The 57518-nt window shown below is 58.1% G+C and carries 54 protein-coding genes and 1 tRNA gene (2 of these 55 running past the window's edge); 28 read left to right on the top strand and 27 right to left on the bottom strand.

Annotated features, from left to right (window positions below; genetic code table 11):
• From Q354_RS0117450 to Q354_RS0117435, 4 genes are all read right to left on the bottom strand, one after another.
• On the bottom strand, positions 1–2618 hold the 5' portion of the coding sequence (locus Q354_RS0117450) for a LamG domain-containing protein (protein ID WP_084332652.1). The gene continues 2329 nt to the left of window position 1, outside the view; 2618 of the gene's 4947 nt are visible here — the first part of the coding sequence; it begins with the start codon at positions 2616–2618; the stop codon falls past the left edge of the window.
• A 109-nt stretch (positions 2619–2727) separates the two neighbouring features.
• Complete coding sequence (locus Q354_RS0117445; protein ID WP_036230359.1) at positions 2728–3243, bottom strand: DUF501 domain-containing protein; 516 nt, start codon at positions 3241–3243, stop codon at positions 2728–2730.
• A gap of 87 nt (positions 3244–3330) precedes the next feature.
• Entirely contained in the window at positions 3331–5409 is a 2079-nt protein-coding gene (gene recG / locus Q354_RS0117440) for an ATP-dependent DNA helicase RecG (RefSeq protein WP_027858716.1), read from the bottom strand.
• Positions 5406–6323: a hydrogen peroxide-inducible genes activator gene (locus tag Q354_RS0117435; protein ID WP_027858715.1), complete on the bottom strand. Its 918-nt coding sequence runs from the start codon at positions 6321–6323 to the stop codon at positions 5406–5408. The genes recG and Q354_RS0117435 overlap by 4 nt, the downstream gene beginning before the upstream one ends.
• Before the next feature lie 54 nt (positions 6324–6377).
• Between Q354_RS0117435 and Q354_RS0117430 the strand changes: the two genes are divergently transcribed.
• Positions 6378–7223 (top strand): SDR family oxidoreductase, encoded by an 846-nt coding sequence (locus tag Q354_RS0117430; protein ID WP_036230357.1) that lies wholly within the window; start codon positions 6378–6380, stop codon positions 7221–7223.
• 167 nt (positions 7224–7390) lie between these two features.
• Here Q354_RS0117430 and Q354_RS0117425 read toward each other — a convergent pair whose 3' ends face one another.
• The 6 genes from Q354_RS0117425 to hemB all read right to left on the bottom strand — a co-directional run bounded on the left by Q354_RS0117425 (position 7391) and on the right by hemB (position 14022).
• Entirely contained in the window at positions 7391–8140 is a 750-nt protein-coding gene (locus Q354_RS0117425) for an ABC transporter permease (RefSeq protein WP_027858713.1), read from the bottom strand.
• The gene (locus Q354_RS0117420) at positions 8137–8829 is read right to left on the bottom strand and encodes an ABC transporter permease (RefSeq protein WP_027858712.1); all 693 of its coding nucleotides are present in this window, start codon (positions 8827–8829) and stop codon (positions 8137–8139) included. Before Q354_RS0117420 ends, Q354_RS0117425 begins: the two co-directional genes overlap by 4 nt.
• Before the next feature lie 86 nt (positions 8830–8915).
• Positions 8916–9674 carry an ABC transporter substrate-binding protein gene (locus tag Q354_RS0117415; RefSeq protein ID WP_156948410.1) on the bottom strand — a complete coding sequence of 253 codons (759 nt, stop codon included), beginning with the start codon at positions 9672–9674 and terminating at the stop codon, positions 8916–8918.
• 48 nt (positions 9675–9722) lie between these two features.
• Entirely contained in the window at positions 9723–10496 is a 774-nt protein-coding gene (locus Q354_RS0117410; RefSeq protein WP_027858710.1) for an ABC transporter ATP-binding protein, read from the bottom strand.
• Between the two features lie 317 nt (positions 10497–10813).
• Positions 10814–12970, bottom strand: coding sequence for a polyphosphate kinase 1 (ppk1, locus tag Q354_RS0117405; protein ID WP_051560241.1), 2157 nt, complete (start codon positions 12968–12970; stop codon positions 10814–10816).
• Between the two features lie 41 nt (positions 12971–13011).
• The gene (hemB, locus tag Q354_RS0117400; protein WP_027858708.1) at positions 13012–14022 is read right to left on the bottom strand and encodes a porphobilinogen synthase; all 1011 of its coding nucleotides are present in this window, start codon (positions 14020–14022) and stop codon (positions 13012–13014) included.
• A 219-nt stretch (positions 14023–14241) separates the two neighbouring features.
• Here hemB and elbB point away from each other — a divergent pair, with 219 nt between their 5' ends.
• Positions 14242–14895: an isoprenoid biosynthesis glyoxalase ElbB gene (elbB, locus tag Q354_RS0117395; protein ID WP_027858707.1), complete on the top strand. Its 654-nt coding sequence runs from the start codon at positions 14242–14244 to the stop codon at positions 14893–14895.
• A gap of 16 nt (positions 14896–14911) precedes the next feature.
• Here the strand turns inward: elbB and Q354_RS26325 are convergent, their stop codons facing one another.
• Positions 14912–16138, bottom strand: coding sequence for an MFS transporter (locus tag Q354_RS26325; protein ID WP_036230495.1), 1227 nt, complete (start codon positions 16136–16138; stop codon positions 14912–14914).
• A gap of 107 nt (positions 16139–16245) precedes the next feature.
• Between Q354_RS26325 and Q354_RS0117385 the strand changes: the two genes are divergently transcribed.
• The gene (locus Q354_RS0117385; protein WP_027858706.1) at positions 16246–16866 is read left to right on the top strand and encodes a helix-turn-helix transcriptional regulator; all 621 of its coding nucleotides are present in this window, start codon (positions 16246–16248) and stop codon (positions 16864–16866) included.
• Positions 16867–16944: 78 nt separating this feature from the next.
• On the opposite strand, the gene Q354_RS0117380 is transcribed toward Q354_RS0117385, so the two are convergent.
• On the bottom strand, positions 16945–17550 hold the full coding sequence (locus Q354_RS0117380) for a LysE family translocator (protein WP_027858705.1): 606 nt from the start codon (positions 17548–17550) through the stop codon (positions 16945–16947).
• A 165-nt stretch (positions 17551–17715) separates the two neighbouring features.
• On the opposite strand from Q354_RS0117380, the gene Q354_RS0117375 reads away from it, so the two are divergent.
• Complete coding sequence (locus tag Q354_RS0117375; protein WP_027858704.1) at positions 17716–18207, top strand: Lrp/AsnC family transcriptional regulator; 492 nt, start codon at positions 17716–17718, stop codon at positions 18205–18207.
• A gap of 67 nt (positions 18208–18274) precedes the next feature.
• Here Q354_RS0117375 and Q354_RS26320 read toward each other — a convergent pair whose 3' ends face one another.
• The 6 genes from Q354_RS26320 to hisB form a co-directional block, all read right to left on the bottom strand.
• Positions 18275–21400 carry an efflux RND transporter permease subunit gene (locus Q354_RS26320; RefSeq protein WP_051560239.1) on the bottom strand — a complete coding sequence of 1042 codons (3126 nt, stop codon included), beginning with the start codon at positions 21398–21400 and terminating at the stop codon, positions 18275–18277.
• A 9-nt stretch (positions 21401–21409) separates the two neighbouring features.
• Positions 21410–22414 carry an efflux RND transporter periplasmic adaptor subunit gene (locus Q354_RS0117365; RefSeq protein WP_169828906.1) on the bottom strand — a complete coding sequence of 335 codons (1005 nt, stop codon included), beginning with the start codon at positions 22412–22414 and terminating at the stop codon, positions 21410–21412.
• 141 nt (positions 22415–22555) lie between these two features.
• Positions 22556–23170 (bottom strand): DUF1439 domain-containing protein, encoded by a 615-nt coding sequence (locus Q354_RS0117360; protein ID WP_156948409.1) that lies wholly within the window; start codon positions 23168–23170, stop codon positions 22556–22558.
• Between the two features lie 296 nt (positions 23171–23466).
• Complete coding sequence (gene hisF, locus Q354_RS0117355) at positions 23467–24240, bottom strand: imidazole glycerol phosphate synthase subunit HisF (protein ID WP_027858701.1); 774 nt, start codon at positions 24238–24240, stop codon at positions 23467–23469.
• 72 nt (positions 24241–24312) lie between these two features.
• Positions 24313–24960, bottom strand: a complete 648-nt coding sequence (hisH, locus tag Q354_RS0117350) for an imidazole glycerol phosphate synthase subunit HisH (protein WP_027858700.1) — start codon at positions 24958–24960, stop codon at positions 24313–24315.
• Positions 24961–24962: 2 nt separating this feature from the next.
• The gene (hisB, locus tag Q354_RS0117345; protein WP_027858699.1) at positions 24963–25556 is read right to left on the bottom strand and encodes an imidazoleglycerol-phosphate dehydratase HisB; all 594 of its coding nucleotides are present in this window, start codon (positions 25554–25556) and stop codon (positions 24963–24965) included.
• Between the two features lie 171 nt (positions 25557–25727).
• Between hisB and Q354_RS0117340 the strand changes: the two genes are divergently transcribed.
• The 14 genes from Q354_RS0117340 (at position 25728) to Q354_RS0117275 (ending at position 43691) form a co-directional block, all read left to right on the top strand.
• A complete protein-coding gene (locus Q354_RS0117340) occupies positions 25728–27914 on the top strand; it encodes an AsmA family protein (RefSeq protein ID WP_027858698.1) in 2187 nt (728 codons plus the stop codon).
• A 215-nt stretch (positions 27915–28129) separates the two neighbouring features.
• Positions 28130–29164 (top strand): A/G-specific adenine glycosylase, encoded by a 1035-nt coding sequence (mutY, locus tag Q354_RS0117335; protein WP_027858697.1) that lies wholly within the window; start codon positions 28130–28132, stop codon positions 29162–29164.
• A 222-nt stretch (positions 29165–29386) separates the two neighbouring features.
• Positions 29387–32710 carry an EAL domain-containing protein gene (locus tag Q354_RS27560; protein WP_051560237.1) on the top strand — a complete coding sequence of 1108 codons (3324 nt, stop codon included), beginning with the start codon at positions 29387–29389 and terminating at the stop codon, positions 32708–32710.
• Between the two features lie 128 nt (positions 32711–32838).
• Complete coding sequence (locus tag Q354_RS0117325; RefSeq protein WP_027858696.1) at positions 32839–33111, top strand: oxidative damage protection protein; 273 nt, start codon at positions 32839–32841, stop codon at positions 33109–33111.
• Positions 33112–33348: 237 nt separating this feature from the next.
• Positions 33349–33424, top strand: a tRNA-Phe gene (locus Q354_RS0117315).
• An 893-nt stretch (positions 33425–34317) separates the two neighbouring features.
• Positions 34318–34800 (top strand): 5-(carboxyamino)imidazole ribonucleotide mutase, encoded by a 483-nt coding sequence (gene purE, locus Q354_RS0117310; RefSeq protein WP_027858695.1) that lies wholly within the window; start codon positions 34318–34320, stop codon positions 34798–34800.
• On the top strand, positions 34800–35900 hold the full coding sequence (locus tag Q354_RS0117305; protein ID WP_027858694.1) for a 5-(carboxyamino)imidazole ribonucleotide synthase: 1101 nt from the start codon (positions 34800–34802) through the stop codon (positions 35898–35900). The genes purE and Q354_RS0117305 overlap by 1 nt, the downstream gene beginning before the upstream one ends.
• Positions 35901–36075: 175 nt before the next feature.
• Complete coding sequence (locus Q354_RS28770; protein WP_245601073.1) at positions 36076–36564, top strand: MCP four helix bundle domain-containing protein; 489 nt, start codon at positions 36076–36078, stop codon at positions 36562–36564.
• A gap of 70 nt (positions 36565–36634) precedes the next feature.
• A complete protein-coding gene (locus tag Q354_RS28955) occupies positions 36635–38017 on the top strand; it encodes a sensor histidine kinase (RefSeq protein WP_322786155.1) in 1383 nt (460 codons plus the stop codon).
• Positions 38014–39369, top strand: a complete 1356-nt coding sequence (locus Q354_RS0117295; RefSeq protein WP_027858693.1) for a sigma-54-dependent transcriptional regulator — start codon at positions 38014–38016, stop codon at positions 39367–39369. The genes Q354_RS28955 and Q354_RS0117295 overlap by 4 nt, the downstream gene beginning before the upstream one ends.
• 197 nt (positions 39370–39566) lie before the next feature.
• Positions 39567–40553, top strand: a complete 987-nt coding sequence (locus Q354_RS0117290) for a TRAP transporter substrate-binding protein (protein ID WP_027858692.1) — start codon at positions 39567–39569, stop codon at positions 40551–40553.
• 169 nt (positions 40554–40722) lie between these two features.
• The gene (locus tag Q354_RS0117285) at positions 40723–41238 is read left to right on the top strand and encodes a TRAP transporter small permease (protein ID WP_027858691.1); all 516 of its coding nucleotides are present in this window, start codon (positions 40723–40725) and stop codon (positions 41236–41238) included.
• A gap of 3 nt (positions 41239–41241) precedes the next feature.
• Complete coding sequence (locus Q354_RS0117280; protein ID WP_027858690.1) at positions 41242–42546, top strand: TRAP transporter large permease; 1305 nt, start codon at positions 41242–41244, stop codon at positions 42544–42546.
• 80 nt (positions 42547–42626) lie between these two features.
• Positions 42627–43691, top strand: coding sequence for a TRAP transporter substrate-binding protein (locus Q354_RS0117275; RefSeq protein WP_036230354.1), 1065 nt, complete (start codon positions 42627–42629; stop codon positions 43689–43691).
• Between the two features lie 46 nt (positions 43692–43737).
• Here Q354_RS0117275 and Q354_RS26305 read toward each other — a convergent pair whose 3' ends face one another.
• Positions 43738–44694, bottom strand: a complete 957-nt coding sequence (locus Q354_RS26305) for a LysR family transcriptional regulator (RefSeq protein WP_084332651.1) — start codon at positions 44692–44694, stop codon at positions 43738–43740.
• 56 nt (positions 44695–44750) lie between these two features.
• On the opposite strand from Q354_RS26305, the gene Q354_RS0117265 reads away from it, so the two are divergent.
• Positions 44751–45230, top strand: a complete 480-nt coding sequence (locus Q354_RS0117265; protein WP_027858688.1) for a GNAT family N-acetyltransferase — start codon at positions 44751–44753, stop codon at positions 45228–45230.
• Between the two features lie 113 nt (positions 45231–45343).
• On the opposite strand, the gene Q354_RS28350 is transcribed toward Q354_RS0117265, so the two are convergent.
• From Q354_RS28350 to Q354_RS0117240, 5 genes are all read right to left on the bottom strand, one after another.
• On the bottom strand, positions 45344–45502 hold the full coding sequence (locus tag Q354_RS28350; RefSeq protein WP_156948408.1) for a hypothetical protein: 159 nt from the start codon (positions 45500–45502) through the stop codon (positions 45344–45346).
• A 194-nt stretch (positions 45503–45696) separates the two neighbouring features.
• Positions 45697–46077: a glutaredoxin family protein gene (locus Q354_RS26300; RefSeq protein WP_051560236.1), complete on the bottom strand. Its 381-nt coding sequence runs from the start codon at positions 46075–46077 to the stop codon at positions 45697–45699.
• Between the two features lie 146 nt (positions 46078–46223).
• Entirely contained in the window at positions 46224–46739 is a 516-nt protein-coding gene (locus Q354_RS0117250) for a methylated-DNA--[protein]-cysteine S-methyltransferase (protein ID WP_036230483.1), read from the bottom strand.
• A gap of 72 nt (positions 46740–46811) precedes the next feature.
• On the bottom strand, positions 46812–47261 hold the full coding sequence (locus Q354_RS0117245) for a GNAT family N-acetyltransferase (RefSeq protein ID WP_027858686.1): 450 nt from the start codon (positions 47259–47261) through the stop codon (positions 46812–46814).
• 12 nt (positions 47262–47273) lie between these two features.
• Positions 47274–48032, bottom strand: coding sequence for a GNAT family N-acetyltransferase (locus tag Q354_RS0117240; protein WP_051560235.1), 759 nt, complete (start codon positions 48030–48032; stop codon positions 47274–47276).
• A 197-nt stretch (positions 48033–48229) separates the two neighbouring features.
• Between Q354_RS0117240 and Q354_RS0117235 the strand changes: the two genes are divergently transcribed.
• Positions 48230–48517, top strand: a complete 288-nt coding sequence (locus Q354_RS0117235) for a hypothetical protein (RefSeq protein WP_027858684.1) — start codon at positions 48230–48232, stop codon at positions 48515–48517.
• A 65-nt stretch (positions 48518–48582) separates the two neighbouring features.
• Here Q354_RS0117235 and Q354_RS0117230 read toward each other — a convergent pair whose 3' ends face one another.
• Complete coding sequence (locus Q354_RS0117230; RefSeq protein WP_051560234.1) at positions 48583–49347, bottom strand: enoyl-CoA hydratase; 765 nt, start codon at positions 49345–49347, stop codon at positions 48583–48585.
• A gap of 231 nt (positions 49348–49578) precedes the next feature.
• Between Q354_RS0117230 and Q354_RS0117225 the strand changes: the two genes are divergently transcribed.
• On the top strand, positions 49579–50283 hold the full coding sequence (locus Q354_RS0117225; RefSeq protein ID WP_027858682.1) for a thermostable hemolysin: 705 nt from the start codon (positions 49579–49581) through the stop codon (positions 50281–50283).
• Positions 50280–51851 (top strand): AMP-binding protein, encoded by a 1572-nt coding sequence (locus Q354_RS26295; RefSeq protein WP_051560233.1) that lies wholly within the window; start codon positions 50280–50282, stop codon positions 51849–51851. Before Q354_RS0117225 ends, Q354_RS26295 begins: the two co-directional genes overlap by 4 nt.
• 22 nt (positions 51852–51873) lie before the next feature.
• Here Q354_RS26295 and Q354_RS0117215 read toward each other — a convergent pair whose 3' ends face one another.
• Positions 51874–52593, bottom strand: coding sequence for a glutathione S-transferase family protein (locus Q354_RS0117215; protein WP_036230349.1), 720 nt, complete (start codon positions 52591–52593; stop codon positions 51874–51876).
• 127 nt (positions 52594–52720) lie between these two features.
• Here Q354_RS0117215 and Q354_RS0117210 point away from each other — a divergent pair, with 127 nt between their 5' ends.
• The 4 genes from Q354_RS0117210 (at position 52721) to Q354_RS0117195 (ending at position 55608) form a co-directional block, all read left to right on the top strand.
• On the top strand, positions 52721–53662 hold the full coding sequence (locus tag Q354_RS0117210; protein WP_027858680.1) for a LysR family transcriptional regulator: 942 nt from the start codon (positions 52721–52723) through the stop codon (positions 53660–53662).
• A 177-nt stretch (positions 53663–53839) separates the two neighbouring features.
• Positions 53840–54151, top strand: coding sequence for a hypothetical protein (locus tag Q354_RS26290; protein ID WP_156948407.1), 312 nt, complete (start codon positions 53840–53842; stop codon positions 54149–54151).
• Positions 54152–54195: 44 nt separating this feature from the next.
• Positions 54196–54927: a HupE/UreJ family protein gene (locus Q354_RS0117200; protein WP_027858679.1), complete on the top strand. Its 732-nt coding sequence runs from the start codon at positions 54196–54198 to the stop codon at positions 54925–54927.
• 12 nt (positions 54928–54939) lie between these two features.
• Positions 54940–55608: a hypothetical protein gene (locus tag Q354_RS0117195; protein WP_027858678.1), complete on the top strand. Its 669-nt coding sequence runs from the start codon at positions 54940–54942 to the stop codon at positions 55606–55608.
• 184 nt (positions 55609–55792) lie between these two features.
• Here the strand turns inward: Q354_RS0117195 and Q354_RS0117190 are convergent, their stop codons facing one another.
• On the bottom strand, positions 55793–56287 hold the full coding sequence (locus Q354_RS0117190; protein ID WP_027858677.1) for a MarR family winged helix-turn-helix transcriptional regulator: 495 nt from the start codon (positions 56285–56287) through the stop codon (positions 55793–55795).
• Between the two features lie 252 nt (positions 56288–56539).
• On the opposite strand from Q354_RS0117190, the gene ectA reads away from it, so the two are divergent.
• Positions 56540–57055, top strand: a complete 516-nt coding sequence (gene ectA / locus Q354_RS0117185; RefSeq protein WP_027858676.1) for a diaminobutyrate acetyltransferase — start codon at positions 56540–56542, stop codon at positions 57053–57055.
• Between the two features lie 57 nt (positions 57056–57112).
• Positions 57113–57518, top strand: partial view of a diaminobutyrate--2-oxoglutarate transaminase gene (gene ectB / locus Q354_RS0117180; protein ID WP_027858675.1) — the start only. The gene runs 902 nt beyond the window's last position; 406 of the gene's 1308 nt are visible here — the first part of the coding sequence; the start codon lies at positions 57113–57115; its stop codon lies beyond the right edge, outside the window.

Below are 57518 nucleotides of genomic sequence, written 5' to 3'. Positions count from 1 at the left end.
AGCTGGTGCCAGGCGCCGTCAGTAAGTTTTTGACCGCTGCGTAGCGTCTGCGACTTATCTCGTACTTTTATATAGACGTCTTTGGAGTTTTTCAGCGCCAACTCAAGCTCATCATCACTGGTACTGCTGCCAAGGGCATGCAGGATCTCCTGCTGACTCTTACTGACAGAGGTCTTTATCCAGACAACAATAGTGAATTTATCCAGACCATCAACCACTGCCGATGGCACTTTTACCCAGTCAGAAGTGCCTCTAGCCGACAGATCCAGTGCCTTACCAATCTGACCATCACTATCCTGCTTAACGGAGACAGGGGTCGCATTATTGGATCCGTCGGTATCTGCTATCGTGGAATCGATTGAGCAATCGTCGAACTGATACCAGGTCGAGGCTCCTGTTTCGACTACACATTGCTCCACTTCACCCCGGTCAGCTCCTGCCTTTTCGGAGTCGTATAGCGCTTTAATACTGTCGGCCGACAGCTGGCTGCTATAGATCTTCAGCTCATCCAGGTAACCGTCATAAGCCTGGTCACTACTAAAGCTACCGCCCCAGGAATCCTGCTCCTGACCAATAACAACTGCTTTACTCTTGGTGACTGAAAGCGTTCCACTGCCCACGCTAGCTTTGCAGCTCTGCTCACTGCCATCCACATACAAACAGGCGTTGCGCCCTTTACGGGTAATCACAACATGGTGCCAGTTACCATCGGTGAGAGTTTTCTTACTACTCAGCGCTTGCTCAGCATCATCTATCTTGACGTAAACCTTCTTCGAATCCTCAAGCGCGATTTCAAGCTGGTCATCTTCATCATCTTTGCCCAGTGCATGGATGATCTCCTGCTGGTCTTTGCTCACTGAGGTTTTAACCCAGACCGCTACCGAGAAGTCATTCAGTCCGTCGATAGCTGAAGAAGGAACATCGATCCAGTCACTGGTACCGGTGGAGGAAAGGTCAAGCCCATTGCCGACCGGCGCCTCGGAAGTGCCGCTGATAGCATGAGGTGTACCGTGATAGGAGGAATCAGAACTGTCTTCGACCTCCGAACTGTACCGGCAACTGTCGAATCGATAATCGAGGACGGTCTTCGGTTGCGAAGGTGTTGTGGTTTTACAGATGTCTCCCAGGCTGTTGACGCTGTCCTTGTAGTAAAGCACCTGGACGTTAGAGTCCAAATTCACTTCTTTACCACTGACACTGCCCTTAAGCGTGGTGTTGTAACCCAGGGAGACATTGCCCTGACTGTACACCACCGCCCGGAACTGATCCTCGCCGCCCAGGCTAGTGGTGCCGCGTGTGACGATAAGCAGTTGTTCGGGAGAGCCGTAGCGATTGGCCTTAACATAGCCACCAGTACTGAAATTACCGTTGATAAACAGTCGGGCTTTCTTGCCCTCCCTAACGACGATCCGGGCATCCCAGGCCGCACTGAAGTTACCCGTAATGTAGTAATCGCCACTGTCCTTTAAAGTCAGGGTCGACTTACCATTGAGGGTGATATTTCTGTAAGTACCAGGGCCAATCTCTTTGCTTCGGTTGTAAGCTAAATTGACATTATTGCCGCCGCTGTTTTTGAAGCCGTCAAAACTCAGCTTTTCTGATGCCGAATAGGTCGCTGTACAGCTGGTACTGTTACAGCTCGTACCGCCTGAGTTATCAACAAGCCGCACTGTTTCAATACGATTATCAGGGCTGTAATAGGCCCGGGAATGCCATTCAAATCCGACCTGACCATTCGGGTCATGACTTTGCAAAGCATCGGGCCAGATAGCGCTACAGCTGCCACCGGCTGGAGGCGGTGGTGGCGGCGGAGGGGGAGAAGCTGTACCGCAAAAGTTATTAAAGTTGGCAGCGGCTGCTTCTGAGGATTGATAGGTTACTTTCGATGCGGAACTTATCAGCTCAACTTTCTTAGCACTGACTGCGCCTTGTACATGTGCCCGATTATCAAGTTTAGTGCCATTTTTAGCGTACAGAAAGCCCGTCGCGGCAGCCCCACTCGCCAGATATATATTATCCCGGCTATAGATAAGCAGCTGACTGGCCTTGCCACCATCATTGATGCGAATTGAGGCGCCTGTATTCAGACGACCTTTTATCATGATACGGACAACACCATCACCCTCAACCAATAGCCGTGAGCTGCTCCCCATGCTAATCGATCCGCGCACCTTATAGAGGCCCGGTTTCAAAGTTAACCGTGCACTGGAATCAAGTCGGATATTTTTGTAATTGCCGGGATAGATCGTCTTAGTCTGATTGTAGCCAACATCAACGTTATTATTGTTGTTCGGGAAATCATTGTAATTGACGGAGGGGGCGGGGGAACCGGAAGCACTGCAGTTTGCTGTGTTACAGCTATTATGGCGGTGGCCAGAATTGTCTTTTAATGTCTTGGTATCGAGTTGGTTATCGGGGCTGTTGATTATCCGGGTGTCCCAGTTAAACTTAACCTCGCCACTATTGCTGTTACTGGAGATACCATCGGGAAAGACTGCAGAGCAGGCCAACAGGCTGTCAGCATAAGCCGAACGCACGGAAAATATCTGAACAATTGAAATGGCCAGTACCAGAAAACAAACTTTCCATGTTCGACTGCACACAGATCCACTCTCCATCACCACGATAAAAGGGAATAAACGCTCAAGACTACCGATCAACCATAAGCGCGGGCCATTACAGTCAGTATAGAGCGTTCAATATTGATCAGATACTAACCTATTTGAATTACTGCGTAATCAGAAGGTCGCTCAAACTATATTCTGAATCAATAAACTGTCCCACTACATTCTCGCCATCCGCCAGATAATGGGCGTACTGCATATGCAGGCAACGGATCTTGTCCCACTGGGCGATACCGCCAATGCCGTATTTATGGAACAGGTCGGTAAACCCCAGCGCTTCGATACGATCAATATCGTCCTGTGGCATCGCGGCCCAGCGTTTGGCAACGTAGTCGCGTTGGTTCTTCAGGAACGCCTGACGGAACTCCTCTTCGTCCTGCAGCCGCTGCTCCAGCTGTTTCACCAGCCCAGCGGTTTCCAGTTCGGCGATCGCCTGATAGAGGTCCTTAGAGCACAGCCAGTAGAGTGTTGGGAAGGGTTTGTCTTCCACCAACGAACGCATCTGCAGCACCAGCGGAATGCCACTTTCGGTCTGCGCGGCGATCCCGACCAGTCCCCGGGGCTTACGGCCCAGCTGGCGTTCGATAATTTCTAGCTGTTCAGGGGTTGGCTGGATCATGGCTATTTCCACACAGGGTTAGGATGGCAGACTAAGGCGCGCAGTGTACGGGTCTCAGGCCGGTTGTAAAGGCAGCCGGCCTTCTGATTATACCGTACCGTACTCTTCGCCCCGGCCCAGCCAGCGTCCGATCATGGCTTCGGCATGCAGGGGCTGCTCATTAATCTGGGAGGCCACCTGTTTCACCCGGGTTAACAGGTCGGCATCACGCTGCAGGTCGGCGATACGGAACTCCATCATACCGGTCTGGCGGGTACCTAATACTTCACCGGGACCACGCAGCTGCAGGTCTTTCTCGGCGATCTTAAAGCCATCGGTGGTTTCACGCATCACCGCCAGGCGCTCACGTCCCTGCTTTGACAGCGGTGCGTGATACATCAGCACGCAGAAACTCTCCACCGAACCACGGCCAACACGGCCGCGCAACTGGTGTAGCTGCGCCAGCCCCAGGCGCTCGGGATTTTCGATAATCATCACGCTGGCATTGGGCACGTCCACTCCCACCTCGATCACGGTGGTGGCTACCAGCAGGTCCAGCTCGGCGGCCTTAAACTCGCCCATAACGGCGGCTTTTTCGGCCGGCTTCATGCGCCCATGTACCAGCCCCACCCGCAGTTCCGGCAGGGTTTCGCGCAGCTGTTCGGCGGTCACTTCCGCCGCCTGACACTGCAATGCCTCGGATTCTTCGATCAGGGTGCAGACCCAGTAGACCTGACGCCCCTCGGCACAGGCGGCCTTAACCCGGGCGATCACCTGATCGCGACGCTCATCAGCGATCACTACGGTATTCACCGGCGTCCGCCCCGGCGGCAGCTCATCGATAATGGAGCAGTCCAGATCGGCATAGGCGCTCATGGTCAGCGTGCGCGGGATCGGGGTGGCAGTCATGATCAGCTGGTGCGGCGTGATATGGCCGTTACGCCCCTTCTCCCGCAAGCTGAGGCGCTGGTGCACACCGAAGCGGTGCTGCTCGTCGATCACCACCAGTCCCAGGTCGGCAAAGACCACCTCCTCCTGAAACAGCGCATGGGTGCCGACCACCACATGGGCCTCGCCGCTGCGGATCAGCTGTAGCTGGGCTTCGCGCTGTTTACCCTTCAGCTTGCCCGCCAGCCAGGCCACTTTCAGGCCCAGCGGCTCCAGCCAGGCGCTGAAGTTGTTGTAGTGCTGCTCGGCGAGGATCTCGGTCGGAGCCATTACCGCCGCCTGCTGGTTATTTTCCACCGCCTGTAATCCTGCCAGCGCCGCCACCACCGTCTTACCGGAGCCGACATCGCCCTGTACCAGTCGCAACATCGGCCAGGGCTGTGCCAGGTCCTGTGCCACCTCCTGACTGACCCGCAGCTGGGCGTTAGTCAGTGGAAATGGCAGGCTGTTGATAAAGGTCTGGCAGTAATGGCCCTGAAACGGCAATGCGACAGCACCGAGCTCGCGGGTCTTGGCACGCAGCTTTAACAACGACAGGTGATGCGCCAGCAGCTCTTCAAAGGCGAGGCGACGCTGGGCCGGGTGTTTGCCCTCCAGCATCTGGTCCTGGTCGGCATCAGCCGGGGGATGGTGCAGGTAGGCGATAGCGCGGTTAATCTCCGGCATCTGCCAGCGACTGCGCATTGCATCCGGCAGCAGGTCTTCTAACGGATGTGACTTAAGGTATTGCTGGGCCAGATCGATCAGGCTGCGCAGGCGGTTCTGATGCAACCCCTCGGTAGCCGGATAGACCGGGGTCAGGGTTTCGGCGATCGGCGTATAGCCATCGCCGGCAATCTGCTTGTATTCCGGATGAACCATCTCCAGGCCGTGGGCGCCGGGACGGGCCTCACCAAAACACCGGATGCGGCTGCCTGGTTTAAGACTGTTCTTCTGCGCGGCATTAAAGTGGAAAAAGCGCAGGCTCATAGTACCGGTGCCATCCTGGATCCGGCACACCAGGCTGCGCCGCCGTCCCTGCACCACATCCGCCACTTTCACCTCGGCCTCGATAACACACTCGTCGCCGGGACGCAGGCCGCCAATCGGCACCACCCGGGTGCGATCCTGATAGCGCAGCGGCAGGTGCAGCAGCATATCCTGCATGCTGTGGATTCCCAGGCGCTCCAGTTTAATCGCCAGGGCGTTTCCCACCCCTTTCAGTTCGGTAACAGGTATATCGGCTAACTGCTGACTCATGCCGTTTCAGCAACCTCCATCAGCTGGCAACGGCTGATCGCATCCACCAGCACATCAATCGCCTGGGGACGCGGGTAACTGGTACGCCAGGCCACAGCGACGGTGCGCGTAGGCTGCGGCGCCTTAAACGGGCGGGTGACAACGGTATCCTGACGGTACTGATGGTTATGGATCGCAGACAATGGCAGTACGCTGGCCCCCAGGCCGGATGCAACCATCATGCGAATAGTCTCCAGCGAGCTGCCCTCAGTGATGGTGTGCTGTTCATGCATCGCCTGGTTGAGGGTCGGACAGGCCTCCAGTACCTGATCGCGGAAACAGTGCCCCTCGCCCAGCAACAGCAACTCGGTGTTGCCAACCGACTGGCTGTCGATCTCATCCTCTTTGGCCCAGGGGTGCCCCGGCGGCAACAGCATCTCGAACGGTTCGTCGTACAGTGCCCGGGTCAGTACATCCGGCTCCTGAAACGGTAGCGCGATTATGATCGCGTCCAGCTCGCCATTACGGATCTTCAGGCGCAGGCTTTCGGTAAAATTCTCTTCGATATAGAGCGGCATATCCGGAGCCAGCTTCTGCACTTCCGGTATCAGGTGGGGAAACAGGTAGGGACCGATGGTATAGATGGCCCCGACCCGCAGTGGGCTTTTCAGCTGGTCCTTACCTTCATGGGCCAGGTCCTTGATCGCTTCCGCCTGCTCCAGCACGATCTGAGCCTGGCGCACGATCTTGTCGCCCACCGGCGTGACCCGGACGGCATTCTTACTACGCTCAAACAGGGCGATTCCCAGCTCCTCCTCGAGCTTTTTAACGGCGATAGAGAGGGTTGGCTGACTGACAAAGCAGCGCTCGGCCGCACGGCCAAAATGCTGTTCGCGCGCCAGTGTCACGATGTAACGAAGTTCAGTAAGAGTCATCGGAAGCGGTACCTCTGCTATCATGGGCGCTGAACTGAATACCGGAGACTGTCCATGTCCCTTTCTGTAATGATCGCCGGCTGCGGTGATGTTGGCTCGGCGCTGGCTCAGCAACTTATATCCAAAGGCTATAAGGTATATGGCCTGCGCCGTAATTTAAAGCACCTCCCCCCCGGTATTCAGGGGATCTGCGCCGACCTGTCCGATCCGGTGTCACTGCAGCAGCTGCCCGCGGCGGATATCGTAGTCTACAGTGTAGCCGCCAGTCAGCATGACGAAGCGGGCTACCAGAGCGCCTATATCGATGGCATGGCCAACCTGCTCAGGGCCCTGCCAACACCGCCCCGCCAGCTGATGTTCACGTCCAGCAGCGGCGTATACCACCAGAATGGCGGCGAGACGGTCGACGAAACCAGTCCCACCGAACCGAGCCGCTTCAGCGGCCGGATTATGCTGGCGGCAGAAAAGCAAGTGCTGGAGAGCGGTATTCCTGCCAGCGTAGTGCGCTTCAGCGGCATCTACGGCCCGGGCCGCACCCATATGCTGCGCCAGGTCGCCACAGGCATTGTCGCCGCCCGCGAGCCGGTGCAACGAGGCAACCGCATCCACCGCGACGACTGCGCCGGCTTCCTCGCCCACCTGATTGAAAAAGTCCGCGCCAATGAGGCGATCGAACCGGTCTACCTGGCCAGCGACGACGATCCCGCACCACTGGCCGATATCGGCGAATGGCTGGCGGAGCAACTGGGTGTTGAGATCACGGAGCGTAAAAACAGCCGCCGTGCCGGCAGCAAGCGCTGCGATAACAGCCGGATGAAAGCCAGTGGCTACCGGCTGAAATATCCGGGTTACCGCGATGGCTATCCGGCGCTGATCGAAACCTTCCGCAAAGAGTCCTAGAGAGTCGCTGGGATATCTCGTTCCCACGATCCCCGTGGGAATGCATAGCTATGGGTTACCACGCAGAGTGAGGGAACCAGGAAAATAAAAAAGGCCTCCAGATGGAGGCCTTAGCGCTTTTAGCTTTTTGCTACCAGCCCGTTGCTCGTAGCTCCTGAGGCATTGCCTCAGGTATCCAGATGCTCGTCACGCAGGCGCGGGTCTATATTGGCCGGTACGTCCTGGTGTTTATAGTACTGGTAGCGGTTAAAGCGGTATTCCATAAAGCGGAACAGCAGAATCACCAGGCCCGCCAGCACCAGATAGATCACACCGGCCGCGGTGAAGATCTCGATCGGCGTATAGGTACGGGCGATCACGGTACGCGCCATGCCGGTGAGGTCCAGCAGAGTGATCGTCGACGCCAGGGCGCTGCCCTTGAGCATCAGGATCACCTCATTGCCATAGGCTGGCAGGGCGATACCAAAGGCACGCGGCAGTACGATCCGCTTGATCAGTTTCACCCGGTTCATCCCCACCGCCAGAGCCGCCTCGATCTCCCCCCTGGGGATCGCCTGGATCGCGCCACGGAACAGCTCGGCACTGTAGGCCGCCGTGTTCAGCGTGAACGCCAGAATGGCACACCAGTACGGCTGCTTCAGGTACTCCCACATAAACGACTCACGGATTACCTCAAACTGCGAGGCACCGTAGTAGATCAGGAAGATCTGCACCAGCAACGGCGAGCCTCGGAAGATATAGATATAGCTGAAGGCGATGACACGCAGCACGACACTCTCTGCCGCACGCATCAGTGCCAGCGGCACCGCCAGGGCAAAGCCGAGCAGGCCGGAGATCACCACCAGCTCCAGGGTCAGCAGGGCACCTTCGAGCAGGCGCGGAAAATACTGCCAGATAACTTCCCATTCCCACATCATACGCGCGTCCCCCGGGCAGCCGGATCAGCCACTTTCTCCATCCACAGGGTCAGGCCGGTAGCCACTGCCGTCAGTGCCAGATAGATCAACAGGGCCGCCAGGTAGAAGGTAAACGGCTCTTTAGTGGCACTGATCGCCACCGACGCCTGACGCAGGATATCGCTCAGTCCCACCACCGATACCAGCGCGGTGTCTTTCAGTAACACCTGAAACAGGTTACCCAGCCCCGGCAGGGCGAGACGCCATACCTGCGGCAGGATAATACGGAAGAAGGTTTTCAGCGGACTCATGCCGAAGGCCTGGGAAGCCTCCCACTGGCCCTTGGGAATCGCCATCATTGCCATCCGGAACACCTCGGTGGCATAGGCACCAAAGGCGATCGACAGGGCCGCGACACCCGCCACAAACGGGCCGATCTCGATATATTCTTCATAGCCAAACAGGCCGGCGATAACACCAACCAGCTGCGAGCCACCAAAATAGAGCATCAGTACCAGCAGTAACTCGGGCATACCACGGACAAAAGTGGTGTAACCGGTGGCGATGCCGCGCAGCACTTTAGACTTGGAGAGTTTCGCCGCGGCACCCATCAGTCCGAACATCAGGCCGACAATCAGACTGGCCACCGCCAGCTGAACCGTGACCCAGGTTCCGGAGAGCAGCAGATGCCCAAAACCTTGCAGATCCATGAAAAGTAACCTGTGTTAAAAAAACGACGGGTTCCGTCGACACTCGGCCGACGGAACCCGGTGATTAATACAGAGCTTAGCTCAGATTAATAGATGGAGAACGGGAAGTACTTGGCGTTGATCTTGTCGTACTCGCCGTTAGCACGGATCGCGTCCAGCGCTGCGTTCAGCTTAGCCTTCAGCTTGTCACCCTTACGTACTGCGATACCGATCTCATCGTTGATGTCGATATCCGCGCCTTTGAATTCGAAGCCTTTAGCGGCATCAGTCTGCAGCCAGTCGTAGGCAGGGAACTTGTCGGACAGCAGGCCATCCAGACGGCCGGAGGACAGATCCAGGTAAGCGTTATCCTGAGTGTCGTACAGCTTAACCGTTACAACGTCCGCCAGGTTGTCTTCCAGGTACTGACCGGCAATCGTGGCGCGCTGGGCACCGATGGTCTTGCCTTTCAGGGCTTCTTTGCTGGTTTCAAACGTTTTGCCCTCAGGCGCTACGAATGCCAGTACGTTGGAGTAGTAGCGCTCGGTAAAGTCCACCACGCGCAGACGCTCTTTGGTGATCGACATGGAAGCGATGATAGCGTCGTATTTGCGCGCACGCAGGCCAGGGATAATGCCATCCCAGTCCTGAGCCACGATGCTGCAATCCGCCTTCATCTCTTTACACAGTGCATTGGCGATATCAACGTCAAAACCGGTCAGCTGACCGCTGGCATCAACCATGTTGAAAGGTGCGTAAGCGCCTTCAGTGGCGATACGGATTTTGTCACCGGCCAGCGCGCCCTGTGCGGCGAACATAGCTCCGGCGATGACAGATGCTGTAGCAATAATCTTGCGAACGCTCATGATTTTCAGTTCTCTTTGTATAGTTATGTTGTTATTAGTATCAACAGATCAGCTGTGGCTGGACATAAATTCCCGCACACGTACCGATTCGGGATTGTCGAACAGCTGTTCGGGAGGCCCCATCTCCTCCACCTGTCCCTGATGCAGGAACACCACCTGGCTGGATACATCGCGGGCAAAACGCATCTCGTGGGTCACGATCAGCATGGTACGTCCCTCTTCCGCCAGTTCACGCATCACACTCAGCACCTCATTGACCAGTTCAGGATCGAGGGCCGAGGTGGGTTCATCAAACAGCAGTACCTGCGGGTCCATTGCCAGCGTACGGGCAATCGCCACACGCTGCTGCTGGCCGCCGGACAGGTTGCCCGGATAAGCATCCTGTTTATGCGCCAGGCCTACTTTATGCAGCAGTTCCTGAGCACGCGCAGTCGCTTCATCTTTAGGCAGTCCCAGCACCTGAGTCGGTGCTTCGACAATATTCTGCAGGATAGTCTTATGAGGCCAGAGATTAAACTGCTGGAATACAAATCCGATGCGTGAGCGCATCAGTTCCAGCTGTTTACGGTTGGCCGCTTCCAACGCGCCGTTCTTGGCGGTTTTCAGCACAAGCTCCTCGCCACCCACAACGATCTTGCCGCTGTTAGGCTGTTCCAGCAGGTTAATACAACGCAGCAGCGTGCTTTTACCTGAACCACTGGAACCTAGGATAGAGATTACGTCGCCATCATTGGCAGACAGGGAGACCCCTTTCAGAACTTCGTGATCACCGTAGGATTTGTGAATATCAGTCAGTTCAAGAGCCGTGCGTACATTGGCCATTGGATAATTCCGATTGGATGGTTCCGATTGGATGGTTCCGTTGTGTCGCTGGCCTGCTGCACCGGGATCACCAGTACCGAGGCTAGGCTTAACGCTACATACTGCGCTATGCCCGTTAGCATGGGTTTCGTCTGATGTTATTAATAAACTTTATTCAACATAAGAAACCCTAAAGGCGCTATTCTGCAATTTTCACTGCCAAATCGCAATTACGTAACAGATATTCTGTTTATGGCTGTTAAGTGCTCAACCGAGCCTCAGATTCAGCACCTAAAAAAGGCGACCCGCAGGTCGCCTGTTTGCAGCTGGCAGCAGCGTTAGCGGGCAAATTCTTCCAGCAGTTTCTGCTGTGCCGAGAACGCCTCTTCCCCTTCGGCCGGGAAGTTCTGCACATAGCTTCCGTCGGCCTGCAGATCCCAGCTCTGGCAGTTGTCCGCCATATAATAATCCAGCTCGCGCTTGATACGGTCGGCATGCTTGCCGAACAGCTGGAAGCCGGTCTCGACACGGTTCAGCATATTACGCTCCATCCAGTCGGCACTGGCACCGAACACTTCCGGCTTACCGTTATGCCCGAAGTAATAGACCCGGGTATGCTCCAGGAAGCGGCCGATAATAGAGCGCACACGGATATTCTCCGACAGTCCCGGAATTCCCGGACGCAGTCGGCACATGCCGCGAATCACCAGGTCGATCTGCACGCCGGCCTTGGAGGCTTCGTACAGCGCGCGGATCATCTTCGGCTCGGTCAGGCCGTTAACCTTCACCATGATATGGCCTTTCTTGCCGGACTTGGCCAGACGCGCTTCGCGCTGGATCAGTTCGATCATCTTGGCATGCAGGGTAAAGGGGGCGTTATAGAGCTTCTTCAGCTTCTGGATCTTGCCCATGCCGGTCAGCTGCTGGAATACCTTATGCACATCCTCGCCCACCTCCTGATCAGCCGTCATATAGCTGTAGTCGGTGTAGAGGCGGGCGGTTCCGGAGTGGTAGTTGCCGGTGCCCAGATGACTGTAGCGCACCAGCTTATTCCCCTCCTCGCGCACGATCAGGATCGCCTTGGCGTGGCACTTATAGCCCACCACCCCGTACACCACCAGACAGCCCGCTTCCTGCAGACGGCTGGCCAGGTGCAGATTGCTCTCCTCGTCGAAGCGGGCACGCAACTCGATCACCACCGTGACCTCCTTACCGTTGCGGGCCGCTTCCACCAGCGCCTTGACGATATCGGACTTGGCACCGGTGCGGTAAAGGGTCTGCTTGATCGCCACGACACCGGGATCTTTGGCCGCCTGGCGCAGCAGGTCGACCACCGGGGTGAAGGACTGAAACGGATGCTGCAGCAGGATATCGCCATGGCGCAGGGAGAGGAACATATCCTTCTGTTCCTTGAGGCGCCCCGGCATGCCCGGAGAGAACGGCTTGTAACGCAGGTCGTTGCGTTCGACCAGGTCACGCACCGCCATCATGCGGGTCAGGTTAACCGGGCCATCGACGCGATAGGTCTGGGCTTCGTTAAGGCTGAACTCCTCCTGCAGGAAGTGAATCAGGTCCTCAGGCGTACGCTGGTCCACTTCCAGGCGCACCGCATCACCGTATTTCCGCGAATGCAGCTCACCACGCAGGGTGTTGGCCAGATCCTCGATCTCTTCAAAATCGAAGGTCAGGTCGGCGTTGCGGGTAATACGGAACTGGAAGCAGCCCTTCACTTCCATCCCCGGGAACAGTTCATCGGCGAACTCATGAATAATCGAGGAGAGGAAGATCAGGTTATCGCCCTCGCCACAGAGCTCTTCCGGCAGGCGGATCAGGCGCGGCAGCGAACGCGGCGCCGGGATGATTGCCAGCCCGGTCTCACGACCGAAGGCATCCTTACCGTCCAGCTGAACGATAAAGTTGAGGCTCTTATTCACCAGACGCGGGAAAGGGTGCGACGGGTCGAGGCCGACCGGGCTGATTACCGGTAACACCCGCTCCTCGAAGTAGTCCTTGATCCAGTCGCGCTGCTCCGGCGTCCAGCTGGCACGGCGCAGGAAGTGGATATTCTCCGCCTCCATCGCCGGGAACAGCAACTCATTGAGGATCTTATACTGGCGCTCGACCTGGGTATGGCAGATCTCGCTGATCCGCTCCAGCACCTGACGCGGATGCATCGCATCCGGCCCCACTGCCTCGCGGCCGTACTTCAGCTGACGCAGCTGTTCGGCGACGCGGATCTCAAAGAACTCATCCAGGTTACTGGAGAAGATCAGCAGGAACATCAGCCGTTCCAGCAACGGATGGCTTTCGTCCAGCACCTGCTCCAGCACGCGGATATTAAACTGCAGATGACTCAGCTCGCGGTTGATATAAAGCTCAGGGGCTTTAAGGTCAACCGGCGGCTCCTCTACCGGTTCCTCGGTAGTGGGCACACTCTCACGACTCTCCAGCAGGGCCACTGCGGCTTCATTTTGTTCCGTTAACTGTTCGACCATTCCATAATCTCCTTGGGCGGCCCGCTGGTGCGTGCCGCGACTTATTCGTTCATCAGCTGTGCCGCACGCTTGGCGAAGTAGGTGAGGATGCCGTCGCAACCGGAGCGTTTAAACGCCATCAGCGATTCCATCATCACCGTCTTTTCATCCAGCCAGCCGTTCTGGAATGCCGCCATATGCATGGCGTATTCACCGCTGACCTGATATGCGAAGGTCGGCACCTTGAATTCTTCTTTCACCCGGCGCACTACATCCAGGTAGGGCATGCCCGGCTTCACCATCACCATGTCAGCGCCTTCGGCCAGATCCATCGCGATCTCGTGCAGCGCCTCATCGCTGTTGGCCGGGTCCATCTGGAAGCTGAACTTGTTACTCTTGCCCAGGTTACCGGCAGAGCCCACCGCATCACGGAACGGGCCGTAGTAGGCACTGGCATACTTGGCGGCATAGGACATAATGCGGGTGTTGACGTGACCGTTCATTTCCAGCTCTTCGCGGATCGCGCCGATACGGCCATCCATCATGTCACTCGGGCCGAGGATATCGGCACCGGCTTCAGCGTGGGACAGGGCCTGCTTTACCAGCACCTCAATGGTGTCATCGTTCAGTACGTAACCCTGATCGTCGATGATGCCGTCCAGTCCATGGGTGGTGAACGGGTCCAGCGCCACATCACTCATAATGCCCAGGTCAGGACAGGCATCCTTGATCGCACGCATCGCTGTCTGCGCCAGTCCATTGGGGTTATAAGCTTCTTCAGCCAGCTCGGATTTAGCGCTGGCGGGCGTTACGGGAAACAGGCAGATCGCCGGGATTCCCAGCGCTTCCAGCTCTTTGGCTTCCTTTACCATCAGATCCACCGAATAGCGGAACACCCCCGGCATCGAAGGCACTGCTTCTGTCTGGTCTTTGCCTTCCAGAATAAACATCGGGTAGATCAGATCGTCAGGGGTCAGGGTGTTCTCACGCATCATGCGGCGAGAGAAATCATCGGCGCGCATGCGACGCATGCGGGTTTCCGGGAATAAACGCTGGCTGTTATTAAAGGCCACTGACAACTTCCTTTACTTGAATTGAGATTGGACTCGAAAATGATGACAAATATATGACAAACCCGAAATAACAGGGCAGATCAGGCGCCAGCCCCGCCGACTGGCTGAGCCGGCACGCTGCGCGAATTGTCTGGAATATAGGCAAAATCTTAACGCAATTCACAGCGGCGCGGGTATGATTAAAATCACCCGGTGAATAGAGAAGGGAGAACCTCTGCAATGAAAAAGATCGCTGTAATCCTGTCCGGCTGCGGTGTCTATGACGGCGCCGAAATCTATGAATCGGTGCTGACACTGCTGCGCATCGAACAGAACAATGCCAGTTACCAGTGCATGGCACCGGATATAGAGCAGCTGCATGTGATCAATCACCTCAAGGGCGAAGTGGCCGAGGGCGAACGCCGTAACGTACTCATCGAGGCGGCGCGACTGGCCCGCGGCGATATTATCGATCTGGCCAGCGCCGATGCCGCTGACTATGACGCCCTGATCATCCCCGGAGGCTTCGGCGCGGCCAAGAATCTGTCTGACTTCGCCGTTAATGGCAGTGACTGTGGCGTCAACGCCGAGGTGAAACGCTTCACCCAGGCGATCCATGCCGCGGCTAAGCCGGTCGGCCTGATCTGTATTGCCCCGGCGATGACGCCACTGCTGTTTGGTGAAGGCGCCACCTGCACCATCGGCAACGATGCCGACACCGCCGCCGCTATCGAAGCGATGGGCGGCCAGCACCGCAATGCCTGTGTCGATGAGATAGTCGTAGATGCCGAACGCAAGCTGGTGACCACCCCGGCCTATATGCTGGCGGGCTCCATCAGCGAAGCCGCCAGCGGCATCAATAAGCTGGTCGATGAGGTGATCGCCCTGGCCTGACCGTTTCGATACCACCTCAGGGCGCGCTGGTCGACTGCGGCCGCAGCGCCCGTCCTACCTCGACGATTCCCTTGCGCAGGAAGATCAGTACACAGAGCAGCGCCAGCATGGCCGCCCCGATATAGGCATACTGGGTTCCCTGAATTACCAGTAGCGCTCCCATCGCTGCCGCCAGCAGCTCACTGCCCATTGCCAGTGCCCGATAGAGTCCCATCGCCTCGCCCTGCTGTGATGCAGGCGCATTGTTGGAAACCCCCAGCGAGGTCGCCTGCTCGCCGATGGTGATACCGACACCGGCGATCGCCATCACCAGATACAGCATTGCCAGCGACTGCGGCACCACAAACAGCAACATCCCCAGCGTCATCAGCAGATGTCCCAGCAGACCGATCCAGAGCAGGTGCAACCGGCCTGAGATACGTCCCGCCAGCCAGCTGCCGAACATCATCGGTACACTGATCATCACAGCGGCCAGCGCCAGCTGGAATGGCGTCTGGGCAAAACGCTCCACCAGCCAGACATTGAAGAAGTTGAAATACAGCATAATGGCGCCGTAGCTCAGCAGGGTCAGCAACAGATAGAGACGCAGCTGCGGCAGCCTAATCAGGCTCAGGCGCACCGCCGGTGGCTCAGCGCCGGGGCCCTGCGCTGCGGTTGTCACCGCCGGTAACCCCCAGAACACCCCGCCCAGGTTCAGCGCCGCGATCACCCCGGCACCGATAAAGGGTGCGGTATAACCGCCGCCGTACTCAGCCATAAAGCCGCCAAACAACGGCCCGACAATCCAACCCATATTCAGTGCCACATTCAGACGCGAGAACAGGATCGGCTTGCGCTCAGGTGAACTGATGTCGGCCGCCATCGCCTGGGCGATCGCCACATTGCCGTTACAGAGTCCCTCCCAGAGACGGCTGAGCAATAACAGCCAGAGCCACTGCTGCCAGATCGCCAGCGCCATCACCAGGTAGCCCAGCACCACTCCGATCAGCGCCCCGACCAGTACCGGCTTGCGGCCCCAGCGATCCGACAAGCGTCCCAGATAAGGCCCGCCCAGCATCTGCCCCACCGGATAGAGGCCAAAGGCCAGCATCAGCCACCAGATCCGTTCGGTCTGGCCGGTATCAGACGCCAGAAGCTGGTACCCCTGATCGAGGAACATCGGCGTCATCACCGGCGATGGCAGGGCAAACCCCGCTACCGCCAGCATCACCGTCATAAACAGTATCCATTCTGTCCGGTTCATAGCTGCCACCCATTTAATAAACATTTTTGTTTATTAAATATCTCAGATTCTATTTAGTAAACCAATTTGTTGATTAAAAATCCCTATCGCAAGATACTGTTGTAACTATGAGCAATGCCGACCAGATACTCCAGTTACTGAAAACCCGGGGCCCGCTGACCGCAGCGGAACTGGGCGAATCCCTCGCCATCACCTCGATGGGCGCACGCCGCCACCTGCAAGCCCTGGAAAACGAGGGGCTGGTCTACTGGCAGGAGAGTGCCGCCAGTCGCGGCCGTCCCAAGCACCGCTGGTACCTGACCAGCAGCGCCATGCAGCGCTTTCCCGACAGCCATGCCGAGCTGAGCCTGCAACTGATCGAATCGGTGATCGATCTGTTCGGTGAAGAGGGTCTGGACAAGCTGATCAGCCGCCGCGAACAGCAGCAGTCACAACGCTACCGGCAGGCGCTAGCGGATAAACAGGATATAAGTGAGCGCCTGCATACCCTGGCCAGCCTGCGCAGCGAGGAAGGCTATATGGCGGAAACGATCGAGTGCGAGGATGGCAGCTTCCTGCTACAGGAACACCACTGCCCGATCTGCGCCGCCGCTACTCAGTGCCAGGGCTTCTGCCGTTCGGAACTGGCGTTGTTCCGTCAGCTGCTTGCCGGTCAGGCCAGCATCGAACGCGAGCAGTACCTGCTCGATGGCGACCTGCGCTGCAGTTACCGGATCAAACCATTGTGATAGCCGTCAGTGCCTGAAACCCGGGCAGAGCAAGCCAGGTTAGCCAGGGATCTGGGATATTCAGGCGATAACGGGGCATCACACCCCTGTCATCAGTAAGGCACTCCAGACCGTGGCCAGCAGCGCCAGTGCCAGTATCCGGTTGATTTTGACCTCCCATCGCGGAAATCCCGCCAGCTGCGCCGCCGACTGACCGAGCCAACTCCAGCAAAGCTGGCAGGGCACCGCTACCAGAAAGAACAGAGCGGCCAGCATGGATGTATGTTGCAGGTTCTGTGCATCGGGCAGGGAGAAAATGGCGGTCGTCGACAACGCCATCATCCACGCCTTGGGGTTGACCAGCTGCAGGGCCGCGCCCTGCAGCCAGCCGATGGTTTTACCCCTGTCCTGACCGGCCTGACTGGGAGCTGCGAAGAACAGCTTCCAGGCCAGCCAGCTCATCCAAAGACCGCCTCCCCAGCTCATCACCAGCTTCAGTAGCGGAGAGCCGACAATAACCGGGGCAAGTCCCGCACCCGCCAGCCAGAGAATCAGGGTCATACAGACCGAAGCCCCCCAGATAAAGGGCAATGCCGCCCATATCCCCCGACGGGTTCCGATCATCAGCGAGATCAGATTACTCGGTCCCGGTGTAATCGAGGCGATAAAGGCAAACAGGCAAAAATTCAGGTACAGGCTCAACATGGCCAGGCTCCGGATATCTTAAAATCACAGCCCACTCAAACCGAGCGAGGCACTTATCCACGCGGGCTATCCAGCCTGCGCTTACCCGAAATATTCTATGTTGATGGCCAGAAACAACCTTGCTATAACCGCTATCATCTACACAACTTTTAGAAGCATCCCCTCATGAAGAATGACAATAAGAAAGATTCTGCCCATGAGCATCTGGACCAGACCGACCTGCAGATTCTCCGTCAGCTGCAGCAGGATGGCCGCATCAGCAACACCAGGCTGTCAGAGAAGGTCAACCTCAGTGAAACGCCCAGCTGGCGACGCTGGAAACGGCTGGAGGAAGAAGGTTATATCGAGGAATACCGCACCGTGCTGAACCGGCGCAAGCTCGGCTTTGGCGTCGTTGTTTTCACCCAGGTATCCTTTGGCCGTCACGACGTGGAACTGACCGATAATTTCGAAAAGATCGTCGGTGAGTTTGAATGGATTCAGATGTGTCACTGCATCACCGGCAATGTCGACTACCTGCTGCAACTGGTTGCCCGGGACCTGGATGAGTTTTCGGAGCGCATCACCCTGCTGCGGCGCATTCCCGGCGTTAACGCGGTGCAGTCCCATATCTCCGTAAAGGAGGTCAAAGCCAGCGCCCGCCTGCCGATCGAATAGAGATCCCGCCGGTATTGTTTCAGACCGCCCTGCGGCGGCTACCCGCTGCAGGGCGGCAGCTTCAGCCTCAGGCCGAGCGCGCCAGCTGCTTCCGCTCCCTTTTCTCCTGCCGCCGAATCTTCCTGCGCGCCGCGCCTGCCATCGATATCCGGTAGAGGGTCGGCACCACAAACAGGGTCAGGATGGTGGAGAACGCCAGGCCGCTGACGATAGCGGTAGCCACCGGCCCCCAGATCAGCGATTTACCGCCGAGGCCGGTCGCCAGCGAGAACAGTCCGGCAATAGTGGTCAGGGAGGTGATCAGGATCGGGATCACCCGCCGCCGCGCCGCATACAGCGTGGCGTGCAACACACTCATACCGCGATCCAGCCGGGCATTGGCGGCAGAGATCAGCACAATGGCCGCATTTACCGCAATCCCGGCCAGCGCCACGACACCATAGAGGGTAAACAGGCTGAGCGGGTTCTGGGTCACGAACAGGCCCATCACCACCCCGGTAAAGGCCATCGGCACCGTAGCGAGGATCATAAACGGTTGCCAGTAGCTGGCGAACTGGGTGCCGAGAATCAGGTACATCACGCCGACACCGAAGATAAACAGCACGATCATGGCATCGATGCTCTCCTGAATCTCATCCAGCTCGCCGGTGAAATCCAGCCCCAGGTTAGGGAACTGCGCCTGCAACTCGGCATTCCAGTGATCCAGCACCATGGCGTTGGCCGTCACTGTGTCGAGGCTATCCGGCTTCAGATCCGCCTCCACGGTGATGGCACGGCGGAAGTTGTAGTGGCGGATATTGCCCACTCCCGGCGCTTTATCCACCCGCACCAGACTGTTCAGCGCCACCTGATCACCGGTCGCGGTGGGAAGCTGGAACTGCAGCAGCTGCTCGACATCGGCATAGGCTTTCGGCTCAGCCCGCACCCGCACTTCCAGCTTTTCGCCATCGTGCTGCATATCGGCCACCACCTCGCCATCCACCAGCAGGTGAGCGCTGCGCAGTACTTCGGTCGGTCGCAGCCCGGCCCGGGTGATGGCATCGAAGTCCGGCGTCAGGGTCATCGCCATCCGCCCGCCCCCGGCATCATCGCTGATATCGATCATCTCCGGCACCGACTCCATATAGGCCTGCAGGGCATCGGCGGCGGCGCGGATCTCGTCGTAGTCATCGCCGCGCACCTTGATGCTGATCGGCTTGGAGACTGGCGGCCCACCCGCCAGACGCAGGAAGGAGACCTTCACCGGCCCGGCCAGGGCCTCCATATCGGCCCGTACCGCTTCAATCAGCTCATCGACGCTGCGGTTGCTATCACTCTTAGGCTTCAGCCCCACCAGAATCTGGCCATACTGGTCGCCAAACTGCGGTGCGGTCTCGGTAAACTGCTGCCCGGCATAGCCCACCACGGCGCGCATATCCTCATCTTTCAGGTGGCTGCGCACCCGTTGCTCCGCCTCGCCCACTTTCTCCAGCGTCTGCTGCAGGGTGGATTGCGGCGGCATCTGCAGATTGACGTAGAACAGCCGCAGCGGATCGGCGGCGAAGAAATCGATCTTGATCAGCCCGGCGCCGATCACTCCCAGCGAAGCGATAAACAGCATCAGCATCATCAGCAGGGTCAGGGCTGGTCGACGCAGCGCCTTGATCAGGCTGCGGATATAGAAGATCTGGATCCTGCGGGTAGAGCGGATACGCCAGCGCTGCACCCGGCCGGGGTTTTCGAAGCTGATCCGGGTCACCGAGACATGGGCCGGCAGCATCCAGAACGCCTCGATCAGCGAGATCGCCAGGGCGATAATCACCACCATCGGGATCACCCGCATAAAGTCGCCGAGGATACCGGGCAGCAGCATCAGCGGCATAAAGGCCGCCACCGTGGTCAGCACTGCGCTGGTTACCGGCCGGCCGACCTCCCTGAGCGAGTTCACCGCCGCTTCCAGTGCCGCTTCGCCCTGTTGCAGGCGGTGGTAGATCGCCTCCACCACCACCACGGCATCGTCCACCAGCATACCGAGCACAATCACCACCCCCAGCAGCACCGTGACATTGAGGGTCTCGCCGATACCCCAGAGCACCCAGAAGGTGCCGGCGAGGATAAAGGGGATACCGATCGCGGTGAGGAAGGCGATACGGCTGCCGAGAAACAGCCAGGCGACAAACAGCACCAGCAGCAGGCCGATCATGGCGTTGTTCTGCATCAGGCTGATCGCCTCACGGGTAGGGATGGTCTGGTCATCCACCAGCACCAGGTCGACTCCGGTCTGAAAGCCCAGCTTGTTGCGCTCGGCCATATAGTCCTTCACCCGCTCTACCAGCTCCAGGGTATTGGCGTTGGACTTTTTCATCACCGCCAGCACCACCGCGGGTTTGCCGTCGATGATCGCCTCCTGCACCGCCTTCTCACGGCTGCGGATCACCGAGGCGACCCGCTCCAGGGTTACCTCCTCACCGTTCAGTCCCACCAGCGGCAGCTGCTTGACCCGGTCGGGTGAGGCATCGCGCGCCACCAGTCGCACCAGCCAGGCGTTACCGCCGACATCGACGCTGCCCGCCGACAGGTCCTGAAACCAGAGCGCGACGCTGTCCGCCACCTGGGTCGGCGACAGCTGCAGTGCCTGCAGGGCATCGGGATCGAAGTTCACCTGCAGCTCCGGATCATCCAGCCCCACCGGATCAACCCGGTCGACCCCGGCCAGGCGCTCCAGATCCTTTTCGATATTGCGCGCCTGAATGCGCAGGTTCTCATCGTCCGCCAGACCGGTTACCGCCACGGTGACACTGGGGAAGGCATTGGCACTGGTGATTTCGAGGATAATCGGATCGGTCGCTGCCTGCGGCAGCTCATCCTCGGCGTTCTGGATCTCACGGCGCAGGTCGGTGACCCGCTTATCGAAAGTGCGGGTGTCGATATCCTGAAAACGGATCAGCAGGCTGGAGATGCCGTCGCGGCTGTTGGAGGAGGCAAACTTGATATCGGAGACGTTCTGGATCGCCTCCTCCAGCGGATCGGTCACCCGCTTCTCGATATCCACCGCCGAGGCACCCGGCAGCGCGGTGGTCACCACTATCCAGTTAAAGTTGATAGTCGGGTCCTGCTGTCGCGGCAGCAGGTTGTAGGCGATAGCACCGATAATCAGTACCAGCACAAACAACAGGTTGGCCAGCACATGGTGGTTGATCAGTTTTTTCAGCATCACTGCGCCCTATAAGTCCCTGGCATCCTTCAGTTCGACCCGGTCACCGTCGGAAACAGCGTGCTGCCCTTCGACGATCACCAGGGTATCCTGCGGCAGATCGACCAGCGCCGCCTGGCCCTCACTGGCCTGCGGCAGCGGCCGGAAGCGGCTAACACCCTCCTCATAGAGCATCAGCCCCAGCACACCATCACGCTTCACCATCATTCCGACGGGTACCGCCGGACGCTTGCCCTGCCAGACAAGGCGGCCACTGCTGCCGGTCAGCGCCTTGCTGTCGGCAAAGCTGAGCCGCACCTCCTGAGTGCGGCTGCGGCTGTTGATCAGCGGAATCACCGCGCGCAGCTGCAGAGGATAGCTGCTGTCAGCGGTCTGGTAGAGGGGAGAGCGACCCTGTTGCAGCAGGGCGACCTGGGACAGCGGCAATTTGGCTTTGACCTCGGCGCGATCGGTACGCAGCAGGCGGATCAGCGGGGTGGCAATATTGGCCAGGCTGCCCTCGGCCGCCATCCGTTCGGTGATCACCCCGGCAAAGGGGGCTTTGATCTGACAGCGCTCAACCCTGATCTGGCTGGCGCTGATCTGCACCTCACTGCCGCGCCGCTCCGCCAGCAGGGTATCCAGTTCGGCACGGCGCTGGTCGCGCTGCTCCTGCGAAGCGGAACGCTGTTTCAGCAGGCGTTCGGCCCGGCTCAGCTGCTGCCGCGCCAGACGGATACGGGCATCCAGCGCATCCCTGACGCTTTGCGCCTGCTGCAGCGCCAGGCGGTGGTCGCGACAATCCAGTTGCACCAGCAGCTGGCCCTGCTCCACCCGGTCGCCGACATCGACGCTGACCTGTTGCACCAGGGCGCTGATCTGGGCACTGAGCTGGCTGTGATCGTAGTTGGTGACCTCCGCCGGGGCACTGTACTGCACCGCCGACACCAGCGCCGACAGCGGTGCCACTTTGACCGCTCCGGCCTGAACAGAGACCGCAGATAATAGGAATAACAAGCCAATCAGTTGCCGCATCGCCACCTTTCCCTTCTGGAAATACCTGAAATCATCCCGATAAACATTTTTGACTGGACCATCCAGTCCAGTCTTCATTGTTCATTCTATATGCAGATGATGTCAATTGGCCTGACCGTTCTTGCGCCCTCCAGGCCTGAATCAATGCACCTTGAATTCCAGCTTGCCGTCGCGGATCTCAATGCCCCTAAAGGCCCTGGCTGCAATCCGTTCCTGCATACTGTCGCCCAGCTGGTAAACCGGATAGCGCGAGAAATAGCTGCTCAGCGCCATCTCCAGCTGTGGCTGCAACACCATCAGCAACGGCTGCATCAGCGCCTGGTTCAGTTGCTGGTTCTGGAATCCCAGCTGGGTGACGCGGGGATCGACCAGATAGATTGCACCCTCGTCATAGCGCAGTCCGGTCTCCAGCTGTGGTTTCAGCTCGGAAGAGAGCTTCAGTTCCTGGCCGAAGACGCTGGCCCAGCCCTTAATACCAGAGTCCAGCGTCACCTGGGCGACACCACCGCGCGCCTCCAGCAGTTTCAGCTGCAGGTTGAACAGCTTCATCTCCAGCCGGATGCGGTTCTGCTGATGGCTGATATCCAGTACCCGGTTCTGCCCGGCGCGCTCCGCCAGTTGCTGGTTCAATTCTGCCTCGGTCACGCTGTAACTGGCGCACCCCGCCAGTACCAGCAGCAGAACGGCCAAAAATCCATGTCGCCAGAATCGCCTGATCATTGTCACTACCTCTTCGCTCATCACGTACAGCGTCACAGTGTGCGCCTGTTTCAGCGATAAAAAAACCGCCGGGACTGATCATCACAGCGGTTTTCAGATGTATCGGGGCTGAACGGCCCGGCAAGCGACCTAGCGCGACCAAGCCCGATCGAGGATAGCACGACAGTCGGCCCGAACAGCTGATTGCTCAGTTGCAGGCCTTCTGTGTGCGAGCGGTGGGGGCTGGATAAGCAGAAAACGAAAAAGCCCCGCATCGCTGCAGGGCTTTTGCAAGATCAGTGGATAACTTAAAGCTGTAAGTTATCCACTGTTATCTAATTTGCCGGTATCAATTACAGGCGTACTTCAACACCGGCATCGCGCATATGCGCTTTGGCTTCCGGGATGCTGTATTCACCGAAGTGGAAGATCGAGGCCGCCAGTACCGCATCGGCTTTACCTTCGACACAACCGTCCACCAGGTGCTGCAGGTTACCCACACCACCGGAGGCGATAATCGGTACATTCACCGCTTCGGAGATCGCGCGGGTGACGCCCAGGTCGTAGCCATTCTTGACGCCATCCTGGTCCATCGAGGTCAGCAGGATCTCACCGGCACCCAGCTCGACCATCTTCTTCGCCCACTCAACAGCGTCGAGGCCGGTCGGCTTGCGGCCACCGTGGGTAAAGATCTCCCACTTATCTGCTTCACCTTCGCCGGACACTTTCTTAGCATCGATCGCCACCACGATGCACTGGGAGCCGAAACGCTCCGCCGCTTCGCGGACGAATTCCGGATTAAATACCGCCGCAGTGTTGATGGAAACCTTATCGGCACCGGCATTGAGCATGGTGCGGATATCGTCGCAGGTACGGATACCGCCGCCGACGGTCAGCGGGATAAATACCTCGGCCGCCATACGGCGCACGGTATCAACCGTGGTATCGCGGCCTTCATGACTGGCGGTGATATCGAGGAAGGTAATCTCATCGGCACCCTGTTCGTTGTAGCGCTTGGCTACTTCGACCGGGTCACCGGCATCGCGGATATCCACAAACTGCACGCCTTTGACCACACGGCCGTTTTCCACATCCAGGCAGGGGATGATGCGTTTTGCTAATGCCATCTTGTTCTCCAGATTCTCTGTGCAGAGCTGTCTGTTTCAGAGCTTTCTGTTATAAAGCCAGGGCCCTGTGGATTAAACCTTGCCGTTCCAGTCGAGGAAGTTTTTCAGCAACTGCAGGCCTGCAGTGTGACTCTTCTCCGGGTGGAACTGGGTCAGGAAGACGTTATCGCGGTACAGCGCCACATCAAACGGTACGCCATACTCACAGGTACCGGCCACCTGGGCTCGCTCTTTCGCCTGCACATAGTAGCTGTGGACAAAGTAGAAGCGTTCGCCGCTGTCGATATCTTTCCACAGGGGATGATCGATGCTCTGCTCGACCCGGTTCCAGCCCATATGCGGCACTTTCAGACGCTCGCCCTGCTCATCGCGCAGGTCGTCACCAAAATACTTCACCTCGCCGCCAAAGTGGCCCAGGCAGTCGACGCCACCGTTCTCTTCAGAACGCTCCATCAGCGCCTGCATGCCGACGCAGATACCGAGGAAAGGCTTGCCGGAAGCGATCGCATCGCGCACTTCCTTGTCCACACCCTGATTGACGATCTCCGCCATACAGTCGCGGATCGCACCCACGCCTGGCAGCAGCACTCGGTCAGCCGCCGCTACTTTGGCCGGATCGTTGGTTACCCAGACTTCAGTTTCCGGAGAGACATGCTCCAGCGCCTTGGCAACCGAGTGCAGGTTGCCCATGCCATAGTCAATTACTGCAACCGTTGCCATGATCAGAGAACACCCTTGGTAGATGGCATCTTATCGGCAGCGCGCTGGTCCACTTCCAGAGCGTGGCGCAGGGCACGGCCGAAGGCTTTAAAGATGGTTTCCGCCTGGTGATGGGCGTTGAAACCCTTGATGTTATCGATATGCAGGGTGACACCGGCGTGGTTGACGAAGCCCTGGAAGAACTCCCAGAACAACTGGGTATCCAGCTTGCCGATCGCCGCGCGGGTAAACTCGACATTCATATCCAGACCCGGGCGACCGGAGAAATCGATCACCACGCGGGACAGCGCTTCGTCCAGCGGGCAGTAGGCATGGCCGTAGCGCATGATGCCTTTCTTATCGCCTACCGCCTTGGCAAACGCCTGGCCCAGGGTAATACCGATATCTTCGACGGTATGGTGATCATCGATATGAGTATCGCCGTTCGCATGGATGTTGAGGTCGATCAGGCCATGACGGGAGATCTGCTCCATCATATGTTCGAGAAATGGTACGCCGGTCTCGGCTTTAAACTCACCCGTACCATCAAGATTTACAGACACCGTGATCTGGGTTTCCAGCGTATCACGTGACACCGTGGCTTTACGCTCGGTCATTCTTGCTGCTCCACACGTTCGACGAAAAACGCCCATTATACAACCAATCGCCGCCGGATGCCGCCTGCACAAAACGCCATTTGCGCCGCCTAATGCGTCAGCCCGCTTACCTCTACCTGTCATCCGCCATCTGCTACTATAGGGCCATGCGTTCTGGCCATGGAGGCAACCATGAAAACCCTGACTAAAATCCTGCTGGCACTGGTACTGTTTTTCGTCGTACTGGGCGTCGCGGGCGGTGCAATACTGGGGATCTTTTTCGACCCCAACGAATATAAGACAGAGATTGAGAAAGCCGCGCTGGACAACGCCGGTATTGAACTGAAGATCGGCGGCGAGATCGGCTGGTCGGTCTATCCATGGCTGGGACTGGAGCTGAACCAGCTCAACCTGCGCTATGCCGGTAAAGCGCAGCTGGCCAGCCTGGAGCAGGCGCAGCTGGCCGTCAGCATTCCCGCCCTGTTCAGCGGCCAGGTGAAAATGCAGAGCCTGCAGGTCAATGGCCTCGACCTGAGTCTGCAGCAGGACAAGAGCGGTAATAACTGGAGTGGCGATCAGGCTAAGCAGCCTGAGTCCGACACCGCGACTGACAGTGCCGACAGCAGCAAAGCAGCCCCGCTGGCGATCGATATCGAAAGCGTGGTGATCAGCGACGCCAATATCCGCTATAACGATAAACTCAGCGGCAGCCAGTTTATCCTCAGCCGATTCAATATGAATTCGGGCCGCATCGCCCTGCAGCAATATTTCCCGGCCGAGCTGAGCTTCCACGCCGAGCAGCTGGGAGCTGATGGCAAGACCATCCAGATCGCCAGCGATACCCGGCTGAAAGCCAACTTCCTGCTGGATATCGAAAAACAGCACTACCAGGTTAACGGACTCGACGCGATCTTCGACCTATCCGGTGCGCTGCTGCCTAAACCAATGCAACTCAAGCTGCACAGCGATATCGAAGCCGATCTTGAACCCCAGCAGGCAGTGATCAAGAACCTGGCGATCGAGATCGACGATCTCGAACTCAGCGGCGACCTGCAGCTGAAAAATTTCGCTAAGCCCCAGCTGAGTGGCGAACTGGCAATTGCCGAGTTCGACCCGAAAAAGCTGCTTAAGGCGCTGGGCCAGCCTGAGATCGAAACCACCGATCCGGATGTGCTGCGCAGGGTCAGCCTGAGCACCAAGCTGGCCGGAACCACTGACAGCATCAGCCTCAACCCGCTGAGCCTGAAGCTGGACGACACCCGCTTTAACGGCAGCATCGGCTACGGTCTGACTTCCGGTGCCCTGAAGCTGAAACTGAAAGGCGATGCCATCGATGCCGACCGCTACCTGCCTCCGCAGCCGGAACAAACAGAGGCGGCCAAATCCGAGCAGTCCGCTAGCGGCCCGGCTGCCAAGGGCGAGCGTTACTCCAAACAGCCGGTGATCCCGGTCGAGCCGCTGAAAGCCCTGAATCTGGATGCCGACCTGGCCCTCGGTAAGCTCAAGGTCAATAAGATGGACCTGAGCCAGTTGCAGCTGGAGGTCAGCGCTAAAAACGGCCTGGTTAATGCCCGTCGCATCAACGCCGATATGTACGGCGGCACCATCCGCAACAGTGCCACACTGGACGTACGTAAGACCCCGGTGCGAATCAGCGGTACCAAGGATATCCGCAATATCCAGATTGGTGATGTACTCAAGGACCTGATGGATAAGGATATGGTTACCGGCAATCTCAGCGCCAAATCCGATATCAGCGCCGAGGGCCGCTCGGTCTATGACATAGTCCACAGCATGAACGGTACCGCCAGCGTGCAGATGAAGGACGGCGTACTGAAGGATATCGATATCGCTTATACCGTCTGCGAGGGGATGAACAAGATCTCCGCTTTCGGCATTAACCCGGAGCCGGTGGATCGCTCCACCCCGTTCGCCAACCTCAGCGCCAGCACCAAAATCGTCAATGGCGTGGTCAACAACCCAGACCTCAAGGCCAACCTCGACGCTATGGTGCTGAACGGTAAAGGCAGTATCGACCTGCCGAAAGAGAGCCTCGACTACCGCCTCGGCCTGATCATCGAAGAGAACCTGTTCAAGCAGAGCTGTTCGATCAACAACAAGATCGAAGGCATCGAATGGCCGGTGAACTGTAAGGGCGGCTTCGACGACGACCCGGCCAAGATGTGTCGGCCAGACCTCAGCGGCTTTAAGGACGCCTTCAAGCAGAAGGCCAAAGCCGAGCTGAAAGACAAATATGGCGACAAGGTCGAGTCTAAAAAGACTGAGTTGAAAGAGAAGAAAACCGAGCTGAAGGATAAGCTGAAAGAGAAACTCGGCGGCGAAGAAAAAGCCAAAGAGCTGCTGAAAGGGCTGTTCTAAGCCGCCATTGGCGGAGCTACGGGTAAAAAGCATAAGCGGCAGGCGGATAGCCTGCCGCTTTTTTATGGTCTGATCTCACCACAGCCCCGCCTTTGTCGTCGTGCACTCCGTGAGCGAAGCTCTTTTTCCGAGAACCCAGATCCCCTTGCAGCTTGCCGCCTCGCTGCCTATGATCGCACCCACTTTATTCACAGCACTGAAGCGCCGGGATCAGCATGACACCGATAGAGTTTTCCACAGCCGTACTGGACTGGTTCGATGAAAATGGCCGCCACGACCTGCCCTGGCAGGCCAATAAGACCGCCTACCACACCTGGATCTCAGAGATCATGCTGCAGCAGACCCAGGTCGCCACGGTGATCCCCTACTTCGAGCGCTTTACCGAGCGCTTTCCCGATGTCCACAGCCTGGCCGAAGCGGATATCGATGAAGTACTGCACCTGTGGACAGGTTTAGGCTACTACGCCCGTGCCCGTAACCTGCATAAGGCGGCGCAGCAGGTTGTGAATAACTGTAACGGCGAATTCCCCCAGACAGTCGAAGGGCTGGAAGAGCTGCCAGGCATCGGCCGCTCCACCGCCGGAGCGGTGCTGTCGATCTCCACCGGCAAACGGGCGGCGATACTCGATGGCAACGTCAAACGGGTACTGGCGCGTTTCTATGCCGTGACCGGCTGGCCGGGGACCACGGCCGTGCAGAAACAACTGTGGCAGTATGCTGAACGCAACACCCCGGCCCAGCGCTGCGGCGACTACACCCAGGCGATGATGGATCTGGGCGCTACCCTCTGCACCCGCAGCAAACCCAGCTGCCTGCTCTGCCCGCTGCAACAACACTGCGGTGCCTTTGCCCGCGGTATTGTGGATAAACTACCGGCACCACGACCAAAGAAAGAGATTCCGATCAAACAGACCCTGATGCTGATTATCCACAACGAACAGGGTGAGATCCTGCTCTATCAGCGCCCGCCAACAGGACTCTGGGGGGGGCTCTGGAGCCTGCCGCAGGTACAGGACCTGCGCGATACCCTCGGCGAAACCGGCCTGCAGATCGATCCGGACAGTGCCCAGCCGCAGCAACCATTGCGCCATACCTTCAGCCACTTTCATCTGGATATCACCCCGGTGAAGATCCGCCTCAGCGAGAGCGCCGATGGCGTGATGGAACAGCACGCGACCTGTTGGTACAACCCGCAAAATCCTGCCAGTATCGGTCTGGCGGCACCGGTTAAAAAACTACTGCACAAATAGTCACAGGCTCTGCCTCAGGCTCGCATCGGCTGTGCCGCCGCTTACTACGGCCGCCAGACGCTGCAGCCGCATCAGATCAGAATAATGATTGAAACCTCATATTAAAATCGCCTTCTCATTGTCGAAGTGATGCCGGTTTAGTAGTTTAAACAGTTCGACAATCGGCCTGACTCTAAAAAGGATACATGCAGTTCCGCCAGTGCCGTCAGAGAACCCCAACCTGTGCCCGCAAAGAAAGTCAGCTTTTTAAAATCCGTTATATTGCTGGTCACAATTGTCGTAACCTGCCTGCTGAATATCACCTCCACTTTCGCCGGTCCGGCCAACGAACCCGATGACCAACAACTGAGTGATCTGGCCAGTCGCATCCAGTCCAGCCTTAACCGCAAGCACTACCTGCTGGAAGCCCTGAGCGAGCTGGCCCGTCGAAATCCGGAAATCTCACAGAGCGCTTTTGAAGATGCGACCCGCGAGATGTTTTCCGGCGACAGTGAATTGCTGGCACTGGAACTGGCACGGGACAGCATCATCAGCCATGTCTATCCTCTGGCCGGAAATCAGCAGGTACTCGGGCTGAACCTGACCGCCACCCCGGGTCAGAGTGCCCAGGTGCAGAAAGCGATCACCAGTCGCACGGCAACGCTTGCCGGCCCCTATGCGCTGTTACAGGGTGGTCATGGGGTCATCCTGCGCCAGCCAATCTTTCTCGGAGCGGATGCGGAACGCTACTGGGGACTGGCGATACTGGTCATCGACTGGCGTCGGCTAAGTCAGCAGGTCGGCCTGAATGAGCTGGAAGCGGAGCACCAGTTTGCACTGCGCAACTCAGCCCCGGACGGGACTGCAATCGCCCTCGGCAATCAGGAACTGTTTGAGGATGGCACGGCCGCGATTACCTCAATTTCACTGTCGAATGCCGAATGGCAGCTGGCCCTGAAGACCAACCCGCATCACCACACCGGTGACGAGTCTGCGTTAATCATTAACCTGCTGGTTGCCGCCGGTCTGTTGCTGATCTTTCTGGCGATTATATTGCGCCGCTACAACCACTGGCTGACACCTGCCGCGCTGTCGATCGCCTTTATCCTGCTTGGTATCGCCGGGCTGAAGGCCTATAACGATTCCGATCGCAACAACCGCATGCTGCAAAGCTATGATGCCGCCAACCGCATCCGACAGCTGATCTATCAGCGCCTGGCCGATAACCAGAGTTACCTCAGCCTGCTGGCAGAAGAACACAGTCTGGGCCAGCTTGATCTGCTCCAGTTCTCAAGTCGTGGCGGACGCTTTGTCGCCGATCATCCGGAATTGAAGAACCTCACTCGGGTCGGCAGCGACCTGGTGATTGAGGAGGTCACGCCACGCCAGGGCAATGCCCAGATACTTGGCCTGACCATCAGCCTGGAAGCCCCGCGTCGCGCCGCGCTGCTGGCCAAGGAAACCCGCCGCGCGGTCTACACCGATATGTTTAAAAACATCCAGGGGATGCAATCATTTGAAACCTGGTATCCGGTGTATAAACAAAACCGCTTCGAAGGCCTGATTGTCGCCGTCTATGATGTTGAGAAACTGCTGCAGGCGATCATCCCCCCGACGCTGGCACAAAAATATGAGGTCAGCATTCGTCACCGGGATAACAAGCCTGCCCAGCCTCCCCGGCAGCGGGTTCAGCGCCAGCTGACCACCCCGGGCCATGGCCTGCAACTCTATCTGACGCCGAGAAACGCCAGCCATACCAACGAAACCTCTTTACTGCTGCTCACCACCCTGGGCCTGGCGCTGGGGATCTTTCTCGGTATCCGCGCCCTGCAACGCACCAACCAGCGCCTGTCCCAGCGTTACAAGGAGCTCAGCGCCGCCCAGGTCGCCCTGATGCATGAGAAAGAACGCTCTCAGATCACCCTCAGCTCCATCGCCGATGGTGTTATCACACTGAATAATCAGGGCGAGATCCTCAGCCTCAACGCCACCGCACAGCAGCAGCTCGGACTGCAGAGCAACCTGGCGGTCGGCCGGCCGCTGACCGGCATACTGCAGCTGGAAACCGACTCCCCCTCCGCGGACGAGGCGGGTGCCGTCGAACAGCTGATAGAACAAACCCGGAGCCAGCGTCAATACACCCAGCTGCAGGGCTATATCGACCGACAGCCGCGCCTCCACCTGCAGTGCAGTGCCAGCCGCATCGAAGTCTGCGGCAAGCAGGAAGGCATAGTGGTGGTGTTACACGATGTCAGCGAGCTGACTGCGCTGGCATCCGAACTGGATTACCGTGCCCGTCACGACGCCCTGACCGGCCTGATCAACCGCAGCGAGTTTGAACAGCGCTGCAAGGCCGCCGCCGGAAACGGTCAGCATGCGCTGCTGTATATGGATCTGGATCAGTTCAAGCTGGTCAACGATACCTGCGGTCACCTTGCCGGTGATCATCTGCTGATACAGCTGACCGCCCTGCTACAGAAACAGATAGAGCCCGGCGATACACTGGCGAGGCTGGGCGGCGACGAATTCGGCCTGCTGCTGACTGACTGCAACACCGAACAGGCGCAACAGCGGGCCGAGCATATTCGTAAAACCGTAAAGGCGTTCCGCTTTGTGCGTGATGACAAGGTATTCGAGCTTGGCTGCAGTATCGGACTGGTCCCGCTGAGGGCCGGTATCGACTACAACGCCACGTTGGCACGGGCAGATATGGCCTGTTATATCGCCAAGGACAGCGGCCGTAACCGGATTCATACCGTCACCGAATTCGATCAGGAATCCAGCCGGCGCAGTGGCGAGATGTCCTGGGCTGCTCGCCTGAATACTGCACTGGAACAGAATCGCTTCCTGCTCTTCCAGCAGCGTATCGAACCGGTCAGCCGCGACAACCAGCACAGCGCATTCTGCGAAGTCCTGCTGCGGATGCGTGACGAAAAAGGCAATCTGATCCCGCCCGGAGCCTTCCTGCCCGCCGCCGAACGCTATCACCTGATCAGCACCCTGGACCGCCGTACGGTCGAACTGGCGCTGGATTTCTTTGAAAGCAGCCCCGAAGCGCTGGACGCCCTGAGCATGTGCTCGATAAACCTCTCCGGTCAGTCCATCTGCGATGCCGCCTTCACCGACTTCGTCAGCCGGCGGTTGCGGCAATCCAGCCTGCCCAACCATAAAATCTGTTTCGAGATCACGGAAACGGCCGCCATTGCCAATCTCAGCAAGGCCAGTGACTTTATTCACCGCCTGCAACGCCAGGGAATCCGGTTTGCCCTGGACGACTTCGGCACCGGCATGTCCTCCTTCGGCTACCTTAAACAGCTCCCGGTGGACTTCCTGAAGATAGACGGTAGTTTCGTCAGGGATATCGCTACCGATCCCCACGACCGCACCTTCGTCGAAGCGATCAACAATATCGGCCACAGCATGCAGATGACTACGGTCGCAGAATTCGTCGAAGACGAGGCCGCGCTGCAGGTGCTGCAGCAGATCGGCGTCGATTACGCTCAGGGTTACGGTATCGCCCGCCCGGCGCCATTACAGCAACTACAGGCGATCATCCCGGCTGAATAACCCTGCAAAACGTGGCATGGAAGGCGTGGCGGCGCTCTGGTATAACTGTCAGCAATGAAGCAATAGTGGCCCGGCCGGCCTGTAAACTGCCGCCAGCCGCTATGATCGAACATCTCTGGAGACTACCGATGACCCGTACCGTAATGTGCCGTAAATTTAAGGAAGAGCTGGAAGGGCTGGACCGCGCACCTTATCCCGGCCCTAAAGGTCAGGATATTTTTGAAAATGTCTCGAAGAAAGCCTGGCAGGAGTGGCTTGCCCACCAGACCACGCTGATCAATGAAAAGCACCTGAACATGATGGACCCGGCCACCCGCACCTACCTGCAGGAACAGATGGACAAGTTCATGACCGGCGGCGATTACGAAAAAGCCGAAGGCCTGACACCGGAGCAGAAATAACGCCGGGTTACAGGCCGGCTACCCGCCGGTACTCGCGTTCAGCAAAACCGCCCTGCGCTGCAGGGCGGTTTTGTTTCTGCCTCACAGCAGCCCGTACATACAGCTTAAATCCCCGCATCTGGTCAATCCTCAGACAGCATCGTTTAATATTTGTACAGCCTGAAAAAATATTAAAAAACAATGCATTAAAGTGTTGACAGCTTTCCGGGAAACCTGAATAATCCGCTCCCACACGTTGCCCAGATAGCTCAGTCGGTAGAGCAGGGGATTGAAAATCCCCGTGTCGGCGGTTCGATTCCGTCTCTGGGCACCACTTACTTCCAAGCCTCGCCTCCTAGCGGGGATTTGTTGTATCTGGCACTTAGAAAAGTGTAGTGTCGACGACCATGGTGGCCCCGATCTATTCCATCCCTGGGCACCACTTACTTCAAGGCTTGCACTCAAAATGCAGGCCTTTGTTGTTTCTGGCCCCTGCGAAATTTATCCGACGTCATCGAACTACGTTCTCGATTATTCGACGCTACGCGTCTCACCCTTCGGGCTATCGTCGCTTCGCTCCGATGTGTTAATGGCCTGCGGCCATTGATCCGTCTCTGGGCACCACTTACTTCCAAGCCTCGCCTCCTAGCGGGGCTTTGTTGTATCTGGCACTTAGAAAAGTGTAGTGTCGACGACCATGGTGGCCCCGATCTATTCCATCCCTGGGCACCACTTACTTCAAGGCTTGCACTCAAAATGCAGGCCTTTGTTGTTTCTGGCCCCTGCGAAATTAATCCGACGTCATCGAACTACGTTCTCGATTATTCGACGCTGCACTCTCGTCCCATACTCCTTTATCGACGAACAATTCCGGGCACGGAAAGACAAGACCGCTATTCGTTGCACTTTTCCCGCTGATCCGACCCTATTCCTCTTTGCATCCGGTCATGTCGTCGCATCATGAATCGGGCGGCTACGCTTGTACGACTCCTCTCTTAATCGCTTTGGTGTTATCATGCCGCCCTTGGGCGCAGGACCAGGAACATCCATCGCGGCTGAATGGACAGTTACCCGTTAACTTCATTCTGTCGACGGCCTAGAGGGCCAGTGTGAATCAACACTTTTTGAACACCACTTTCTCTTTCATTTGTTGGCGGGCACTCCCTCTTTAACAGCGCACTGATCATTGAATTTCTGGCATAAGCCAAGAGGAAACAGGTAACAAACATGAGTAAAGTCTCCGTCGCCATTATCATGGGCTCCCGCTCTGACTGGCCAACCATGCAAGAAGCGACCAAGCCACTGGAAGAGCTGGGTGTAGAGTTTGAAGCTAAAGTGGTTTCTGCACACCGAACGCCTGAGCGTTTGTTCCAGTTTGCCTCCGAAGCCCATAACAATGGCATCGAGGTGATTATTGCAGGCGCTGGCGGTGCCGCTCACCTGGCAGGTATGGCTGCCTCTATGACTCACCTGCCTGTTATTGCCGTGCCCGTTGCCAGCAAGAATATCAAAGGCCTGGACAGCCTGCTGTCTATGGTTCAGATGCCTCGCGGTGTTGCCGTTGCCTGTCAGGCGATCGGTGGTGCAGGTGCTTATAATGCCGGCCTGATGGCCGCGCAGATGCTGGCCCTGAAAGATGCAGAGCTGAGCCAGCGTCTGCAGGACTGGCGTAAAGCCCAGACTGACAGCGTTCCGGTCGAGGTAGAATAATGCACGTTGCTATTGTTGGATGCGGTCAGCTGGCACGGATGATGGCTCTGGCAGGCTGGCCCATGGGCCATAGCTTTACCTTTCTTGCAGAGCCCGGCGAAGGCACTGACTGTGTAAAAGGGCTGGGCACTATTGTCGAGCGCACGCCTGAGATGGAAGGCGAAGCCTTGTTTGCAGCGCTGGGGAAGCCTGAAGTAGTGACAGTAGAGCGCGAGCACGTTGATGTGGCGCTGCTGAACACCCTGAAACCGCACTGCTCCGTATCGCCTGACCCTGATGCGATCAAATACTGCCAGCATCGTGGCCGTGAGAAGACCTTCCTCAACTCACTGGGTATCCGGACCGCTCCGTTCCATCTGGCAAACAATGCAGAGGAACTGAGTTCCGGTGTTAAAGCACTGGGTTACCCGGTGTTCGTCAAAACCTGTGAAGAGGGTTATGACGGCTACGGCCAGTGGGTGCTGCGCAGCGATGACGACCTGAACGATCTGGCCGCTAAGGCCGACAGCCTGCCTGAAGTAGTGATCGAAGGCCGTGTCGATTTCTGCCGCGAGCTGTCCCTGATCGCTGCACGCAACGCCTCCGGCGACTGTGTCTTCTACCCGCTGACAGAAAATGAGCACCGCAACGGAATTCTGTGGAGTTCACTTGCCCCCGCCGATGCCGAAGCGGCGTTGCATGCGAAAGCTAAAGAGATCGCCGATAAAGTGCTGAACGCGCTGGGATATGTCGGCGTGATCGCAATCGAGATGTTCCAGGCCGGTGACGAGCTGATCGTCAACGAACTGGCACCTCGCGTGCATAACAGCGGCCACTGGACTCAGGGCGCGGGTATCTGCAGCCAGTTCGAGAACCACCTGCGGGCCATCTGTGATTTCGGTCTGGGCAACACCACCAATAACCAGCATGCCGCTATGGTAAACCTGCTGGGTATTGAAGCGCCGAAAGAGATCGTCAGCGAGAGCAATGTACAGCACCATGTGTACAACAAGTCGCTGCGTCCCGGACGTAAGGTGGGTCACCTGAACCTGGCAGCTGATGATCGCGCAGCTCTGGAAGCTCAGCTGAAACGCATCTGCGACAGCCTGTACCAAGACTAGAGACCCAGGCCGGTTTCCTGCCGGTTCAGGTTCCTGACAAAGCCCTGGCACTTTTGCCGGGGCTTTGTTTTATACGGCCGACAAACCACCTACAACGGCTTACCACCCGCTGCTGATTTCAAATTGCCAGCCGAACTCACTATCATGCACTTGAGTCTTTTCAGGTCATATTCCTATGAAAAACAGTCATCGGCTGGGTATTCGGGGCCGTTTATTTATCGCCTTTGGCGCGCTGAGCGCGGTCACTTTGCTGGCTAGTGTTATCAGCTGGCTATCCTATAACCTCCTCGGTGAAGAGCTGGATCATGTGGTGAAAGGCAATATCCGGACCCTGAGCCAGATGGCGGAACTGAAGGAGCAGGCAACTAAGATCACCCTGATGGCTCCAACTCTGCTGGCAGTTAAGGATGAGCAGCAACGCCAGCAGGTGTGGCAGGCGCTGGACCAGAATATCTCGCAGATGGCCAAACTGCTGCCCGGAGTCGCCGCTGCCCCCCCGGGACAACCAGGTACAGCTGCTGTTGGGCCAGATAGAGGCACTGCAGGGCTCCCTCGGCCGTCTCGACCGCAATGTGCTGCAGCACCTGAAGATCCGGCAACAGAAAAGCTCCGAGAACCAGCGTCTGCGCTGGGTCGCCTCCAGCTTCCTGAGCGATATCGATAGCCTGATCGACAGGCTGCACAAGACCTTGTTCAGCCGCTTTAATCAGGACCATTCTGATGCCTGGATTGTGATGAATAACTACGGTCAGGATGCTATCCGCACCATCAACGCCGACCTGCAGAGGCTGTACCGCATCAAGGCCGACGTCAGCCTGCTGATCAATCTGGTAGATCGGGCCCAGCACCTGCCCGACCTGAATTCACTGATCGCGACCCAGAGCCACTCGGATGAGATCATCTCCCGCATCCAGAAGGACCTGCGGGCGGTAGACAAACTGCACGGCATCCAGCCACTGAAGCAGACCATCGTGAATATCGTTTTCCTGACCCGGGGCGAGAATAATATGTTCACCATTCGCAGTGCCGAGCGCGCGGTACTGCGGGACGGTCAGCTGCTGCTAGGGCAGATTCGCGGTGACCTGGATACACTCAACCAGCTGATCGCGGTACAGACCGGACAGGCAGAGGAAGCGGCGCAAAGCTCGGCGGAAACCGCCCAGGTCACTATCAAACAGGGCCGCATCTGGATTCTGTCGATGGTGGCCCTGAGCCTGCTGTTCTCTATCCTGATCGTCTGGCTCTACGTCGGTCGTAATATGGTAGCGCGGATCAGCAGCCTGGATGCCAGTATGCGCGCCATCGCCGGCGGCAACCTGAATGAGCAGGTGAAGGTAAAAGGCAGTGATGAGATCGGCACTATGGCACGTTCGCTGATCAGCTTCCGCGACCAGCTCGCCAGCCTGCAGGAGGAGTTGGTGCAGGCCGGCAAGCTCGCCGCCCTGGGCCAGCTGTCAGCCGGTATCGCCCACGAGATCAACCAGCCGCTGTCAGCGATCGGGCATTACTCACGTAACGGCATCCGACTGCTCGATGCCGGCCGGCTGGAGGAAACCGGCAAGAACCTTAACCAGATCTCCAACCTCACCAAGCGGGCCACCACTATCATTACCCGGCTGAAATCGCTGGCCCGCAAGCAGCAGAACAACCTGATTGCGGTGGATATCCGTCAAGTGGTGGATAACGTGCTGCAGATGGTGGAAAACGATGAGATTCGTAAGCTGACCCGGATCGAGGTCGACTACCAGCAGGAGCAGCGCCAGGTCAGCGCCGATCCGATCCAGCTGGAACAGGTCGTGCTCAACCTGGTGACCAATGCGCTGGATGCGATCGCCGAACAGCCGGTCAAAACGATCAATATCGACTGCCAGCCGCACAACGACATGCTGCAGATCGTAGTCCGGGACAATGGCCCCGGCATCAGCCAGGAGCTGCGCGAACAGATATTTGATCCGTTCTTTACCACCAAGCCGCGTGGCCAGAGCCTGGGACTGGGGCTGGCGATCTCCTATAACATTATTAAGAGCTTTGGTGGCAGGCTGACCGTTGAAAATCAGTCTGCCAGCGGGGCATTATTCCGCATCCAGCTGCCAGAGTACCGGAGAAGCAAACCATGAATACATCCAACACCACGGGACAGGTGTTCGTCATCGATGACGAAGAGATCGTCCGTGACGCTATGACCCAGACGCTGGATCTGGAGGGATATAATGCGGTTGCCTTCGAAGACCCGCGTCAGGCCCTGGAGCAGTGCTCCATGAGCTGGCAGGGCGTTGTCATCTGCGACGTCAGGATGGATATCATGGATGGACTGGAGGTGTTGCAGCAGATACTGGAGATCGATCCGGAGATCCCCGTCATTATGTTCAGCGCTCATGCCGATATTGCCGTGGCGATTCAGGCGATCCGCATGGGCGCCTACGATTTCCTGGAGAAAACCGACGATCCGGAACACCACCTCAATACGGTGCAACGGGCCTGGAAAAAGCGTCAGCTGGTATTGGAAAACCGCTGCCTGCGCCAGAGCCTGCAGGGCCAGCATGAGATCGATAACCGTCTGGTCGGCCAGACCGAGGCGATGCTGCGCCTGCGCGAGATGGTGCTGCAACTGGCCCAGATCGATATCGATCTGATCATTAACGGTGCCACCGGCACCGGCAAGGAAGTCGTGGCCCGCTGTCTGCACGACTTCAGTCCCCGCGTCCGGAAGCCCTTCGTCGCCCTGAACTGCGGCGCCCTTACCGAATCGGTGATCGAAAGCGAGCTGTTTGGCCATGAAGCCGGTGCCTTCACCGGTGCCAGCAAACGGCGTATCGGTAAGATCGAGTACGCCAGTGGCGGTACCCTGTTTCTGGACGAGATCGAAAGCATGCCCGCCTCGCTGCAGGTTCGCCTGTTGCGGGTGTTGCAGGAACGTACCCTGCAACGGCTGGGAGGTAACGCCGATATCGAAGTGGATATCCGGGTTGTCGCCGCCTCCAAGGACGACCTGCGCCAGGCTTCCGACGAAGGCAGGTTTCGTGAGGACCTTTACTATCGCCTCAACGTTGCCAGCCTGGAAATCCCCAGCCTCGACCAGCGCAAAGAGGATATCCCGCTGCTTTTCAGCCATTTCGTCGAGTTGGCTAACCAGCGCTTTGGCCGCGAGCAGCAACCGCTGCCCACTTCATTGCTGCAGCAGCTGAGCCTGAAAAGCTGGCCAGGCAATGTGCGCGAACTGCGCAATGCCGCCGAACGCTGGGCCCTCGGACTGCCCTGCGGTATCGAAGCCAGTCATGAGCCAGAGGTAAACGAGGGCAACCTCGATGAGCTGGTCGCCAATTATGAAAAGCGGCTGATCCTGGCGGCGCTGAAGGAGCACAGGGGCCAGGCGGAAGTGACCGCCCAGGCACTGGGCATCCCACGCAAGAAACTCTACCTGCGGATGAAGAAATACGGACTGGAACGCAGCGGCTTTACCTCTGAGTGAGTTAAAACTGACTCAGAGCGCCATAAATGTCTGAGTCAAATTTGACTCAGACAGACTCCAGCTTCTCTTTTAAAAAAACATAAGCATCTGATTAATAAGGAATAATTTTATTTTCCAGAACTGGTACGGCGCTTGCTCTAGCTAAATATAGCGGATGCCAAGGCACCACTAGCAACCCGTAAATCTGGAGAATAATAATGAAATTCCTGAATAAACGAACAGCCCTTCTGTTTGCCTCTGTCCTGACTCTGGGCGCCAGCGCCAGCGCTCTGGCTGAAACCCGCTGGGATATGCCAACACCTTACGGCGATGGCACCCATCAGACCCAGGTCGCACGCAGTTTCGCCGAAGAGGTAAACGCTAAAGCCAAGGGCAAGCTGACCATCAAGATCCATTCCGGCGGTTCGTTGATCAAGCATCCTGAAATTCACCGCGCGGTGAAGACCCGTCAGGTTGCACTGGGTGAAGTATTTATCGGCCGTCTTGGCAACCTCAATCCGATCTTCAAGCTGGATAACATCCCCTTCCTGGCGACCGATTTTGACAGCGCCGAGCGCCTCTATCAGGCGTCCAAGCCGGCTCTGAACAAAGCCCTGGCAAAAGAAAACCTGATCCTGCTCTACACCTCACCATGGCCCGCCCAGGATCTTTACTCCAACAAGCCGGTGCACAGCCTGGCCGATCTCAACGGCCTGAAAATGCGCTCATACAGCCCGACGACCTCGCGTCTGGCCGACCTGATGGGCACCACCCCGGTCAATATTCCGTTCAGTGATGTCGCTCAGGCGTTTTCCACCAACGCCATCGACGCCATGGTGACCTCACCGAGCACCGGCGTGAACAGTCAGAGCTGGGACTACATCTCCCACTTCACCACTATCCACGCCTGGATTCCGAAAAACATGGTGTTCGCCAACAAGCGCATCTTTGACCGTCTCGACCAGGCGACTCAGCAAACCATCCTGACGGCGGCGGCCAATGCAGAGAAAAAAGGCTGGGCGCTGGGCCGCAAGCTGGCGGTAGAGCACACCGATACCCTGGCGGAGAACGGCATCAAGGTCTCCGCACCGAGCACTCTGCTGCTGTCCGAACTGGAGAATATCGGCTCAATCATGGTGAAAGAGTGGCTCAGCGAAGCCGGCTCTTCCGGTCAGGCAGTACTGGAAGCGTACCAGACACCTTAAAGCGGATACTGTCGCAGGAGTCCTGTTCCCAGCTCCCCGGGGGCAGCTCCTGACGACAGGCCTGCTCCGCCCTGATACATCCGGACCCGACACAAGCGGATGGTCGGCTATCACAATCCGACAGGCTGCGCCGGAATTACGGGCCTGAACCGTTGGACAGAATAATAAAATGAATACTCTCAAGCACTACTTCTACCTAACTTCCGCCATCTTATCAGGCTCCTGTCTGGTCGCGATGACATTGCTGATCCTGTCGCAGATCGCAGCCCGGGCCTTCGGTGTAATCATCCCCTCGTCAGAGGACTTTGCCGGCTGGCTGTTGTCGGCGACGATCTTTTTCGGTCTGGCCTATACCTTCAACGAGGGCGGACATATCCGCGTGACTATTCTGCTGTCCCGCCTGTCCGGCGTGACGCTACGAGTCGTTGAGTTTCTTAACCTCAGTGCGGGCCTGCTGATCAGCGGCTATATGGCGTACTGGGTTAGCTACACCGCCTATGAATCCTATATCTACCACGATGTAACCGACACTTACCTGGCGGTGCCACTGTGGCTGGTGCAGTTGCCGATGGCGCTGGGTTCGCTGTTTTTTTCCCTCGCCGTGGTGGACAACTTTCTCGCCGCGCTGAAGAACCAGACCCCTGGCTATGCGTCCCACGAAAACGAAATGAGCACCGCGGAGTAAGTTATGGATATTTCAATCGTTGGTTTTATTCTCGTCGTTGCCATGCTGTTGATGCTCACAAGCGGCGTCTGGGTGGCCCTGACCCTGACCGGCATCTCCATTATCGGCCTGCAGCTGATCGGCAACGAAAGCATCGGCCTGCTGCTGGGCACCTCCTCCTGGAGTGCAGTGACCAGCTGGTCGCTGACCGCCCTGCCACTGTTTATCTGGATGGGTGAGATCCTGTTCCGCACCCGCCTCTCCCAGGACCTGTTTGAAGGCCTGGCACCACTGCTGTCCCGACTGCCGGGCAAGCTACTGCATGTGAATATCCTCAGCTGCGGTATCTTCGCGGCGGTTTCCGGCTCTTCTGCCGCCACCGCCGCTACGATCGGCCGCATGACGCTGCCGGAGCTGTCGCGCCGCGGCTACGACAAATCGATGGCACTGGGTACTCTGGCCGGTTCCGGCACCCTGGGCCTGCTGATTCCGCCGTCGATCATCCTGATCGTTTACGGCGTGTCGGCCGAGGTCTCAATCGCCCGCCTGTTCCTGGCCGGTGTCCTGCCGGGTCTGGTACTGATTCTGCTGTTTATGGCCTATACCTCCGGCTGGAGCCTGCTGAAGGGCCGTTCCGGTGAAGTGGCCGACCAGAAGCAGTACAGCTTTAGCGAGAAAGTACAGGCGCTGAAGAAGCTGCTGCCGATTGTGATACTAATCGGCTGTGTACTGGGTTCCATCTACCAGGGTGTTGCCACCCCGACCGAAGCGGCCGCTTTCGGCGTCGCCGGTGCATTTATCCTCTCTGCCGTGCTGGGCAGCTTCAGCCTGCAGGGCTTTATCGACAGTGTTGCCGGGGCGGTGAAGAACTCCTGCATGCTGGGCCTGATCCTGGTCGGCGCCCACTTCCTGACCCTGGCAATGGGCTTTATCGGTATCCCCAACGCGCTGGCCGAGTGGATCGCCACTCAGGGCCTGTCACCGATCGAACTGATCATCTACCTGACAGTCTTCTTCGTGGTGCTGGGCTGCTTCCTGGATGGGATCTCGGTGATCGTGCTGACCACCTCGGTGGTACTGCCGATGGTATCCCAGGCCAATATCGACCTGCTCTGGTTCGGTATCTTCCTGGTGCTGGTGGTGGAGATGTCACAGATCACCCCTCCGGTGGGCTTCAACCTGTTTGTGATCCAGGCACTGACCGGCAACAACATCATCCAGGTCGCCAAAGCGGCGCTGCCATTCTTCTTTATCATTGCCTCGGCGATTGTACTGATCACCGTATATCCTTCGATCGTACTCTATCTGCCGACCATCATGTCGTCGTAAGCCAGCTTCTGGCGGATGCTATACTGCGCTCTGGATAACCCGTCAGGTGGTTATCCGGAGCGTTCAATAAGCCGGAACCTATGAAAACAATATCAAAGATCTCCGCAGCCCTGCTGCTCGGCCTGCTACTGCTGGGTATAGGCAAGCTGTCAGCCGCCCAGGACACTATCATTATCAAGGCGGTAGGCACCTGGGGTTACTTCACTAACTATCAGAAGCACGAGGGCCCGTTCTGGAACCGGCATATCGCCGAGGTCAGCGACGGCCAGCTGGTCGGCGAGATCAAGCCACAGAATGAACTGGACCTGCGCGGCTTCGAAATTATGCGCCTGGTCTCCAAGGGGGTGTTCGACTTCGCCTTCGGGCTGCCCGGCTATGTGGCACCGGAAAGCGCCATATTCGAAGGCAGTGACCTCTCCTCGCTGGTTCAGAGCATCGCCGAACAGAAGCAGGTGGCCAATGCCTACTTCCCCACGATGGCGCGTGCCTTTGCCGAGAAGTACAACGCCCGGCTGATGATGCTCTATCCCTTCCCCAGCCAGATGATCTGGTGTGACAGCCTGATCCGCGAGATCGATGACCTCAAGGGCAAGCGTATCCGGGTATTCCTCACCACCCTGGGAGATTTCGCCGAGAGTGTCGGCGCCATTCCGGTGAGCATGCCGTTCCATGATGTCGCCAGGGCGCTGGAGAATGACCTGATCGACTGCGTCATCACCAGTGCCATGTCCGCCTACACCGGCAAGCTATACCGGGTCGCACCCTACGGCTTTACCTTGCGCGTTGGCTGGGGCATGGCGTTCGGGGTGATGAATATGAATAAGTGGCAGCAACTGAGTGAAGGGCAGAAAGCCCTACTGCAGCGGGAGATCGCCCGCCTGAACGAAGGCATGTGGCAGGAAACGGCCACCGAAGACAGCACCGCCCTCGCCTGCCTCGGTGACGGCCCCTGCACGCTGGGCGAGGAGAACGGCAATATGGTGCTGGTGGAGCCCTCAGAGGCGGATCTGGCACGCCGCGACTGGGTTGCCAAAGAGGTGATATTACCGCGCTGGGCACAACGCTGCGGCCCCGAGTGCGCCGCCAACTGGAACCGCACCGTAGGCCGGGTGCTGGGCCTGAGGGCAAGCGCCAAAGCACCTTAATGCGATACCGGCGCGCCTGTCACAAGGAGCCTGTTGGAAGACTGGCTCAGTGCGCCTGTGCCGACACCTGCAACAGCAAGCGAGTGAACCACTTATAATCCGCCTCACCGGCATTGAGACGGTGACTGTAGAACTGCAACTGATACTGCGGCACCTCAAACGGCAGGGGCAGTATCTGCAGTGGCAGCTGCTGGCAGATCCGCTCGGCCAGCGGCCGGGGGTAGGAGGCGACCAGCGCGCTGTCGGCAATGATGTAGGGCACCACCAGCAAGTTAGGCGAAGAGAGCGCCTGCCGACGTTTACGTCCCAGCCGTTGCAGGCACTGATCGACAATTCCCTCCCGCTCGTTCATCGGCGCTACCAGTATATGCTGCAGCTGCAGGTAACACTCCAGATCCGGCGCGGCCTGCAGCTGTGGATGATCTTTTGCCGCCAGCAGGCAGTACTCACCACTGACCCAGCGATAGGCCAGAATGTCGTGGCCGTGTTGTCCGCTGTGGGTAAATCCCAGCAGGTAATCCACCTGCTGTTGTGCCAGCTGGTCGAAAGCATCGGCCCCCAGGTGGATAACCCGCAGTCTGATCCCCGGCGCTTCCTCGCTCAGCCGCTTCATCAACGCCGGCAGCAGCGAGATCTGGCAGTAGTCGGTCGCCGCTATCACGAACTCCCGCTCACTCCCGGCGGGATCAAACGGCTCCGCCGACTCCAGCCCCTGTTGCAGCAAACGCAGCGCGGCACTGATCTGCGGCGCCAGGCGTTCGGCCTTTCGGGTCGGACACATGCGCCCATTTACCCTGATAAAGAGGTCATCATCCAGCGCCCGGCGCAGTCGGCTCAGGGCGTGACTGAATGCCGACTGGCTCAGGCTGAGCTGTTCGGCGGCCTGTTTGACCGAGCCGCTACGATAGAGGCAGTCAAAGGGTAGCAGCAGGTTCAGATCGAGATTACGCAGTTCAGGATGCATGACGTACATTGATATATGAGGAGAATGCACTGTCATCATATTAGCGCCTGCTTTAGATTGCTATCCCAGCCGAACGAACCCGAATGGAGTCCCTGATGCCTGTACTGATCCGCCCTGCCGAAAAGAAAGATGCTGCGCTGATCCTCGGTTTTATTACCGAGCTGGCGATCTATGAGAAAGCCGAAGATGAGGTTAAAGCCTCTGTAGCCGATATCGAACAGTCTCTGTTTGCCGAATCAGCCACTGCCCGGGCTCTGGTCTGCGAGCAGGATGGCGAGGCGATCGGTTATGCGGTGTATTTCTACAACTATTCCACCTGGCAGGGCTGCAACGGTCTCTACCTGGAAGATCTCTATATCAGCCCGGAAAAGCGTGGCGGCGGTGCTGGCAAGGCGATGCTACAACGCCTGGCAGCGATCGCGGTAGAGAACGGCTGTGGCCGTTTCGAGTGGAGCGTGCTGGACTGGAACCAGCCCGCGATCGACTTCTATCAGTCTCTCGGCGCCAGGCCGCAGGATGAGTGGGTTAAGTACCGCCTTGATGGCGAGGCACTGCTGGCGCTGGCAAAGTCCTGAGTCCCTGGCCGCCCTGAACAACTGCGGCGCTGAACGCAAAACGGCCCTGAGAAAACTCAGGGCCGTTAGGTTATTTCCTTGCTACGGGGCCTGCTGAAAACCACCAGCAACGCTTAATTTCCAGAGCGGACAAAGCAGCGCTCTTCATGCTCATCCTGATAGATTTCGGCGTTGCTGCGCTGAACCGCTGGCGCAATCCATTCACTGTTGCAAGCCTCGTTCTGAATCTCTTTACGCATCCAGCCTGACTGAAGAGAAAGCATCGTATTCATAAACCACCTCACTGAATTTGGATTCCCTGGCCGGCGGCCTGAAAGAATCAATTTGTGCTGTTGCTGGCTATGATGCAGGAGACAAACGGAATATAAACTGAACAGCGTTCAATATTTTCTCTGGCTTATCCCCCTACAGGCAGGGTCTAAGCGCTGCAGCTCAAAACTGACGCAGGCTGGGTAACCGGCTTTCTCTAATCAGCCCCGGTTACAGCCGGGATGCTCTCATCCTCTGTCAGGGCCGCAAGAATGGCCGCAGGGTTATAGCCGCGAATCACCTGATTACCGATCAGGAACACCGGTGTACCGCGACCGTTCAGTACCGTGTACTGCTGCTGTCCTTCGACAGAAGCTTCGATATCATATTCGTAGTAGGCGATTCCCTGGCTATCCAGAAACGTTCTGGCCTGTTTGCAGAACTGGCACCAGGAGGTACCGTACATGATAACCGGCTCAGTATGCAGCGCCGCAAAGTCGGGCCGCTGTGTCAGGAAAGCGTGCAGATCCTGGCGACCGAAAAACAGCGCGCCCGATATCAGCAGCAGGCCCAGCCCCCAGCCAATCAGTCTCTTCATAAACTCTAGCCAACCCTGATTCAGAAGTTACCGTGGAAGATAACCCCGTTTGGCTGCCCGGATGCACTTCAGTTCCGTAAATACTTGAAAATGGCGAGGCAACGCATGCTTCTCTTGCCGTCTTCCAGAGCGGGCCATACCCCGGGTTAAAACAACACGCCCTGACCGCTCTGCTCCAGGGTCAGCAGTTTCTGCTTGGCGGCCAGGCCGCCGGCGTAACCGGTCAGGGCGCCATTGCTGCCGACGATGCGGTGGCAGGGCACGAAGATCGACAGGGCGTTGGCACCGTTGGCACTGGCCACGGCACGCACTGCATCGGGCCTCTCCAGACGACGCGCCAGTTCGCCGTAGCTGGCCAGCTCGCCATAGGGGATCGCCACCAGCGCCTGCCACACCGCTTGCTGGAAATCGGTACCGGCAAACAGCAGCGGAATATCAAACCGGGTGCGCTGCTGGCAGAAGTACTGCTCCAGTTGTCCGATGGCCTGCTCGATCACCCCAGCGCCCTGCTCGATGTAGTCCGCCTTCAGGTAGTTTTGCAGGCGGCGGTCGACCTGTGCCCGCTGCTTGCGGTAGCGCCAGTCACAGAGGCAGAGCTGGTTATCGTAGGCCCCCAGCAGCAGCTCGCCGCAGGGGGATTTGTAGTATTGGATTGAGATCATGGTCGCAGCCGTGGCCAACAGGATGACCTCAGCCTGCCACAACAGGCTGCAGGGTCAAGCCGATTGTGGCGCTTAATCGACTGCCATCTGCCAGGTCTGCCACTGGGTCTTGTCAGCGACCTTGGCGTAGACCGCCTGGGCGCGGTGGTTATCTTCGGCGGTGATCCAACGCACAAAGGGCCAGCCCTTCTCAGCTGCAGCGCTCTGTAACGCATCGAACAGTGCGTCCACGACACCCCGGCCCCGGACGTCGGGATGCACAAACAGATCATCGAGAAAGCCCACTTCAGCCCCCCGCAGTGGCGAGGGCATGGCACGGTAGTGCATCAGCCCCAGCACCCGGCCGCTGTCATCCTTAGCGATCAGGGCGTAGAAGGGAGTCTGTGGATCAAAGATCCAGCCCCATACCCGGTCCAGTATCTGCTGATCCATCGGCACCTGATAAAACCCGGCATAACCGCAGTAAAGCTGCTGCCACTGCTCCCTGTCCGCCGCTTGCGGCGACATTAGCTGAATAGCCATCTGCCTATCTCCTTATCCCTGTCCCGCCATGCACTGCTGCAGGCTATGCTTCTGCTGGCCTGCACTATCGAAGTTATCCGCTGCCAGCCAACGCTGGAAACCGGCTTTCAGCGCTGGCCAGTCGGCGTCAATGATGGCGAACCAGGCGGTATCGCGGTTACGTCCCTTGTAGATAGTGGCCTGACGGAAGATCCCCTCAAACTCGAATCCCAGACGTCGGGCGGCTTTTTTCGAGGGACCGTTCTGGGCATCGCATTTCCACTCGTAGCGGCGATAGCCCAGCTCATCGAACACCCGCTGCATCATCAGGAACATCGCCTCGGTCGCCAGCGGGGTGCGCTGTAGCAGCGGTGAGAAATGGATATGGCCGACCTCGATCACACCCACCGCGGGAGCGATACGCAGGTAACTGGCCATTCCCACCGCCCTGCCGCTGCGCTGATCGACAATGGCGTAAAACAGCGGGTCATCGCCCAGACAGGCAGACTCCAGCCAGAGGCGGAATTCACTCAGCTGCTCAAAGGGACCGCAGGGCAGGTAGGTCCAGTTTCGGCCATCGCGATCGGAGGCGAACGCCTCGAACAGTGCCTCGGCATGAAGCTCGGGCTGCAGCGGCTCGATACGGCAGAAACGCCCGGCTGAGACAGTGCGCGGCGGCCACTGACAGGGCTGCCAGTCGAGATCCAGTCCGACCGGCTGCCCCAGCGGGTTAAGCCTGGACTTGAGTTGTGTCTCTGGTGGCGCGCCGGGCGCAGAGCTCTGCTGATTCATAATGCGATCCCCTTAATCATCCCAGGCCAAGCCTGATACTGTTATTTGAGGGCAGCATAAGATGACAACCGGGACCACCCAAGGCCCATTTACGAACAATCACGGGGCCCATTTATAGATACGAGCCGCAACAGCCTGCACCGCAGACTGATCCGATCATCGCAGCTGTGCGGTAGAGAGAGCCAAAAGGAGACTTTATGCGTGCGATCAGCGGCACCTGTCCGCTCTGCCAGCGGCACACACAGCTAACCTTCCATCACCTGATTCCGCGCAAGGTGCATAAGCGTAATTTTTTCGCGAAGAGTTACAGCCGCGAGCAGCTCAACCGGGGCATCAATATCTGCCGCCCCTGCCATAACGGCATCCACCGCTGTTTTGATGAAATGATGCTGGCGAAACACTATAACCGGCTGGAAGACCTGCTGGCGGCACCGGAGCTGGCGAAACATTTTAGCTGGGTAGCGAAGCAGAGAACGGCGGACTGACGAGGCGGTGCAAAAACGATTGTACCTAGCCTCAGCAGTGGCCGCCCTGACGGCTGAATAAGGAGTCAGTCAAAGCGGGAAAAGTCGGGAGCACGGCGCTCCTTAAAAGCGGTCAGCGCTTCCATCGCTTCGGGCGAAGTCAGCTGGCGGGCAAAGGCCGCCGCTTCGATATCGATGGTCTGCTGCAGGGATGCAGCATTGCGCCGCCGGATCAGCGCCTTGGCCTGGGCCAGTGCCGCCGGTGGCTTGGCAGCCAGCCGCTGTGCCTGGCTGTACGCAAAACCCTGTAGTTCATCGGCGGCCAGCTGACGGTTGATCAGTCCCAGCTCTTGCGCCTCTTCAGGCCCGAAACTCTCACACAGTAGTAACATCTCAGCGGCACGGCGATCGCCCACCAGCTGCGGCAGCAGCATGCTGGAACCCGCTTCCGGTACCAGTCCCAGATCGACAAAGGGCAGCTTAAACCTGGCGGTATCGTCGATATAGACCAGGTCACAATGCAGCATCAGGGTAGTGCCGATACCGACGGCATTGCCCTGCACCGCTGCCACCAGTGGCTTGGGGAATGCAGCCAGAGTATGCAGGAAAGGCACCACGCTACGCTCCAGTCCGGCCAGGCCGCTGCTGAGGAAGTCGCCAATATCATTGCCGCTGCAAAAGTTTTTTCCTTCCCCGCTGAGGCATACCGCGCGGATCTGCGGATCTTCCGCCGCCTGTTGCAGCGCCGCCGTCAGGCCATCGTAAAGCGCCAGGTTCAGGGCGTTCTGCTTTTCGGGGCGGTTCAGCTTCAGCATCATCACCCGCTGCTCAATCTCGACTATCAGCTCCATTATGCCCTCCATCAGGCCTGGCTCCGGGAAACAGTACCGAGTCTACTGATCCGCAGCTGAGATACCGATACTGCATACGGACATTTTCTATACTAAAGCGGACATCTGCCGGACCGGAGCCACCGCAACCTGCGCCTGCCATCTGGCGCGGGACAAGTTAATGAACGTTCTTTTAAGTATCTCTTAAGAAAGCAAAACTATCTTAGCGGCTATCGAAACAGGGGATAGCCAATGACTCTCTCAGCCAACCGCATTGCTACACCACAATCAGCGTCACAGCACGCCGAATCACGCTTTATCCAGGTACAGGACCCGCTCAACCGGGCCCAGGTCGAGCACTTTATCCGTCGCCACTTCCACCGTCTATATGGTGCCCTGATTGACGACTTCCGGCCTCACAGCATCGCACTGCTGAACCCCCGCCAGCAGCTGACGGCCGCCTTCGACTACCAGCCTGCATCTGAGCAGCCGCTATTGCTTGAGCAGTTCCTCAATGCTCCCGCTGAAGAGATGATTGCACAGAAAGGCAGTATTACCGCGCCACCCCGCCAGTCGATTGTTGAGCTGGGTAACCTCGCTGCCGACTGTGAAGCCACCATCCGCCGTCTGGTATTAGGGCTGGCCGCCCACTTCCACCAGCTGGGCGTACGTTGGTTACTGATTACCGCTACCCCCAAAATGCTGCAGAGTTTCCACCAGCTGGGTGTCGATAGGGCTATCCACACCCTGGCCAGGGCGGAACCTGCCCGGGCCAGCCTGAGTCGCTTCAGCTGGGGCAGCTACTTCGAGCAGGGCCCCGGCATTTACGCCGTCGACATTAACCGTGGCCTGGCAACCCTGGCCCATAACCCGATCATTGCCCGCCTGATCAGCCAGAGCCGGGCACCGGAGTCCGACCAGCAGTTAACTATCTACCAGCGGGAGGCCTGGCGATGAGCCTGATAACCGAATACCTCGCCCACCATGCCCGTCAGCAGCCTGAAGCTACGGCCCTGCGCGGCGCTCGACAGCACCTCAGCTACCGCCAGCTGGATGATCAGGTCTCCGTACTGGCGGATGAGCTGGCAGCGCTGGACTGCTGCCACCTGGCGATCTGGATGGACAACAGTCCGCAGTGGGCGCTGCTGCAACTGGCCGCGATGAAGGCCGGACTCTGCATCACCCTGATTCCCGCCACCTTCGGCCCGGCCGCAGTGGAGGCCTTATTCCAGCAGATCGGTATCGAATTGCTGTTTGTCTCCCGCCCGGCACAGCTGAACCGCCTGGCAGGCGCCCCCCTCAGCCTGCCTCAGACCGCGCAGCATAACCCGGAGCTGGCGCTGAGCGGCTTCCGGCTCGCCCCTCAGGCAGGGGCACATAAGGTTGCGCCCGATACCAGGCTGATCAGCTTTACTGCGGGTACGGGAGGCACACCCAAAGGGGTTTGCCTGAGCGCAGATCTGATCGATCAGGTCTGTCGTTCACTGCTGGATGCCACCGATCCGATCGCTATCGGACAACAACTATGCCTGCAGCCACTGTCCGTACTGACGGAAAATATTGTCTCTCTTCTGGTACCGCTCTGCGCCGGGATCAGTATTCGTATCGCCAGCCGCGAGGAGAGCGGCCAGAGCGACGGCGTACCTGATGTGGCACAGCTGGCTCGCCTGCTGCAGAGCGAGCAACCGCACGGCCTTAACCTGACCCCTGAACTGTTGAAAGCGCTGATCGGTGTCCGCATGCTATACGGCCCCCTGCCCAGCCTGAAATTTGTGCTGGTTAGCGGTGGTAAGGTGGCAGCGGGAATGCTGGAGAAGGCCCAGCAGCTACAACTGCCGGTCTACGAAGGCTATGGCCTGAATGAATGCGGCGCGCTGGTCAGCCTGAATCTGCCGGGCAAGTCACTGACCGGCAGCGTCGGCCGTGTCCTGCCTCACTGTCGCCTGCTGTTATCAGCCGAAGGAGAGATCCGGGTGACCGGTGCCAGCATGCTGGGCTATCTCGGCGGCGGCAGCTCCCCGGCCTGTATCGATACCGGAGACAGTGGCTTTATTAACGTCGATGGCTACCTGTTTATCTCCGGACGTCAGGATGAGATACAGACCAACAGCCGGGGCCGCCACTTCAGCCCGGAGTGGATCGAAGCGGAGCTGAATAACCTGAGCACAGTGGCCCAGGTCTGTGTCTTCGGCGATAACAGCGACTTTATCAGCGCTGTCATCCAGCCGGAAAACAACGCCACCATCGCCCGCATCCAGTTGCAGCTGGATCAGCTTAACGAACAGCTGCCGGAGTCCGCCCGCATTGAACAGTGGTTTCTGGCCGATGGCCCTTTCAGTGTTGCCAACGACCAGCTGACCGCCGCCGGCCAGGTACGACGGGAGGCGGTTTATCGCTATTACGGCCCGCAGCTGAATGCACTCTATCGTCAGACAAACAGCTCAGAAACCCTCGAAAAGCACCACAACGAGGAGATTGTCTCCGCCCTGACCGGTTTCGGCGGCCTCGGCCCGCAACCCGCCTGATGCCCTGCCGCTGCGGCTCACCTCAGTCCAGCAGCGGCGTCTTCCAGCCCTTCTGCACTGCCGGGCGGGCGGCGAAGCGTTCGATATAGGCCAGCACATTGGGATGATCATTCAGGCCGGTGATCTCCACCGCGTTATAGAACTTCTCCAGTGTCTGCAGCCAGGGCACCAGGGCGATATCGGCGATGGAGAACTCACCGGTGATCCACTCCTTGTCCGCCAGCTCCTGCTCCAGCACATTCAGCAGTCGCTTAGCCTCATCGATATAACGCTGCTTGGGCCGCGGATCTTCAATCGCGCTACCGGCATAGACATGGAAGTAGCCGATCTGGCCGAACATCGGCCCGATTCCACCCATCTGGAACATCAGCCACTGCAGGGTCTTGGCCTTCTGCACCGGGTTACTGCCGATCAGCTTACCCGCCTTCTCCGCCAGATAGATCAGGATAGCGCCACTCTCGAACAGGCCGATTGGCGCGCCTTCAGGGCCATTGGGATCGATGATCGCCGGGATCTTGTTATTGGGGTTAAGCGACAGGAAGGCCTCGCTCTTCACATCCTCGGCCGCCAGGGTCACCTTATGCACTTCATAGGGCAGGCCCAGCTCCTCCAGGGCGATGGAGACCTTGACCCCGTTGGGGGTCGGGAAGGAGTAGAGCTGGATCAGCTCCGGATGCTGCGCCGGCCAGCGCTGGGTAATGGGGAAATCGGCCAGGGTCTTCAATTCGCTGATCGCGTTCATAATCTTGCTGCCTCTGAAACTCTGTGGATAAGGGAAGCCGTCGGAGCAAATCCGCCCATTGCGCTTCCCGTTGGCTTAGATACAGGCTATGTTTTAGGCCGAATTGAAACAATGGCGATTGAAGAAAATGAACGTTCGCGATTTGGAAACAATAGACTTCCGCTCCCTGTCGATCTTTGTCTCCGCCTGCCAGACCCTCAACCTAACCCAGAGCGCCGACCAGCTGGGACTGCCAAAATCTACGGTAAGCAAGGAGCTGTCGCGGCTGGAGAAACACCTGCAGACCCAGCTGCTGGAGCGCTCCACCCGCCGTATCCAGATCACCGAGTCCGGCAAGCTGGTCTATCAACGCGCCTTCCAGCTGATCGAAGAGTTCCGCAACCTGCGCGAAGATGTGCAGCAGATGGAGCAACAGGTGCAGGGACAGCTACGGATCTCAGCGCCCCCGGCACTGGGTGAGTTCTTGTCATCAGAGATCCTGCCCGGTTTCCTGACGCAGTGGCCCAAGGTGCGGATCGCACTGGAACTCTCCTACACCTATGAAGACCTGTTCTCCCAGGGGATCGACCTGGCGTTCCGCGTCGGCCAGATCATCGACGACCGCCTGATCGCGCGCCAGATCGGCCACGCCAACCGCATCCTGGTCGCCAGCCCTGACTACCTGGCCGATAAAGCCCCTATCGACAGCCCGCAGCAGCTGTTTGGCCATAACTGCCTGCGCTTCCAGTACAGCCCCGGCGAAAGCAGCTGGACCCTGAGTGATGGCGAACAGACCGAAGCGGTCAGCGTCTGCGGCAACTTCTGCTGCGGCAACGTGCAGGCCCTGAAGTCCGCCACCCTGGCCGGGGTTGGCATCGCCCAGATGCCGATCCTCAGCCTCAACGGCGAGCTGGAAAGCGGCCGCCTGGTGCGGGTGCTGCCACAGTGGCAGGTACCGCCAATGCCGATCTACCTGGTCTACCGCAGCGGCATCGCCCGTAGCTGTCGTATACGCGCCTTCCTCGAGTATATGGAGCAGCACCGGGGGCGGTTTGAAGGCGAACCTCTTGCCGACACCAAGGTCAGATAGACTTCCGGCCCAGTGCTCTCGGCATTTAGCACCGTTTTTTAATCCCGGTAATTGCAGCCATTAAAGCTCTGGTATAGGCTGGCCCCGAGTTAACCGGCCCTGTGGCCAAATTGAGCAGTGATGACGATTTCCAGCCCCCTTTACAGACAAACAGTGGTAGCGCTCCTGATCCTGGTGATGTTATTCACCTGGGTGGGGCATCTGTTTACCCAGTCTGTAACGGTGCATGCCTTGGATAATGTCAGTCAGGTCGATGAGACCCATAGCCATAGCCACGATCACGACGAGCAGTCGTTCCACCAGACCGTCGGAATCGGCCATCAGCATCCACCGCTGTCGCCGGATCACCTGCATGAAACCCCGCAGCTGCCGCTGATCGCACTCAGTGCACTGCCACGCCAGGCCGAATCCCGGCCGCAAAGCCAGCGGGCCGATCCACCGGCGGCACCGCTATACCGTATTGAGCGCCCTCCCCGCAGCCTCAGCTAGTACCCGTCTACATTTCCATTTAACGATAAGTTAAGGGCCTATCTATGTGCTCAAACGCGACACGCGCTTGGGGCGGTTCCGCACGCCTGTACCGCGTATTTTCTTTGCTCGCTGCGATGCTGATCTTCTCGATCGGTATCGACAGCGCCCTTGCCCACGGGGTCGCCTCAGGCGACAAGGGCTATATCCAGGAGGTTAGCGGCGTCCTGCCGCTGCCGTTTATCTACCTCGGCGCCAAACATATGGTGACCGGTTACGATCATCTGCTGTTCCTGTTCGGGGTGATCTTCTTCCTCTATCGCCTGAAGGATGTGGGGATCTACGTCACCCTGTTTGCCGTTGGCCATTCGGTCACGCTGCTGTTCGGCGTGATGACCAATATCAGCGTCAGTGCCTACATCGTGGATGCCATTATCGGCTTCTCGGTGGTGTATAAGGCGCTGGATAACCTGGGCGCCTTTCCGCGCTGGTTCGGTTTCCAGCCCGACACCAAGATCGCCACCCTGCTATTTGGTCTGATCCACGGCTTTGGCCTGGCCACCAAGATCCAGGACTTTGAGATCGCAGCGGATGGCCTGTTCGCCAACCTGATCGCCTTCAATATCGGCGTCGAGATCGGCCAGATTCTGGCCCTCAGCGCCATCCTGATCTTTATGGGCTTCTGGCGCCGCAGCGGCAGCTTTATGCGCCATGCCTACAGCGCCAACGTGATCATGATGAGTCTGGGCTTCCTGCTGATGGGCTTCCAGATCACCGGGCTGATTGTTTCTAGTTAAGGATTTTTCGATATGTACAATGCATCTATGCCTGAGAACCAGGCTTTACCTTCTAGCGGACAACTGGTCCGTTCTACCCTGCTGGCCCTGATCACCGCCCTGGTGCTGCTGATGACCGTTGTGATGCCGGCTGAATATGGCATCGACCCGAGTGGCGTCGGTCGCCTGCTGGGGCTGACCGAAATGGGCGAAATCAAGCAACAGCTGGCGCATGAAGCCGAGGCCGATGCCAGCAACGCAGCACCTGAGGATAACCCACCCGAGACCGCGAGCGACGTCCAGCCGACACCAGAGCCGGTCGCCTGCATCGCCGACAACAGCCCGCCTGTGGAAAACAGCAAAACCGCCAGCGCCAGCAACAGCGGCGAGATCAGCTTTAAGCTGGTGCCGGGCCAGGCTGCCGAGGTGAAACTGGAGATGAAAGAGGGTGCCAAAGTGCGTTTCAGCTGGACGGCGAACGGCGGCAAGCTCAACTACGATACCCATGGCGATCCCTACAACCCACCAAAGGGTTTCTACCACGGCTACGGCAAGGGCCGTTTCGAACCGGGTGACAAGGGCATTCTGGAAGCCGCCTTCGATGGCAATCACGGCTGGTTCTGGCGTAACCGCACCCAGCAGGAGGTGACCCTGACCCTGACCGTAAACGGGGATTACCTCAAGCTGCAGCGAGTGCTTTAATCAGGCCGAGGACTGGCGATAAGGATGAAAACCCCGACAAAGTGAGGCGATTTTCGTTGAAAGATCGGGTTTCATGATGATGCTGGGATTTGTCGCTACGCTCCCCAACCTAAGGGCTGCCCGATGTGATGGCCTGAATTGAAAATCCAAAACGGGGCTGTGCCACAGGTACAGTCCCGTTTTTTTATTTGCCGGCGTCGGTGCGCGGAGGCCGGTCGAGCTGGCCGATATCGAGGACCGGGGAGGCATCCAGGTGTTCTGCATTCAGCAGGTAAACCGCGCGTTCCAGGCCGGCGACCATCATCGACTGTTCCCAGGGCTGCATATCCTCGAAGTCACGCACAAACACCTCCTGCTGGGTGGTGGGCGCGCCTTTCATCAGCTCCAGGCCGGCATCGGTCAGGCTGATCCAGACCTTGCGCTTATCCACTTCGCCACGTTCACGGGCGATCAGCGCCTTTTTCTCCAGCCGGTCGAGGATACTGGTGACCGTGGCCTGGGTCAGGGCAAGCGATTTAGCCAGTTCGCCGGTGGTCATCTGCCCCTCCTCACGCAATGTCTGCATCAGCAGGAACTGCGATAACGTCAGGCCGGTGCGGCGACTGATCTCTTTATTCTGCACATCTGCGGAACGAATGATCTTGCGCAGCAAGACCAGAGCTTTCTGACTGTTTTCCATCGATCTTCTAAACAACCCCTGTAAATATCGCCGGAACAATACATCAATCATGGCAAAAGCGCCAGAAATCAGCGCCACACAGACAATTTACTTCGCAATACTAAACAACAAAAAACCTTAGAGAATTAACAAAACGCCAATAAATTCACAAAAGCGACACTTTTTAGCCATTGTATTCGTGATTTAGATATGTTCTAGAATATAAATAGTTCGAATATCAAACTTTTTGAAAAGCGAAACAATAGAAATACAATGGATATTGAAGGCTTAACATTGCGTAAGCCGGTTGCGACCGATGGAATGGCTGTAAACCGGTTAGTCGATCGTATTCCCGAGCTGGATGACAACTCCAGCTACTGCAACCTGCTTCAATGCAGCCACTTCGCAGACAGTTCAGTGATCGCACTGCGCGGCGATGAGGTGGCCGGTTTTATCAGTGGATATCCACTGCCGCAACAGCCCGATACGCTGTTTATCTGGCAGGTTGCGGTCAGCCCGGACAGCCGTGGCATCGGTCTGGCCAGCAGCATGCTGAGCGAGATCCTCTCCCGCCCGGACCTGGGCCAGCTGCGCTTTCTGGAAACCACCATCACCGAAGACAACGCCGCCTCCTGGGCCCTGTTCACCAGCCTGGCCCGGCGCTGCAGCGCCCGGCTGGAACGCCGCATCATGTTCGACCGCCAGCGCCACTTCAGCGACGAACACGCCAGCGAACTGCTGGCCCGGATTGGCCCGATCCGCCAGGGCGCGCTAACGCCCCAGCCCTGACCACAGGCTGACGACCCTTTTCAACGTTTTCCAACTCTTAAAACCGGACCACTCAGTATGAAAATCTTTGACGAAATCGAATCCGAAGTGCAGTCCTATGCGCGCTCTTTCCCACGTATCTTTAACAAGGCCAAGGGCGAGCTCCTGTACGACGAGGAGGGCAACGCCTACCTCGACTTCCTCGCCGGCGCAGGCACCCTGAACTACGGCCACAACCATCCGCTGTTTAAGGAAAAGCTGCTGGACTATATCCACAGCGACGGCATCACCCACGGCCTGGACCTGCATACCAAGGCCAAGGGTGAATTCCTCGAGACCTTTAACGAGAAAATCCTGAAGCCACGCGGCCTGGACTATGTGATGCAGTTCACCGGCCCGACCGGCACCAACGCCGTCGAGGCGGCGCTGAAGCTGGCCCGTAATATCACCGGCCGGGAAAATATCATCACCTTCACCAACGGCT

This window comes from Marinobacterium jannaschii DSM 6295, from assembly GCF_000620085.1.
GTDB lineage: Bacteria > Pseudomonadota > Gammaproteobacteria > Pseudomonadales > Balneatricaceae > Pontibacterium > Pontibacterium jannaschii.
Note: the sequence above shows the minus strand (reverse complement) of the source record. Positions and strands in the feature narration are given on the sequence as shown.

Bases quoted from the DNA above. Each gene is read 5' to 3' on its own strand.
- Q354_RS0117445 (WP_036230359.1), bottom strand. From the start codon at position 3,243: ATGATCCAGCCAACCCCTGAACAGCTAGAAATTATCGAACGCCAGCTG.
- recG (WP_027858716.1), bottom strand. From the start codon at position 5,409: ATGAGTCAGCAGTTAGCCGATATACCTGTTACCGAACTGAAAGGGGTG.
- Q354_RS0117435 (WP_027858715.1), bottom strand. From the start codon at position 6,323: ATGACTCTTACTGAACTTCGTTACATCGTGACACTGGCGCGCGAACAG.
- Q354_RS0117430 (WP_036230357.1), top strand. From the start codon at position 6,378: ATGTCCCTTTCTGTAATGATCGCCGGCTGCGGTGATGTTGGCTCGGCG.
- Q354_RS0117425 (WP_027858713.1), bottom strand. From the start codon at position 8,140: ATGATGTGGGAATGGGAAGTTATCTGGCAGTATTTTCCGCGCCTGCTC.
- Q354_RS0117420 (WP_027858712.1), bottom strand. From the start codon at position 8,829: ATGGATCTGCAAGGTTTTGGGCATCTGCTGCTCTCCGGAACCTGGGTC.
- Q354_RS0117415 (WP_156948410.1), bottom strand. From the start codon at position 9,674: ATGAGCGTTCGCAAGATTATTGCTACAGCATCTGTCATCGCCGGAGCT.
- Q354_RS0117410 (WP_027858710.1), bottom strand. From the start codon at position 10,496: ATGGCCAATGTACGCACGGCTCTTGAACTGACTGATATTCACAAATCC.
- ppk1 (WP_051560241.1), bottom strand. From the start codon at position 12,970: ATGGTCGAACAGTTAACGGAACAAAATGAAGCCGCAGTGGCCCTGCTG.
- elbB (WP_027858707.1), top strand. From the start codon at position 14,242: ATGAAAAAGATCGCTGTAATCCTGTCCGGCTGCGGTGTCTATGACGGC.
- Q354_RS26325 (WP_036230495.1), bottom strand. From the start codon at position 16,138: ATGAACCGGACAGAATGGATACTGTTTATGACGGTGATGCTGGCGGTA.
- Q354_RS0117385 (WP_027858706.1), top strand. From the start codon at position 16,246: ATGAGCAATGCCGACCAGATACTCCAGTTACTGAAAACCCGGGGCCCG.
- Q354_RS0117380 (WP_027858705.1), bottom strand. From the start codon at position 17,550: ATGTTGAGCCTGTACCTGAATTTTTGCCTGTTTGCCTTTATCGCCTCG.
- Q354_RS0117375 (WP_027858704.1), top strand. From the start codon at position 17,716: ATGAAGAATGACAATAAGAAAGATTCTGCCCATGAGCATCTGGACCAG.
- Q354_RS26320 (WP_051560239.1), bottom strand. From the start codon at position 21,400: ATGCTGAAAAAACTGATCAACCACCATGTGCTGGCCAACCTGTTGTTT.
- Q354_RS0117365 (WP_169828906.1), bottom strand. From the start codon at position 22,414: ATGCGGCAACTGATTGGCTTGTTATTCCTATTATCTGCGGTCTCTGTT.
- hisF (WP_027858701.1), bottom strand. From the start codon at position 24,240: ATGGCATTAGCAAAACGCATCATCCCCTGCCTGGATGTGGAAAACGGC.
- hisH (WP_027858700.1), bottom strand. From the start codon at position 24,960: ATGGCAACGGTTGCAGTAATTGACTATGGCATGGGCAACCTGCACTCG.
- hisB (WP_027858699.1), bottom strand. From the start codon at position 25,556: ATGACCGAGCGTAAAGCCACGGTGTCACGTGATACGCTGGAAACCCAG.
- Q354_RS0117340 (WP_027858698.1), top strand. From the start codon at position 25,728: ATGAAAACCCTGACTAAAATCCTGCTGGCACTGGTACTGTTTTTCGTC.
- mutY (WP_027858697.1), top strand. From the start codon at position 28,130: ATGACACCGATAGAGTTTTCCACAGCCGTACTGGACTGGTTCGATGAA.
- Q354_RS0117325 (WP_027858696.1), top strand. From the start codon at position 32,839: ATGACCCGTACCGTAATGTGCCGTAAATTTAAGGAAGAGCTGGAAGGG.
- purE (WP_027858695.1), top strand. From the start codon at position 34,318: ATGAGTAAAGTCTCCGTCGCCATTATCATGGGCTCCCGCTCTGACTGG.
- Q354_RS0117305 (WP_027858694.1), top strand. From the start codon at position 34,800: ATGCACGTTGCTATTGTTGGATGCGGTCAGCTGGCACGGATGATGGCT.
- Q354_RS28770 (WP_245601073.1), top strand. From the start codon at position 36,076: ATGAAAAACAGTCATCGGCTGGGTATTCGGGGCCGTTTATTTATCGCC.
- Q354_RS28955 (WP_322786155.1), top strand. From the start codon at position 36,635: ATGAATAACTACGGTCAGGATGCTATCCGCACCATCAACGCCGACCTG.
- Q354_RS0117295 (WP_027858693.1), top strand. From the start codon at position 38,014: ATGAATACATCCAACACCACGGGACAGGTGTTCGTCATCGATGACGAA.
- Q354_RS0117290 (WP_027858692.1), top strand. From the start codon at position 39,567: ATGAAATTCCTGAATAAACGAACAGCCCTTCTGTTTGCCTCTGTCCTG.
- Q354_RS0117285 (WP_027858691.1), top strand. From the start codon at position 40,723: ATGAATACTCTCAAGCACTACTTCTACCTAACTTCCGCCATCTTATCA.
- Q354_RS0117280 (WP_027858690.1), top strand. From the start codon at position 41,242: ATGGATATTTCAATCGTTGGTTTTATTCTCGTCGTTGCCATGCTGTTG.
- Q354_RS0117275 (WP_036230354.1), top strand. From the start codon at position 42,627: ATGAAAACAATATCAAAGATCTCCGCAGCCCTGCTGCTCGGCCTGCTA.
- Q354_RS26305 (WP_084332651.1), bottom strand. From the start codon at position 44,694: ATGATGACAGTGCATTCTCCTCATATATCAATGTACGTCATGCATCCT.
- Q354_RS0117265 (WP_027858688.1), top strand. From the start codon at position 44,751: ATGCCTGTACTGATCCGCCCTGCCGAAAAGAAAGATGCTGCGCTGATC.
- Q354_RS28350 (WP_156948408.1), bottom strand. From the start codon at position 45,502: ATGAATACGATGCTTTCTCTTCAGTCAGGCTGGATGCGTAAAGAGATT.
- Q354_RS26300 (WP_051560236.1), bottom strand. From the start codon at position 46,077: ATGAAGAGACTGATTGGCTGGGGGCTGGGCCTGCTGCTGATATCGGGC.
- Q354_RS0117250 (WP_036230483.1), bottom strand. From the start codon at position 46,739: ATGATCTCAATCCAATACTACAAATCCCCCTGCGGCGAGCTGCTGCTG.
- Q354_RS0117245 (WP_027858686.1), bottom strand. From the start codon at position 47,261: ATGGCTATTCAGCTAATGTCGCCGCAAGCGGCGGACAGGGAGCAGTGG.
- Q354_RS0117240 (WP_051560235.1), bottom strand. From the start codon at position 48,032: ATGAATCAGCAGAGCTCTGCGCCCGGCGCGCCACCAGAGACACAACTC.
- Q354_RS0117235 (WP_027858684.1), top strand. From the start codon at position 48,230: ATGCGTGCGATCAGCGGCACCTGTCCGCTCTGCCAGCGGCACACACAG.
- Q354_RS0117230 (WP_051560234.1), bottom strand. From the start codon at position 49,347: ATGGAGCTGATAGTCGAGATTGAGCAGCGGGTGATGATGCTGAAGCTG.
- Q354_RS0117225 (WP_027858682.1), top strand. From the start codon at position 49,579: ATGACTCTCTCAGCCAACCGCATTGCTACACCACAATCAGCGTCACAG.
- Q354_RS26295 (WP_051560233.1), top strand. From the start codon at position 50,280: ATGAGCCTGATAACCGAATACCTCGCCCACCATGCCCGTCAGCAGCCT.
- Q354_RS0117215 (WP_036230349.1), bottom strand. From the start codon at position 52,593: ATGAACGCGATCAGCGAATTGAAGACCCTGGCCGATTTCCCCATTACC.
- Q354_RS0117210 (WP_027858680.1), top strand. From the start codon at position 52,721: ATGAACGTTCGCGATTTGGAAACAATAGACTTCCGCTCCCTGTCGATC.
- Q354_RS26290 (WP_156948407.1), top strand. From the start codon at position 53,840: ATGTTATTCACCTGGGTGGGGCATCTGTTTACCCAGTCTGTAACGGTG.
- Q354_RS0117200 (WP_027858679.1), top strand. From the start codon at position 54,196: ATGTGCTCAAACGCGACACGCGCTTGGGGCGGTTCCGCACGCCTGTAC.
- Q354_RS0117195 (WP_027858678.1), top strand. From the start codon at position 54,940: ATGTACAATGCATCTATGCCTGAGAACCAGGCTTTACCTTCTAGCGGA.
- Q354_RS0117190 (WP_027858677.1), bottom strand. From the start codon at position 56,287: ATGGAAAACAGTCAGAAAGCTCTGGTCTTGCTGCGCAAGATCATTCGT.
- ectA (WP_027858676.1), top strand. From the start codon at position 56,540: ATGGATATTGAAGGCTTAACATTGCGTAAGCCGGTTGCGACCGATGGA.